The organism is Prochlorococcus marinus str. MIT 9107, from assembly GCF_000759855.1.
Taxonomy (GTDB): Bacteria; Cyanobacteriota; Cyanobacteriia; order PCC-6307; family Cyanobiaceae; genus Prochlorococcus_A; species Prochlorococcus_A marinus_N.
On record NZ_JNAI01000009.1, the window covers coordinates 171,651 to 229,321 of the forward strand.

The 57,671-nt window shown below is 30.8% G+C and carries 64 protein-coding genes (2 of these 64 cut by a window edge); 31 read left to right on the forward strand and 33 right to left on the reverse strand.

Annotation, left to right across the window (positions count from 1 at the left end):
* From EU92_RS02445 to EU92_RS02430, 4 genes are all read left to right on the forward strand, one after another.
* Positions 1–386, forward strand: partial view of a Rieske 2Fe-2S domain-containing protein gene (locus EU92_RS02445; protein WP_032514296.1) — the final stretch only. 937 nt of this gene lie to the left of the window's left edge; 386 of the gene's 1,323 nt are visible here — the last part of the coding sequence; its start codon lies off the left edge, out of view; its stop codon occupies positions 384–386.
* A gap of 104 nt (positions 387–490) precedes the next feature.
* Positions 491–1,282, forward strand: coding sequence for an ABC transporter ATP-binding protein (locus EU92_RS02440; protein ID WP_032523593.1), 792 nt, complete (start codon positions 491–493; stop codon positions 1,280–1,282).
* Positions 1,283–1,629: 347 nt separating this feature from the next.
* Entirely contained in the window at positions 1,630–2,217 is a 588-nt protein-coding gene (locus EU92_RS02435; protein ID WP_032514294.1) for a Crp/Fnr family transcriptional regulator, read from the forward strand.
* Between the two features lie 4 nt (positions 2,218–2,221).
* Complete coding sequence (locus EU92_RS02430; protein ID WP_032514293.1) at positions 2,222–2,515, forward strand: hypothetical protein; 294 nt, start codon at positions 2,222–2,224, stop codon at positions 2,513–2,515.
* Here EU92_RS02430 and EU92_RS02425 read toward each other — a convergent pair.
* Positions 2,501–3,055 (reverse strand): ferritin, encoded by a 555-nt coding sequence (locus EU92_RS02425; protein ID WP_032523460.1) that lies wholly within the window; start codon positions 3,053–3,055, stop codon positions 2,501–2,503. The genes EU92_RS02430 and EU92_RS02425 overlap by 15 nt on opposite strands.
* 244 nt (positions 3,056–3,299) lie before the next feature.
* Complete coding sequence (locus EU92_RS02420; RefSeq protein WP_032523594.1) at positions 3,300–4,358, reverse strand: ABC transporter ATP-binding protein; 1,059 nt, start codon at positions 4,356–4,358, stop codon at positions 3,300–3,302.
* 95 nt (positions 4,359–4,453) lie between these two features.
* On the opposite strand from EU92_RS02420, the gene nth reads away from it, so the two are divergent.
* Genes nth through EU92_RS02405 form a run of 3 tightly spaced genes read left to right on the forward strand, consistent with a single transcriptional unit; the run spans position 4,454 to position 6,017 of the window.
* Entirely contained in the window at positions 4,454–5,107 is a 654-nt protein-coding gene (nth, locus tag EU92_RS02415; protein WP_032514290.1) for an endonuclease III, read from the forward strand.
* A gap of 35 nt (positions 5,108–5,142) precedes the next feature.
* Entirely contained in the window at positions 5,143–5,802 is a 660-nt protein-coding gene (locus EU92_RS02410; protein ID WP_032514289.1) for an SDR family oxidoreductase, read from the forward strand.
* A gap of 26 nt (positions 5,803–5,828) precedes the next feature.
* Positions 5,829–6,017, forward strand: coding sequence for a hypothetical protein (locus EU92_RS02405; protein WP_032514288.1), 189 nt, complete (start codon positions 5,829–5,831; stop codon positions 6,015–6,017).
* A gap of 10 nt (positions 6,018–6,027) precedes the next feature.
* On the opposite strand, the gene EU92_RS02400 is transcribed toward EU92_RS02405, so the two are convergent.
* The gene (locus tag EU92_RS02400; protein WP_032514287.1) at positions 6,028–6,639 is read right to left on the reverse strand and encodes a PCC domain-containing protein; all 612 of its coding nucleotides are present in this window, start codon (positions 6,637–6,639) and stop codon (positions 6,028–6,030) included.
* 185 nt (positions 6,640–6,824) lie between these two features.
* On the opposite strand from EU92_RS02400, the gene pgsA reads away from it, so the two are divergent.
* Positions 6,825–7,364 (forward strand): CDP-diacylglycerol--glycerol-3-phosphate 3-phosphatidyltransferase, encoded by a 540-nt coding sequence (pgsA, locus tag EU92_RS02395; protein ID WP_032523595.1) that lies wholly within the window; start codon positions 6,825–6,827, stop codon positions 7,362–7,364.
* Here the strand turns inward: pgsA and EU92_RS02390 are convergent.
* Entirely contained in the window at positions 7,338–8,258 is a 921-nt protein-coding gene (locus EU92_RS02390) for an NAD-dependent epimerase/dehydratase family protein (RefSeq protein WP_032514285.1), read from the reverse strand. The two genes, pgsA and EU92_RS02390, sit on opposite strands and share 27 nt — an antisense overlap.
* 92 nt (positions 8,259–8,350) lie before the next feature.
* On the opposite strand from EU92_RS02390, the gene hisA reads away from it, so the two are divergent.
* From hisA to EU92_RS02310, 16 genes are all read left to right on the forward strand, one after another.
* Positions 8,351–9,118, forward strand: coding sequence for a 1-(5-phosphoribosyl)-5-[(5-phosphoribosylamino)methylideneamino]imidazole-4-carboxamide isomerase (gene hisA / locus EU92_RS02385; RefSeq protein ID WP_032514284.1), 768 nt, complete (start codon positions 8,351–8,353; stop codon positions 9,116–9,118).
* A 79-nt stretch (positions 9,119–9,197) separates the two neighbouring features.
* Positions 9,198–10,814 carry a DUF3685 domain-containing protein gene (locus EU92_RS02380; protein ID WP_032514283.1) on the forward strand — a complete coding sequence of 539 codons (1,617 nt, stop codon included), beginning with the start codon at positions 9,198–9,200 and terminating at the stop codon, positions 10,812–10,814.
* Positions 10,815–10,828: 14 nt separating this feature from the next.
* Positions 10,829–11,377 carry a thylakoid membrane photosystem I accumulation factor gene (locus tag EU92_RS02375; protein WP_032514282.1) on the forward strand — a complete coding sequence of 183 codons (549 nt, stop codon included), beginning with the start codon at positions 10,829–10,831 and terminating at the stop codon, positions 11,375–11,377.
* Positions 11,378–11,389: 12 nt separating this feature from the next.
* Positions 11,390–12,559: a hypothetical protein gene (locus EU92_RS02370; protein WP_032514281.1), complete on the forward strand. Its 1,170-nt coding sequence runs from the start codon at positions 11,390–11,392 to the stop codon at positions 12,557–12,559.
* Positions 12,556–13,611 (forward strand): hypothetical protein, encoded by a 1,056-nt coding sequence (locus EU92_RS02365; RefSeq protein ID WP_032514280.1) that lies wholly within the window; start codon positions 12,556–12,558, stop codon positions 13,609–13,611. The genes EU92_RS02370 and EU92_RS02365 overlap by 4 nt, the downstream gene beginning before the upstream one ends.
* Positions 13,608–14,051 (forward strand): Holliday junction resolvase RuvX, encoded by a 444-nt coding sequence (ruvX, locus tag EU92_RS02360; protein WP_032514279.1) that lies wholly within the window; start codon positions 13,608–13,610, stop codon positions 14,049–14,051. Before EU92_RS02365 ends, ruvX begins: the two co-directional genes overlap by 4 nt.
* Before the next feature lie 44 nt (positions 14,052–14,095).
* Positions 14,096–14,632: a DUF3727 domain-containing protein gene (locus tag EU92_RS02355; RefSeq protein WP_032514278.1), complete on the forward strand. Its 537-nt coding sequence runs from the start codon at positions 14,096–14,098 to the stop codon at positions 14,630–14,632.
* Between the two features lie 3 nt (positions 14,633–14,635).
* On the forward strand, positions 14,636–15,130 hold the full coding sequence (locus tag EU92_RS02350; RefSeq protein ID WP_032514277.1) for a YqeG family HAD IIIA-type phosphatase: 495 nt from the start codon (positions 14,636–14,638) through the stop codon (positions 15,128–15,130).
* Positions 15,127–16,212 carry a glutamate 5-kinase gene (gene proB, locus EU92_RS02345; RefSeq protein WP_032514276.1) on the forward strand — a complete coding sequence of 362 codons (1,086 nt, stop codon included), beginning with the start codon at positions 15,127–15,129 and terminating at the stop codon, positions 16,210–16,212. Before EU92_RS02350 ends, proB begins: the two co-directional genes overlap by 4 nt.
* Before the next feature lie 20 nt (positions 16,213–16,232).
* A complete protein-coding gene (gene lpxD, locus EU92_RS02340; RefSeq protein ID WP_032514275.1) occupies positions 16,233–17,267 on the forward strand; it encodes a UDP-3-O-(3-hydroxymyristoyl)glucosamine N-acyltransferase in 1,035 nt (344 codons plus the stop codon).
* A 29-nt stretch (positions 17,268–17,296) separates the two neighbouring features.
* The gene (gene leuB / locus EU92_RS02335) at positions 17,297–18,370 is read left to right on the forward strand and encodes a 3-isopropylmalate dehydrogenase (protein WP_032514274.1); all 1,074 of its coding nucleotides are present in this window, start codon (positions 17,297–17,299) and stop codon (positions 18,368–18,370) included.
* Positions 18,371–18,459: 89 nt separating this feature from the next.
* Positions 18,460–19,359: a phosphoribulokinase gene (locus EU92_RS02330; RefSeq protein ID WP_032514273.1), complete on the forward strand. Its 900-nt coding sequence runs from the start codon at positions 18,460–18,462 to the stop codon at positions 19,357–19,359.
* A gap of 174 nt (positions 19,360–19,533) precedes the next feature.
* On the forward strand, positions 19,534–20,415 hold the full coding sequence (accD, locus tag EU92_RS02325) for an acetyl-CoA carboxylase, carboxyltransferase subunit beta (protein ID WP_032514272.1): 882 nt from the start codon (positions 19,534–19,536) through the stop codon (positions 20,413–20,415).
* Position 20,416: 1 nt separating this feature from the next.
* Positions 20,417–20,809, forward strand: a complete 393-nt coding sequence (locus tag EU92_RS02320; protein WP_032514271.1) for a hypothetical protein — start codon at positions 20,417–20,419, stop codon at positions 20,807–20,809.
* A 2-nt stretch (positions 20,810–20,811) separates the two neighbouring features.
* Positions 20,812–21,909, forward strand: coding sequence for a Gfo/Idh/MocA family protein (locus EU92_RS02315; RefSeq protein WP_032514270.1), 1,098 nt, complete (start codon positions 20,812–20,814; stop codon positions 21,907–21,909).
* A 102-nt stretch (positions 21,910–22,011) separates the two neighbouring features.
* Positions 22,012–23,079 carry a class I fructose-bisphosphate aldolase gene (locus tag EU92_RS02310; RefSeq protein ID WP_032514269.1) on the forward strand — a complete coding sequence of 356 codons (1,068 nt, stop codon included), beginning with the start codon at positions 22,012–22,014 and terminating at the stop codon, positions 23,077–23,079.
* A gap of 54 nt (positions 23,080–23,133) precedes the next feature.
* Here EU92_RS02310 and purQ read toward each other — a convergent pair whose 3' ends face one another.
* The 5 genes from purQ to EU92_RS02290 form a co-directional block, all read right to left on the reverse strand.
* On the reverse strand, positions 23,134–23,799 hold the full coding sequence (gene purQ, locus EU92_RS02305) for a phosphoribosylformylglycinamidine synthase subunit PurQ (protein ID WP_032514268.1): 666 nt from the start codon (positions 23,797–23,799) through the stop codon (positions 23,134–23,136).
* A 1-nt stretch (position 23,800) separates the two neighbouring features.
* Complete coding sequence (gene purS, locus EU92_RS02300) at positions 23,801–24,055, reverse strand: phosphoribosylformylglycinamidine synthase subunit PurS (protein ID WP_032514267.1); 255 nt, start codon at positions 24,053–24,055, stop codon at positions 23,801–23,803.
* Between the two features lie 97 nt (positions 24,056–24,152).
* On the reverse strand, positions 24,153–24,317 hold the full coding sequence (locus EU92_RS10000) for a hypothetical protein (protein ID WP_193741764.1): 165 nt from the start codon (positions 24,315–24,317) through the stop codon (positions 24,153–24,155).
* 46 nt (positions 24,318–24,363) lie between these two features.
* Positions 24,364–25,428: a GTP-binding protein gene (locus EU92_RS02295; RefSeq protein ID WP_032514266.1), complete on the reverse strand. Its 1,065-nt coding sequence runs from the start codon at positions 25,426–25,428 to the stop codon at positions 24,364–24,366.
* 9 nt (positions 25,429–25,437) lie between these two features.
* Entirely contained in the window at positions 25,438–25,950 is a 513-nt protein-coding gene (locus EU92_RS02290; protein WP_032514265.1) for a pentapeptide repeat-containing protein, read from the reverse strand.
* Between the two features lie 63 nt (positions 25,951–26,013).
* Here EU92_RS02290 and EU92_RS02285 point away from each other — a divergent pair, with 63 nt between their 5' ends.
* From EU92_RS02285 to ilvD, 3 genes are read left to right on the forward strand one after another with little or no spacing between them, the layout of a single operon-like run.
* Positions 26,014–26,631 (forward strand): uracil phosphoribosyltransferase, encoded by a 618-nt coding sequence (locus EU92_RS02285; protein ID WP_032514264.1) that lies wholly within the window; start codon positions 26,014–26,016, stop codon positions 26,629–26,631.
* Between the two features lie 29 nt (positions 26,632–26,660).
* Positions 26,661–26,951 carry a membrane protein gene (locus tag EU92_RS02280; protein ID WP_032514263.1) on the forward strand — a complete coding sequence of 97 codons (291 nt, stop codon included), beginning with the start codon at positions 26,661–26,663 and terminating at the stop codon, positions 26,949–26,951.
* A 23-nt stretch (positions 26,952–26,974) separates the two neighbouring features.
* The gene (gene ilvD, locus EU92_RS02275; protein WP_032514262.1) at positions 26,975–28,648 is read left to right on the forward strand and encodes a dihydroxy-acid dehydratase; all 1,674 of its coding nucleotides are present in this window, start codon (positions 26,975–26,977) and stop codon (positions 28,646–28,648) included.
* Positions 28,649–28,670: 22 nt separating this feature from the next.
* Here ilvD and EU92_RS02270 read toward each other — a convergent pair whose 3' ends face one another.
* The 7 genes from EU92_RS02270 to glpX all read right to left on the reverse strand — a co-directional run bounded on the left by EU92_RS02270 (position 28,671) and on the right by glpX (position 35,614).
* The gene (locus EU92_RS02270) at positions 28,671–29,057 is read right to left on the reverse strand and encodes a hypothetical protein (RefSeq protein ID WP_032514261.1); all 387 of its coding nucleotides are present in this window, start codon (positions 29,055–29,057) and stop codon (positions 28,671–28,673) included.
* Entirely contained in the window at positions 29,047–29,595 is a 549-nt protein-coding gene (locus EU92_RS02265; protein WP_032514260.1) for a CIA30 family protein, read from the reverse strand. Before EU92_RS02265 ends, EU92_RS02270 begins: the two co-directional genes overlap by 11 nt.
* Before the next feature lie 30 nt (positions 29,596–29,625).
* Positions 29,626–30,360 (reverse strand): 6-phosphogluconolactonase, encoded by a 735-nt coding sequence (pgl, locus tag EU92_RS02260; protein ID WP_032514259.1) that lies wholly within the window; start codon positions 30,358–30,360, stop codon positions 29,626–29,628.
* Positions 30,351–31,766 (reverse strand): NADP-dependent phosphogluconate dehydrogenase, encoded by a 1,416-nt coding sequence (gene gndA, locus EU92_RS02255; RefSeq protein ID WP_032523596.1) that lies wholly within the window; start codon positions 31,764–31,766, stop codon positions 30,351–30,353. The genes pgl and gndA overlap by 10 nt, the downstream gene beginning before the upstream one ends.
* Before the next feature lie 94 nt (positions 31,767–31,860).
* Positions 31,861–33,156 carry a glucose-1-phosphate adenylyltransferase gene (locus EU92_RS02250; RefSeq protein WP_032514257.1) on the reverse strand — a complete coding sequence of 432 codons (1,296 nt, stop codon included), beginning with the start codon at positions 33,154–33,156 and terminating at the stop codon, positions 31,861–31,863.
* 127 nt (positions 33,157–33,283) lie between these two features.
* The gene (locus tag EU92_RS02245) at positions 33,284–34,594 is read right to left on the reverse strand and encodes a glutamyl-tRNA reductase (RefSeq protein ID WP_032514256.1); all 1,311 of its coding nucleotides are present in this window, start codon (positions 34,592–34,594) and stop codon (positions 33,284–33,286) included.
* An 18-nt stretch (positions 34,595–34,612) separates the two neighbouring features.
* Positions 34,613–35,614 carry a class II fructose-bisphosphatase gene (gene glpX, locus EU92_RS02240; protein WP_032514255.1) on the reverse strand — a complete coding sequence of 334 codons (1,002 nt, stop codon included), beginning with the start codon at positions 35,612–35,614 and terminating at the stop codon, positions 34,613–34,615.
* A 186-nt stretch (positions 35,615–35,800) separates the two neighbouring features.
* Here glpX and rpe point away from each other — a divergent pair, with 186 nt between their 5' ends.
* Positions 35,801–36,559 carry a ribulose-phosphate 3-epimerase gene (gene rpe, locus EU92_RS02235; RefSeq protein ID WP_032514254.1) on the forward strand — a complete coding sequence of 253 codons (759 nt, stop codon included), beginning with the start codon at positions 35,801–35,803 and terminating at the stop codon, positions 36,557–36,559.
* A gap of 21 nt (positions 36,560–36,580) precedes the next feature.
* Here rpe and ccsB read toward each other — a convergent pair whose 3' ends face one another.
* The 5 genes from ccsB to EU92_RS02210 all read right to left on the reverse strand — a co-directional run bounded on the left by ccsB (position 36,581) and on the right by EU92_RS02210 (position 41,454).
* Complete coding sequence (gene ccsB, locus EU92_RS02230) at positions 36,581–37,510, reverse strand: c-type cytochrome biogenesis protein CcsB (RefSeq protein WP_032514253.1); 930 nt, start codon at positions 37,508–37,510, stop codon at positions 36,581–36,583.
* 115 nt (positions 37,511–37,625) lie between these two features.
* Positions 37,626–38,354: an LPS export ABC transporter ATP-binding protein gene (gene lptB, locus EU92_RS02225; protein WP_032514252.1), complete on the reverse strand. Its 729-nt coding sequence runs from the start codon at positions 38,352–38,354 to the stop codon at positions 37,626–37,628.
* A gap of 95 nt (positions 38,355–38,449) precedes the next feature.
* Positions 38,450–38,818, reverse strand: a complete 369-nt coding sequence (locus tag EU92_RS02220; protein ID WP_032514251.1) for a DUF309 domain-containing protein — start codon at positions 38,816–38,818, stop codon at positions 38,450–38,452.
* A gap of 12 nt (positions 38,819–38,830) precedes the next feature.
* The gene (gene typA, locus EU92_RS02215; protein ID WP_032514250.1) at positions 38,831–40,627 is read right to left on the reverse strand and encodes a translational GTPase TypA; all 1,797 of its coding nucleotides are present in this window, start codon (positions 40,625–40,627) and stop codon (positions 38,831–38,833) included.
* 113 nt (positions 40,628–40,740) lie between these two features.
* Positions 40,741–41,454: a M15 family metallopeptidase gene (locus EU92_RS02210; protein ID WP_032514249.1), complete on the reverse strand. Its 714-nt coding sequence runs from the start codon at positions 41,452–41,454 to the stop codon at positions 40,741–40,743.
* Between the two features lie 109 nt (positions 41,455–41,563).
* Between EU92_RS02210 and chlP the strand changes: the two genes are divergently transcribed.
* The gene (gene chlP / locus EU92_RS02205; protein ID WP_032514248.1) at positions 41,564–42,904 is read left to right on the forward strand and encodes a geranylgeranyl reductase; all 1,341 of its coding nucleotides are present in this window, start codon (positions 41,564–41,566) and stop codon (positions 42,902–42,904) included.
* Here the strand turns inward: chlP and glyS are convergent.
* Entirely contained in the window at positions 42,891–45,047 is a 2,157-nt protein-coding gene (glyS, locus tag EU92_RS02200) for a glycine--tRNA ligase subunit beta (RefSeq protein WP_032523458.1), read from the reverse strand. The two genes, chlP and glyS, sit on opposite strands and share 14 nt — an antisense overlap.
* Positions 45,048–45,134: 87 nt before the next feature.
* Here glyS and EU92_RS02195 point away from each other — a divergent pair, with 87 nt between their 5' ends.
* Entirely contained in the window at positions 45,135–46,925 is a 1,791-nt protein-coding gene (locus EU92_RS02195) for an NADPH-dependent assimilatory sulfite reductase hemoprotein subunit (protein WP_032513493.1), read from the forward strand.
* Positions 46,926–46,928: 3 nt separating this feature from the next.
* Here the strand turns inward: EU92_RS02195 and EU92_RS02190 are convergent, their stop codons facing one another.
* From EU92_RS02190 to EU92_RS02145, 11 genes are all read right to left on the reverse strand, one after another.
* Positions 46,929–47,612: a M15 family metallopeptidase gene (locus EU92_RS02190; protein WP_032513492.1), complete on the reverse strand. Its 684-nt coding sequence runs from the start codon at positions 47,610–47,612 to the stop codon at positions 46,929–46,931.
* 57 nt (positions 47,613–47,669) lie between these two features.
* Positions 47,670–50,126 (reverse strand): ATP-dependent DNA helicase RecG, encoded by a 2,457-nt coding sequence (gene recG, locus EU92_RS02185; RefSeq protein WP_032513491.1) that lies wholly within the window; start codon positions 50,124–50,126, stop codon positions 47,670–47,672.
* A 21-nt stretch (positions 50,127–50,147) separates the two neighbouring features.
* Complete coding sequence (locus EU92_RS02180) at positions 50,148–51,224, reverse strand: hypothetical protein (protein WP_032513490.1); 1,077 nt, start codon at positions 51,222–51,224, stop codon at positions 50,148–50,150.
* A 4-nt stretch (positions 51,225–51,228) separates the two neighbouring features.
* Entirely contained in the window at positions 51,229–51,885 is a 657-nt protein-coding gene (gene tsf, locus EU92_RS02175) for a translation elongation factor Ts (protein WP_032513489.1), read from the reverse strand.
* Positions 51,886–51,928: 43 nt separating this feature from the next.
* A complete protein-coding gene (gene rpsB, locus EU92_RS02170) occupies positions 51,929–52,633 on the reverse strand; it encodes a 30S ribosomal protein S2 (protein ID WP_032513488.1) in 705 nt (234 codons plus the stop codon).
* Positions 52,634–52,761: 128 nt separating this feature from the next.
* Positions 52,762–53,673 (reverse strand): glycosyltransferase family 2 protein, encoded by a 912-nt coding sequence (locus EU92_RS02165; protein WP_032523597.1) that lies wholly within the window; start codon positions 53,671–53,673, stop codon positions 52,762–52,764.
* Positions 53,674–53,734: 61 nt separating this feature from the next.
* Positions 53,735–53,884 carry a hypothetical protein gene (locus EU92_RS09720; protein WP_144010336.1) on the reverse strand — a complete coding sequence of 50 codons (150 nt, stop codon included), beginning with the start codon at positions 53,882–53,884 and terminating at the stop codon, positions 53,735–53,737.
* 18 nt (positions 53,885–53,902) lie between these two features.
* Positions 53,903–54,631, reverse strand: coding sequence for a DevA family ABC transporter ATP-binding protein (locus EU92_RS02160; RefSeq protein WP_032513486.1), 729 nt, complete (start codon positions 54,629–54,631; stop codon positions 53,903–53,905).
* A 15-nt stretch (positions 54,632–54,646) separates the two neighbouring features.
* On the reverse strand, positions 54,647–55,819 hold the full coding sequence (gene devC, locus EU92_RS02155) for an ABC transporter permease DevC (protein ID WP_032513484.1): 1,173 nt from the start codon (positions 55,817–55,819) through the stop codon (positions 54,647–54,649).
* Complete coding sequence (locus EU92_RS02150) at positions 55,819–56,733, reverse strand: HlyD family efflux transporter periplasmic adaptor subunit (RefSeq protein ID WP_032513483.1); 915 nt, start codon at positions 56,731–56,733, stop codon at positions 55,819–55,821. The genes devC and EU92_RS02150 overlap by 1 nt, the downstream gene beginning before the upstream one ends.
* Complete coding sequence (locus tag EU92_RS02145; RefSeq protein ID WP_032513482.1) at positions 56,733–57,458, reverse strand: phycocyanobilin:ferredoxin oxidoreductase; 726 nt, start codon at positions 57,456–57,458, stop codon at positions 56,733–56,735. The genes EU92_RS02150 and EU92_RS02145 overlap by 1 nt, the downstream gene beginning before the upstream one ends.
* Before the next feature lie 41 nt (positions 57,459–57,499).
* Between EU92_RS02145 and EU92_RS02140 the strand changes: the two genes are divergently transcribed.
* Positions 57,500–57,671, forward strand: the 5' end (the start) of a protein-coding gene (locus EU92_RS02140) for a M16 family metallopeptidase (protein ID WP_032513499.1). Its footprint extends 1,091 nt past the window's final position; 172 of the gene's 1,263 nt are visible here — the first part of the coding sequence; the start codon lies at positions 57,500–57,502; its stop codon lies beyond the right edge, outside the window.

The following is a 57,671-nucleotide window of genomic DNA, read 5'->3' on the forward strand; positions in this document are numbered from 1 at the left end:
TTTTGAAAAATAAACTACTTAATAACCTTATCTTATTTAAAGAAACACAAAGAAAGATTTTTTATAAGATATTTGATGAGGATTATATGATTTTAAAGACCCAAACATACAATCACAACTTGGGATTTATAAAAAAAGATGAAATAAAATTATTGGGAGAAGACAGAATAATAAATTACTTTTGGAAATGGTACAAGAAGTCTGAAGATAAAGATAACCCTTGGAAAAATATTAATAAAAAAGATGATCTTACAGTATACGACAAAGTCATATTTAAATATCCCCCTGAGATAAAAAAATTAGAAGTTATAAATAATATTGACATTATTAGAAAAACATTTATAAGATTTGCTGCTCCACTACTAATTTTCATGTTAATCATATAATTTATGAAAAAAGTGAATAGACCTTCATGGTTGAATTGGCTTTATCTTTTTATATTTATTTTAAGTTCAATTCAATTAATTATATTTTGGAGCAATAAGTTTTAGTGTTAAATGAATTTTGGTTTGAAGCAAAAAATATTAATTGTTTTAAGTGCGGTTTCAGAGTAATTAAAGATTTAAATTTAAAGATAGCATATTCAGAAAATGTAATATTAATTGGTCCAAATGGTTCAGGGAAATCATCCTTAATAGAAGTAATTAATAGAAATATATATCCAATAGCAGCTAATGAATCATTCATAAAAATTTTTGACGAAGAACTCATAAATTTATGGGAACTAAGAAAAAGAATTAGTACCGTAAATAATGATATTAAAAATAGAATAAATCCAAATCTACGAGTTTTTGATTTAATTTTAAGTGGGCTATATGGAAAATATTGTTTTATATCAACTAAAACAGAAGAGGATAATTATAAAGTTCAATGTCTAATAAAAAATATGAATATATTAGATTTATCAAAAAAGATTTTTTCTAATTTATCAGATGGGGAAAAACAAATTGCTCTATTTGCCAGAGCGTTAATTAAAAAACCAGATATATTGATTTTAGATGAACCAATTGCAAATTTAGACTATAAATCAAAATTTCTTGTAATTGATAAAATTGATGAATTATCAAAATTAAATACTAAAATTTTTTGTGTAACACACGATATTTCAATGATTACTGAAATTTATGACAGAGTCATAATGCTAAAAGATGGCGAGATATTCGCTGATGGGAATCAAGAGGAAGTTATAAATAGTGAGAATCTTAAAAATTTGTATGGTATCAATGTCGAAGTAATTAAAAATAATGGATTTTGGATAATTAAAAAATTTTCTAAAAAATAATTATCAATATAGCTACACAAATAACAATAAAAATGAATTTATTATTACTAAAAAATGTTAAAGGTTTGTTTCTAAATGAATTTCTAAATGAAGAAGAACCACATTTAGAGCAGACTATCTTGCCACCTAACGATCGATCTGAAACGAAGGAAGAACTTCCACAATTAATACAAATTTTATTTACGCTCATAACTTAAAAAATATCAAAAGAATCATATGTAAATTATATTCCTAGAAACATATGTAAAGATTAACTTCAAAAAATAATTTGATAATGAGAATCTGTTGCAACAAGCAATTTAATAGTGCATAATTGATAATAATTCTCATTATCAATCATTAAATAAATGAATTTCCATACTTATGGAGAACCTCCTTCAAAATCAGTAAGAATAATAACTGGGCAATCCGTTTTAATAGATCCTTCATCAAGGCCAAAAGGCACATGCCTAGAAGTTGAAAGTGGTATTGCAAGAGTATATTGCCCTTGTGAAGAAACTGAAGGCATGACACTTGCATTTTTACAATCAGGAGATCAATTAAGAACTGACCTTTTATGTAGTGAGGGTGTATGTGTTGAAGCCTTAACAGATTTGTCTTTTCATAGCAATGTAAATATTGATGAGAATATTGGCTACGATGCAGTAAATGAGTGGACTTTGCAACTCCTAAGAATTAGACACTTGGGTAATGCGGAACAAAGATTACAAGCTTTATTTTCAATCCTAGTAAATCGTTTAGGAAGAAGATGCGGTCAATGGTGTGAGCTACCTTTTAGGCTAACTCATGAAAGGATAGGCGAATTAATAGGTTCTACACGAGTAACCTCCACAAGGTTGATTTCTAAACTAAGGTCATCTGAGTTATTAATAGCACCAATTGGCACCCAAACAGTAAGTGTTGCCCCTTCTTTTATTGAAACTTCTCCATTATAGAAACATGAAGGAATCACAATCATTAACTAACAACCTATTAATGGAAGTTGATGTATTAACTAATAGACTAAGAAATATAAAGCAATCTTATATAACTACGAACAATCAAGGATTAAAAGAAAGGCTATTCTCGGAAAATAAAAATATTTTCAAAAGAATTAATGAGATATTTACAGTAGCTGAGCAATTAAATAAAACAAGTAAATTTGAAAAATTTAGTTTTTCAAATTTGCTTATTGAAAAAACAAAAAGGGCATTGAATGAAAATAAGTTTGAAAGTAATTTATTTTTTCCTTAAATCACTGTCAATCAATAAAATTGCAGAAGGTTGATTAGACGCAAACTTAACTTTACCTAGTATGTTAGCAAATTCATCTTCTGATTTTGTTTGAGCCTCTACAACTGGATCCAGAAAAACGTTAGTTCTTGTATCGGAAAATCTTTCTGAAATGGAATAAAGTTGTTGCAGAGATGAAGTTAAATCAGCCTCCATGTTGAAAGAATAAGAAATCAAATCCTCAATTGAATCCCATTTTTGAACTGGTGCTGGAAGCTCATTTAATTTTACGCTTTGCCCTCTAGCAATTAAGTAATCTGCAAATTTTTGAGCATGTTCCATTTCACCCTGTGATTCATTTAAAAAATAAGAAGCAAATCCATTTAAATCTCTCTCCTGAAACCAAAGGTATATTGAAAAATATTGCACATTAGCATATCTTTCCATTGTTAGATGTTCAAAAAAATTATCTAATAAGCTATCGTCCATCGGTTGGGCAATAGCTCTTCCGGATGGGCCAAAATTAATTAATTTCTGTGTTTTTAGATTATTTTCATTCATGATTACATTATTAAACTACATAAATTATACAACAATATGTATAAATTAGTAACTTATTAATCCTTAAATTTAAATAACTCAATATGATAATGAATATCAATAGCAATATAATAAATGAATCTAGAATATGATTTTTCAGAACTGCTCTTAACTAATAAAATATACTTAAGTAAAAAAAAGAAATGTAAAAAGAAAAAATGTTCAAAATGGAAAGGGGGAAATTGTAATTGCCTATAAAAAAATCTTAAATATAAACCTTTTGTGCTCCTGGATATAAAAAATAATAACTATCTTTGTTAATAGAAAGAGAACATTTTTCACCACTATTTAGTTGATTATTAATATTAGTTCTAACCCTTAATATTTCCTCATTAATAGATACTTTATATATAAGAAATTCACCAAGAAATTCTTTAGATATTACAGTAGAATCGCCAGATTTAGATTTTTTAATAGATATAAATTTAGGAGCAATTGACATAATTTTGATATTTTTATTATTTGATAACCTTGAACTATTTATTTCACCTAAACAAGACATATATGAATTACCGTTTTTATGGAGATTAAGAATATTATTTCCTAAAATAAAACTACTAACAAATATCGTCTTGGGATTATTTAGAAGATTTATTGGGGTATCAATTTGATGTATTTCACCTTCATTCATAACTGCAACTTTATCGCATATTGACATAGCTTCTTCAGGATCATGCGTAACCATTAATCCACTTGCATTGCAACTTCTAAGAATATTTGGAAGTTCGCTTCTCAATTTAAGTTTGACGTGCATATCAAGACTACAAAAGGGTTCATCCAATAGAATAAAATTTGTGCCTGGAGCAAGAGCCCTTGCAATTGCGAGTCTTTGTTTTTGACCTCCAGACAATTCGTGTGGGTACCTTCCAACAAAGCTATCAAGACCTACAACATTTAATAAATAATCAACTCTAGATCTATTTTTTTTGTTTTTCAAACCAAACATTACATTTTCCAAAACAGTTAGGTGAGGGAAAAGTGCATAATCTTGAAAAACCATACCAATATTTCTTTTCTCAGGACTAAGGATTCTATTACTACTTGAGATTTCCTTATCATTTAAAGTAATTTTTCCTTTAGAAGGATATTCGAAGCCTGCGATCAATCTCAAAAGTGTGGTCTTTCCGCAACCAGAAAGACCAAGTAAACCTAGTAATTCGCCACTTTCAATTTTTAGGTTAATTTCATTTAATATCCAATTCGAATGTTCTTGCTTATCATATCTATGATGCAGATCATCAATTATTAAAGCATCATTTTTCACAAAATACTTCTTATTCAAGTATTTTAAATTAGCAGATAAAATTCACCTAAAATATCTCTCGTATAATTTTATACGCCAATTAATCTATTAAATTAATGAGGAAGGCTGAAAGAGCAAAAATAATACTTAGGGAACTAAAAAAACTATACCCATCGCCTCCAATTCCTCTTGATCATACAAATGCCTATACACTTCTTATCGCAGTAGTTTTAAGTGCTCAATCAACAGATAAAAAAGTCAATGAATTAACAAAGAGCCTGTTTAAGCTTGCAGATAATCCAGAAAAGATGGTAAAGCTAGGTATTAGTGGCATATATGAATATATAAAGTTTTTAGGTCTATCTAATCAAAAATCGAAGAACATTTATAACCTATCTAAACTTTTAATTGAGAAACATAAAAGTATAGTTCCAAACACTTTTGAGCAGCTTGAATCTCTTCCAGGGGTAGGTCATAAAACAGCCTCAGTTGTAATGTCACAAGTGTTTAAAATCCCCTCATTCCCAGTTGATACTCACATTCACAGATTGTCACAAAGATGGGGTCTAACAAATGGAGATAGCGTAGTTCAAACAGAAAAAGACTTAAAAAAAATATTTCCTATTAATGATTGGAATACCTTACATTTGCAAATAATCTTTTATGGCAGAGAGTATTGCACCGCAAGAGGCTGTGATGGAACAAAATGTTATTTATGCCGAACTCTTTATCCCAAAAGAAAAAAGAAATTTATATGTAAAAAACCCTAAGAAATTTATATAATAATTGAATTAGTTTTTTAATCATGAAAATAGCAATTACTGGTGCTTCGGGGAAAACAGGTTACAGAATTTCTGAAGAGGCCGTTATGAAAGGATTTAAAGTAAGGCAAATAATCAGAAAGAACTCTAAAGTCAAAGAAGGTCTAAAAAATTTAGAAACAATTAGAGTTTCATTAGACAAAAAAGAAGACTTAGATAAAGCTTTAAAAGATATGGATGCTTTAGTAATTGCCACTGGGGCGAGAGCATCTTTAGATTTAACTGGTCCCGCAAAGGTTGATGCATTAGGTGTATACAGGCAATTAGAAAGTTGCAAAAGAGTTGGTATTAAGAGAGTCATTTTAGTTAGTTCTCTTTGTACTGGTAAATTATTTCATCCATTAAACTTGTTTGGTCTAATTCTCATTTGGAAGAAAATTGGTGAAAACTTTCTACAGAACTCAAATTTCGAATGGACTATTATTAGACCTGGAGGATTAAAAGAAAATGAAAATATTGAATCTGAAAATATAAATTATACAAAGGAGGATACTCAAATAAATGGATCAATCCCAAGAAGACTAGTAGCGCAATGTTGTATAGATTCTTTAAAAAACAAAGAAGCTATAAATAAATTAATAGAAGTAACAAGTTCAATTGATAATAAAAAGATATCTTTTAAAAAAGCTATGCAAATGATTTAAAAAATGTAAAGATATAAAATAAAACTATGAAAATAAGTCCAAAGATAGACGCATTACAATTAATGCTTACTGATTTGAGAACAAGGAATGAACCAATAAGGCATAAAGCTGCATTTAAAGGATGTCAACCTGAATTTCAAAGTCTTGTATCAAGGTTAATAAAGCAGTTAGAGGAAGAATTAATTTCTGAAAAGCTCACAAATCGCGATACTTAAAAGATTTAGATCACTTAAATGAACTTAATTTATCTAATTTAGCTTGTTCTGATAGTTCATCATATCCCCCAAAAAAATTATTGTCTAAAAATATTTGAGGAAAAGTATTGTGGTTACTTTTCACCATTATTTTTCGAAAGCTTTCATCATTGTCGATCAAAATGACTTCATAAGGAATAGACAAAGAATTAAGTAACCTAATTGCTCTTTTAGACCAAGGACAGTCCTTTAAAATATAAGCTTTGACACGTGATTGATTTGTAATTAAATCATTATTTGAGATATTGATAATTTTTTGTTCAAAAGAAAGTAATAATATATCAGTCCCTTTTTTTACAATACAACCCTCCTCAAGATGCCCGCCAAAGACATTACATCCCTCATCTGCAAAACTCAAATGTAAATGAGCATCACCTTTATTAAAATGACCATTAAGAGATACTATCTCTAAATTACCTTCAAATTTATTTATTTTTAGATTTCCTGGGCATTGAATACAAACTGTTCTGAGATTACCAACCACTCCCGAAACATAGCCATATAAATCATTCGATAAAGAATATTCTTTAATTGAATTTATCAAATCTGATTCTGGAGATAGCTTTAGGCTATGAGGCTGCATTAGAAATTATGAATAATTTTGTAATATAAATCATCATGAATCACAAAGAGAAGTTGAGTTCATATTCTTTAGGATTCAAATTTGAATTGAGTTTTGGAATTTAGCATTAATATAATTAATACTAGTTTTCCTTATAAATTAAGCTTCTTTAGAGTGTAATATATTTTTTAAATAGAGAAATTAATTTGTTAGTTAGAAAAAATCTTCAAAGATTGGCATTAAATATTCCTAATATATTATCAATATCTCGTCTTTTACTTGTATTTCCTCTAATCCTTTTTTTAGAAATTAATAGACCTTTTTATGTTTTTATATTGATAATTATTGGTGGTTTAACTGATTATTTTGACGGACTAATTGCAAGAAAATTTGATCTTAAAACTAGATTAGGTGCTATTCTTGATCCCTTAAGCGATAAAGTATTCTATTTAATTCCTTTAGTTTTCCTCTGCAAAAATAATTTAATCCCATTCTGGTCTTTAACATTAATTTTATTTAGAGAATTAATAATCTCTAGCCTGAGGAACATCACAAAAGACGGTTTGCCAGCATCTCATTTAGGCAAAATTAAAACATTTTTCTTTTTTATTTCAGTAATCACCTTCTTTGCACCATTAAAAGTAAGCTTATTAAATTATTTAGCTTTAGTTTTTTATTGGATAGGATTCATCCTGACTTTTTTGACTTTATTTGGATATTTAAGAATTAAAAAGAATCTTATCTGAATTTTCATCAAATCCATCACCCTTTTTATGATTAAAATCCTTCAAAAAACTATCCTTTAAACCATTAAGTAAATCAAAATTCGGTTCCCAATCCAAATCATTCTTGATTTTAGAAATATCAGTCTGATAATGATTTAATCTAATTGGAAATCCCTTTCGCGATTTAGTATCTAATTTTTGATAATCAAATGTTCTTAAAGAAATCTCATTTTGGTTTAATCCAAGAACTCTTGCACAGAAATAAATCAATCCCTTAATAGTAACTCCTTTTTTGCCTGAACAGTTATATATATTATTCTTAGAATTTTCAAAATTTATGCACCTAATCATTACATCAGTAAGATCTGAAACGTGTCCTAGCTGAGTAATTAAAGAACCATCCCCTGGGATTGGGATGGATTTATAAGTAAATAACCTTTCAAAAAACCAATTTTCAATTTTATTATAATTTCCTGGTCCATAAATATAAGTAGGTCTAAAACTTGTAAAAGGAATTTTTTCGTTTATCAACCAGTTTTCTGTCTCAAACTTTCCTTTGTGACGACTATTTGGGTCAATCGGATCATCTTCAGATAAGGGGAGTTCAGAATTATCTTTATAAACTCCTGCAGAGCTTACATATATATATCTCTGGAAAGAATTATCTAAATTTTCTATAAGAAGTTTCGTTTGTTTTAACTCTCGTCCAGAGATATCATAAACAACATCATACTTTTTATTTTTTAGCTTATTTATACTTTCTAAATTATTCCTATCACCCTTAATTAAATTTGTTTTTTCAGGATTAGCTTTATTACCTCTTGTGAAAATATCAATATCATAATTTTGGTTTAATAACTTTCCAACCAAAGACTTGCCGACAAATCTAGTGCCACCCATTACAAGAATTTTCATATTCAAAAAATATTAAAATGAAGTAGTAATCTTAAATAGAATTACATATTGAATAGTACTACTAAGAAGTAATTAATGAAAAGGATGATTCTATGGAACTAATACCAGCTATTGATTTAATGAATGGCAAGTGCGTAAGGCTTCTTAAGGGTGATTTTAATAAAAGAAAAGACTTCAAAAAAGAGCCACATGAGCAGGCAAAATCTTGGGAAAGAGAAGGAGCCAAATATATACATATAGTTGATTTGGATGCTGCAAAAACTGGATCCCCAACAAACGACAAGCAAATAAAAAAGATTTCGGAAACGGTTAATATACCTATTCAAATTGGTGGAGGGATAAGGTCTAAAGAAAGAATAGAACAATTATTTTCTTATGGTATTGAGAAAGTTATAATGGGGACTTCGGCGATAGAAAATAAAGAATTAGTTAAAGACTTATCAAATAAATTTCCTGGAAGGATAATTGTAGGTATTGATGCAAAAGAAGGAAAAGTTAGTACAAGAGGTTGGCTGGAACAATCTAATATTTTAGCCACAGATCTAGTAAAGGAGTTTTCTTCATTTAAAATCGCTAGTTTTATTGTTACAGATATAAATACCGATGGGACTTTAGAAGGAACAAATGAAAAATTCATAAAAAGTATTCTTGAGATTACTGATATTCCAGTAATAGCATCAGGAGGTGTAGGGTCAATTTCTGATTTATTATCCTTAGTTAAATTTGAGAAATCTGGTCTATTTGGTGTAATTGTAGGTAAAGCTCTATATGAAAATAAATTTACAATTAATGAAGCGAGGAATGTATTGTCATCAGAGAGGCTAAATGACTTTGATTTAAAAAACAATTACTACGCTTAAAAGAGAATAAAAATTTATTTAAGACTGGTATTTGCAGTAATTGTTAGTTAATTTTGTATAAGAGATAAGAAATCTAGTCTTGGAATTAATTTCAAAAAAATCAATATTCATTATTGCTCCAAGCTTAATAGCAGAATCTTTATCGCTTAAGTTATCATCACTAGACCAAAATCTAGAAATTAATTTTAATAAAGGAATAGGTAATAAAACGCCGGATTTAGTTATATGGAATATTCTTAATTTACAATCAGAAGATCTTATAAGGTTAGAATTATTAAAATTAAGAGAAAGATATGATGAGTCAAAGTTTTTAATAATACTCTCTGGTGAACTTGTTTATGAATCAAAAAACAATCCTTCTTTAAATGCTGAGGGCTTTCTTTTAAATCCCAGTTCAGAAAAGGTTCTAGAATCTATTGATACCATTTTAGATGGCGGAAGAGTATTTGATATTGAAAATAATTCTAGTGTTAAATTAAACAAAAATAAGCCTCTTTCTTTTAGTCAAAAAATACTAACTTCAGGCCTGAAACAAATAGATACTGAAATTAACTATATATTCAAATATGTTAATTCTGATTCAACTCCAGAATTTTATAAATTTATTTTGAAAGGAAGATTAAGAGAACTTATTACTGCTAAATCTTTTCTTATTTTCTTATGGGGCAATTCGCTAGAGCTTTATACAGAGGCAATTTACACTGAAAATAGAATTAATCTTGAAAATAAGAATACTGTATTCATTAAAGATAAAAATACTATAGAAATTTGGAATTTAATTTTTAATAGGCTAAAAGAAAGATATTGTGCCACTAACTTACAAGTTGAATTTAATAATTCATCAATAATTCTTTCTGGTATAAAGAAAGAGTTCATTGCTCGTTTAATATGCAAAATGTTAGATGAGTTAGATAATTTAGTAAAAAATATTAAGGAAAACTATAAAGAGAAAGATTTTAAAGATGATTTAAATTCTCTTATAAAAGAACTTAAAGTTAATACAATTTCAAATATCACAGACGGCTATTTTAGATTAAAAAAAGGAAGCGATTCTATTTCAATAAATGATTTTATTTATAGTGAAGTAAGTTGTGAAGAGACAGATAGAGAATCTCATGACTCATTAATGTTTATCGAGCCAATTATTAAAAATGAAGCTCTTGACTATGATGGGAAATTATTACCTCTATATGAAACAGAATCTTTTTTAATCCTTGAAAATATTATTTCAAATTGGATAATAAGGAACTGTAATTTATTAGCTTCTGAAATCTTTAATATTTGTTCATCTTGGCCTGAATTAAGAACTCTACTTATAAATCCTGAATTACAGTCAACAAGAAATTTTGAAAGATTTAGAAATAATATTAATAATTACAATCGCTGGCATGACTATATTTATATGCCTATCTACTTATATGAGAGTAAACGAGAATATATTGATATTATCGATAAAAAATTTACCCGATACTTTAAAAATGAAAATAGAGAGAATGAATTAGAGAATCTAGAATGGCTACAAAAACAAGTTACATTGTTAGTTGAGATAAGAGATGCCGTAGCACCACAGTTAGAAGTTGCTGTAAAATATATAGGTAATCTTTTCGTAACTTTCTTAACAAAAGTTGTGGGCAAAGCAATAGGTTTGGTTGGGAAAGGAATCCTACAAGGATTAGGAAGATCAAGTTCCAAGTAATTTTTTAAAATTTAATGAAAATAATTCAATGCATCCTAATTTTATTAATCTTCTTAAATCCATATAAAGCAAATGCCTCCAGAGATAATAATAGTTACGATGGGAACATCTTTCCTATATACGCAGGCAATGGGGCAATAGTTCCTCCAAATACAACACTTCAGGAATCATTAAAAAACAAAAGAGTCGCAGTTTTATTTTTTTATCTTGATGACAGTTCTGATAGTAAAAAAATGGCTCCGATAATATCTGGTTTAGATTTGATATGGAGAAATAATATAGATATTATTGCTCTAACTACAGATGAATTACAGGATAAAGAAAAGTCTGATTTTCCAAATGAACCAAATTATTATTGGAATGGATTAATTCCACAAACCATTATTATTAATAGTGATGGTGAAGTTAAATATGATAAAAATGGAATGATTAATATCGATGAATTAAACAATGTTGTAGCAGAACTAAAAGGAATTGAAATTAAAGATACTAAATTTTCTTTGGAAAGTTTTAACGAATATAACAGTATCATTTCTGAAAAAACAGATAGAAATAAAACCTAATTATTAAAGAAAATGATATTAGTAAATATCCTATTAGTACTTTTAGTTTTTTTAATTATATCCGATTTTTATATTCAAAAATCACCCAAATCAAAATTAATTCTAGAACCTTTAAATTACAAAATCAAAAAAAAAGATGGTTTAAACGAATTAACTATTGATTTTAAAATAACTAATAAAAGTAAAACCAAAGAAACTATGGTAACTAGTATAAATTTTGAATTAGATTTTTTAAAAAGTAAAGGAAATGACTATTTCCAAAATTTAAACTATCAGGAAGATATCTATATATATGATAAAAATAAAGAAAAAAATTTAAATAATTATTGGCCAACAACAATTATCAAGTCAAATTCGGATTTATTTATTAAAGTAGTCTTTAAATTTAGTAATAACAATTTTAGAAAAAAAATAAAATATGTATGGTTAAAAGTATTTTGGGATAACTATGGCCATTTTGGTATTAAAAAAAGAAAGGATTGTTTCTTAATCAATTTAGATGGTCAAAAACGAGGTCCTAAAGAAGTTTTCGAAATCCCAATAAATAATAAATATAATGCTTTAGCTATTAAAACTGACTTACTCGGTAGCTTTGATGACCCAGTGCATACTGTGATTGAAAACTGTAAAGGAATCGTAGAAAAAAATGATATTTTAACAATTGGTGAAAGTCCTCTTGCGATTATGCAAAATAGATATATTTCCCCTCAAAATTTAGAATATAGTTTATTTTCGAAAGCATTATGTTATTTTTTTCACCCCACAAGTAGTCTTGCAACTGCTTGCGGCATGCAATTATTAATTAATAAAATTGGCGTCACAAGAATAACCTTTTCATTAATCGTTGGATTCTTATTTAAATTAGTTTCCATTAAGGGAATTTTTTACAGATTAACTGGTTCAGAATCATCTCTGATTGATGATATAAGTGGAACTGTCACTCCCTATGACAAAAGTATAGTTATGGGTCCTCTCAATGCCGATATATTTTGTAAGGAGCTATCAAAATATCTAAGAATAGATGTAGCTGTAGTCGATGTTAATGATCTTGGAGGTGTAAAAATATTAGCTAGTTCAAATAAAACAATAAATAAAATACTCAAAAGAAACTTAATATCTAATCCTGCTGGCAATGGTGATGAAAAAACTCCTATAGTATTAATAAGAAAAATAATTAAATGAAAAAAGATACCTCTAATTCTTTTAAGTCTGAGAAAGGAATGGAAGTAACTTATGAAGAACTCCATATTCGTCACATTAAACTTTTAATAGATATCAAAAATAAGGAATTGAATAATTGGTTTTTCAAGATGGCCATTATTAGTACCTTTGATGATTTAAAAATATTTTTAAAAAATCTTAAGAAAAATAAGAATAAATGCATAATCGCTATATCTGGGAACGAAATCATTGGCTATATAAATATTTTCCCTTTGAACAAAAAAGAGACTTGCTTAAAAATATCTAAACCTAAGTTAATTAACCACGATTGTTCTTTAACAGAGAAACAATTAACTTTAGGATTGATTAAAAAATCAATCTCAATAACAGATATCAAGACATCAAGTTGGATAATTAACGCCGATATAAACAATATTGACCTTATATCAACCTCAAGAGAATTAGGCTTTCAACCTTTAGGTGAGATTATACTTTGGGATGGTATTGATCTAAATAAATCCATAAAGCAAAATAACCAAGGCTTAGCATTAATTAATGAATTCCAAAAAATTAATAAACTAAATATATTGAAAATAGTAAATTTTATAAGATCAAATCAATCCCCTTTAATAAGAAATATTTTAGATTTTGATCAAGACGATATTCTTAAGAGAAACGACTTTAAAAGCGGTGCCTTAATATATGAAAATTCTGTTTTATGTACAATTTTACAAGATATAAATTATCAAAACGAAGAAATTTATACTTTAACTATAAGTAGATATTGGGACAATAGATTCAATCCTATTTTAAAAGAATTTATAAAAAGATTTTTTGTAAAACCTCCTATCTCTAATCTAAAAACATATAAAGAGAATTCTCAAATAAATGCCTTTCTTGCAGAATGTAATCTAAAAGAAAAAAATCAAGAAATGATCCTTATTAGAAACACAATAGTTAAAAATGAAGCCAAGCAAGTAAATAAAATAAATCAATCTTTGGAATCAATCTTTGAAAAATTAAATCCACAAGGGAATCCATATCCATCCCCTTTTCCATTAAAAACTAAGTGAAATTTTTGAAACCTAAACCTAGGTCAATTTTAAGTTTGGATGTAGGTATCAAAAGAGTAGGATTGGCTTATTGTGATCCCCTATGCATAACATCAAATATACTGCCAGCCTTAAAAAGGTTTGCAAATAATCAAGAGATTAAAATCATTAAAAATCATATAGATGAATTTAATTTGTCTGGTTTTATTGTTGGTCTTCCTCTTGATGAGGAAGGGAGAATGACTCCTCAAGCTATTGACTGTAAGAACTACGGAAAATTACTTTCAAAAGAATTAACGCTCCCATTTTCTTTCGTCAACGAGCATAGTTCAACATGGGAATCTTCAAATAGATTTGGAATTAAAAAAGATAAATCTGGATTGATTGATAGTTTTTCAGCAAAAATAATACTTGAACAATGGATTGAAGAAGGTCCTGAATTAGAAGAATTATATTGGTAAAAATCAGATAAAATATTAATATAAAAAGAACTAGATGATTTCAAATGCAAGATACTAATTCAAATGATAATTATGAGGCGCAGACGATTATATTAAAAGATAGCAGTGGGAAAGAATTATTCTGCTTCCTTGAGCAAATAGTTGAAGTTGAAACCAAAGAATATGGATTGCTGACCCCTGTAGATACACCTGTATGTTTATTCAAAATAAATAGTGAAGAGGATATTCAAGAGATTATTGATTTAGATGAAGATGACGAGATCCTTAAAAATGCTGATTCAGTCTTACAAGAACAAAACTTAAAACTAATTAGATCAGCTTCAACATTAACTGTTTCTGGTGATCTTGATGAGCCAATATATGATGAGTTAGAGGAGGACTATCTTGATGATGATGAAGAGGAATATGATCATTTAGTAAGTTTCAATGTAAATGATGATAAATATGAAATACTAATGCCTACTTTTCCTTATTTTATTTTAGGAGAACTCAGAGATGAAGGTGCTTTTCTTTTAGATAAAGAGGATGAAGAAAGGATTGGACCATTAGTTGAAGCAGAGTATGAAAAAAGCTTAGTTTAAGGCATGAATTCTCTCATAAGAATAACTTGGGAATCAAATTTACCAATATATGAAATTTCTCAATCTGAATTACAAAAAAAAGGAATTCAATGTTTATTAATTGACATCGATGGAACTCTTGTAAGTAGAAAGTCAACTAAGATCGCAAATGCAGTAAAAAAATGGATATCTGAATCTAAAAAATATTTTTCATTATATCTGATAAGTAATAATCCATCAAAAAAAAGGATTGCAAAAATAGCAAAAGAATTAAAATTAAAATATAAATACAATGCTTCAAAACCAAGAAAAAATGTAACTTTATCAGCTATCAAAGAAGTTGGTTTTGAATCAAAAAATATAGCAATAATTGGCGATAGGATTTTTACAGATATTATTGTTGGAAATAGATGTAATATAAAAACAATATTAGTAAAGCGATTAAACAGAGATGGCTTTCCTATTAAATTTAATTTAACTTTAAAAATAGAGAAATTAATTTCTTTTTTTATAAAATGAAAATTTGGGTTATAAAAATTGGTACTAGTATTTTAAGAGGCACAGAGGAAAGATCTACTGAAGAAATTATTGAAACCCTTTGTAGCTCTTTTTCAAGTTTTCTTTTAAAAGGGAACAAATTGGTTTTAGTGACTAGTGGAGCCGTTGGGTTAGGTTGCCAAAAATTAAATATTAAAACAAGACCAAATGATTTAAGTACTCTTCAAGCTACTGCAGCAGTAGGTCAAGTTAATTTAATGTCTTTATACGATAAAATATTTAATAAATCAGGTCACAATGTTGCTCAAATTTTAATAACAAAAAACGACTTTAATTCGAGAGAATCTTTCAATAACGCTTCTAAAACTCTAAAAAAATTAATAGATTTAAATGTTATTCCAATAGTAAATGAAAACGATACAGTAGCTAATGAAGAGCTTAAATATGGAGATAATGACACCCTATCCGCCTTAGTTGCCTTAGCTATAAATGCTAATAAGCTTATTTTATTAACTGATATTGAAAATCTATATTCAAAAGATCCACGAAAAAATAAAGATGCCCATCCAATTAAAGAGGTTCATAATAGTGAATTAAAAGAAATTAAAGATAAAAATATTCAAAACATGAATAATGAATGGGGAACAGGTGGAATTTCTACAAAACTAATTTCTGCAGAAATAGCAACAAAAGGGGGCGTTCAAGTACAACTTGTTGATGGAAGGAATAAAAAAAATTTAATTGAAATTTTTAATAATAATAATAAAATTGGGACTTTATTTTATCCAGTAGAAAAACCTATAGGTAACAAAAAAAGTTGGCTTTCTCATGCAATTCAAACAGTTGGGAAAATCACTTTAGATGATGGTGCTTGTTTCGCAATTAAAAAAAAAGGTGCTTCACTCTTGGCGGTTGGTGTAAAGAATATAGATGGAAATTTTACAGTTAATCAAGCTGTTAAAATCGTAAATACAGATGATAAAGAAGTAGCAAAAGGTTTAGTATCAATAAGTAGCGACAAATTAAGAACTATCTTAAATAATAAAGAAATTAAATGCTCCTCGATAATTGTCGTCCATAGGGATGTTCTAGCACTCTCTTAGAAAAAAAATTAAACTGACAAATGATTTTAAGTGATTTAATTGATCTAATTAAAAAAGGAAATTCAGATTTTATTGGTGCAAATATTTTTGAAGATCTAAATATAGAGGATGCTGCCTCTTTAGATAAAGCAGATAATCACCAAATATCTTTTTTAGAAGAAAATAATATCCTTAAAGAAAAGTTAGATCAAAGCAAAGCATCAGCAATAATAACTTCCAACAACAATGAAATTGTCACTACCTTAAAGAAACTCAAAATTTCAAATATTATCGTTAAGAATCCAAGAATTGCATTTGCAGAAGTATTGAATTGTTTATACAAAACTATAAACTATGATCCTGGAATTCATTCTTCAGCTTATGTAGCTAAAACAGCAAAAATTGGAATAGATTCCCATATTGGACATAATGTCTACATAGGAGAAAATACTGTAATTGGTAACAATAATATTATTCTTCCTGGATCATCAATTTTAGGAAATGTTCAAATAGGAGATAATAATATTATTCATCCAAATTGTGTAATTTACGAAAACACTACTTTAAAAAATAATTGTGTAATTAATTCAAATACTGTTATTGGTTCAGAGGGATTTGGTTTTATTCCTAAAGACGGGAAATGGGTCAAGATGCCTCAAAAAGGTGGTGTAAAAATAATGAGTTATGTAGAAATTGGTACAAATTGTTGTGTCGATCGTCCCTCAGTAGGATTTACTTATATTGATGAGGGAACAAAGTTAGATAATTTAGTACAAATAGGTCATGGAGTAAAAATTGGCAAGAATTGCGCATTTGCCGCTCAAGTTGGAATAGCTGGAGGAGCAATAATTGGAGATGGAGTTATTTTAGCAGGCCAAGTAGGTGTAAATAATAGAGTAAAAGTTGGGAATAATGTTATAGCTAGTTCAAAATGTGGAATCCATTGTGACATAGAAGATGGAAAGGTGATTAGTGGTTTTCCTGCCATGAATAATAAATCCTGGCTTAGGAGTTCAAGTATTTTTAAAAAATTACCGGAATTAGCTAAAAAACTTAGACAATTAGACAATCAATAATTTATTGTTCTATATAAACAAAAATCTAAATGAATAAATATAAGATTGTTTTATTGGCAGGAGATGGAATTGGACCAGAGATTTCAGACGTTTCAAAAAAAGTTTTAAAAAAGCTTTCAAAAAAACATAATTTCGATATTGAGATTATTGAAAAACTATTTGGAGGGATAGCTTATGAAAAATATAGGAACCCGGCTCCAGATGAGACACTAGATCAATGCAAGAAAAGTGATGCAGTACTTTTAGCATGTGTTGGAGATATTAAATATGATTCCCTTGCAAGAGAATTTAGGCCGGAAAGTGGGTTGCTTAAGTTAAGATCTGCTCTAAACCTTTTCGCAAATATCAGGCCTGTCAAAATAAGAAAGTCTCTTATAGATGCAAGTACACTAAAAAAAGAAATCGTTGAGAATGTTGATCTTATAGTTGTTAGAGAATTAATAGGCGGTATTTATTTTGGAAAACCAAGAGGACACATATCAAATACAGAAATCCCAAAAGCCTTCAACACGATGGTTTATGATTCAGCGGAAATAGAGAGAATAACTGAAATAGCAATAAAAATTGCTCACCAAAGAAATAAAAAAATATGTTCTGTAGATAAATCAAACGTTCTTGAAGTTAGTCAATTATGGAGAGATACAGTTTTAAAATCAACCTCAAAACATAAAAATTTATCTTTAAGCAACATGTACGTTGACAATGCAGCAATGCAATTAATAAGAGATCCTAGTCAGTTTGATGTGATTTTAACAAGTAATTTATTTGGTGATATCCTAAGCGATTTAGCCGCAATGTTAACTGGTTCTATTGGGATGCTTCCATCTGCATCTCTAAATAATAATGGACCAGGTGTTTTCGAACCTGTTCATGGTTCGGCTCCTGATATAGCTGGTAAAAACATAGCAAATCCCATTGCAATGCTTTTGTCCGCTTCTATGATGTTAAAAATTGGATTAAATGAAGAAGAAGCTGCAGAAAGTTTAGAAAATGCTGTTGATAAAGTTTTATCTAAAGGATATAGAACGGCAGATTTAGCTAATAGCTTTTCCGAAGTATTATCTTGCAGTGAAATCGGGGAAAAAATAATAGAAGAAATTTAAAAAAAAATTAATAAATAAAAAAATATTTTTAAGTTAAACATAAAGTTGGCATATTACCTGTCAGAATTATCAGATATTGTTTTTAAAAAATGTCAAAACGTCATCCAGTAGTTGCTGTAACAGGATCTTCAGGAGCAGGAACAAGTACAGTAAAAAGAGCCTTTGAGCATATTTTTGCCAGAGAAGATATTGTTCCAGCAGTTGTTGAAGGTGATAGTTACCACAGGTTTGAAAGAATGCCTATGAAAAAAGCTATGGCAGAGGCTCTTTCCAAAGGTGAAAATTTTTCTCACTTTGGTCCTGAGGCTAATCTTTTTGACAAACTAGAGGAACTTTTCAAAATCTATGGTGAAAGTGGAGGGGGTAAGAAAAGATATTACCTACATAGTCCAGAGGAAGCAGATGAACATAATGCAAGACTTGGAACAACCCTAGAACCAGGCCAATTTACACCATGGGAAGATATTCCTTTAGGTACAGACGTACTTTTCTATGAAGGTTTACATGGCGGGGTAGAAGGGGAAGGTTACGATGTCGCATCTTATGCTGATTTACTTGTTGGAGTTGTCCCAATAACAAATTTAGAGTGGATTCAAAAAATCCATAGAGATAATGCTGAGAGAGGTTACTCAGCTGAAACTATTGTGGATACTATTTTAAGAAGAATGCCTGATTACATAAATCATATTTGCCCACAATTTAGTAAAACTGATATTAATTTCCAAAGAATTCCAACGATTGACACATCAAATCCTTTCATATGTAGAAATATACCAACTCCTGATGAGAGTTTTGTGATTATACATTTCAGAAAAGGGGCAAGAGAAAAATGGGGAATTGATTTTCAATACTTACTTGGAATGATTCACGATTCATTCATGTCTAGCCCAACTAGCATTGTCGTAAATGGAGGGAAAATGGGTTTTGCGATGGAACTTATTCTTACTCCAATAATCCACAAAATGATCGAAGAAAAAAATAAAGCATAATTTCTTTTTCGTTTATCTAACAACCTAAAGAATTTTATTTTCGTCAAAGACCCAAGAAAATCTATTTATTTTTAAAACTTCTCAAAGTTTTAAGATTTAAAATCTCAAATTTTTATATAACTTTCTTGATAAAAGGACCATACTTAGATTTAAATAGAAAAAACAGGAATAATTGTGTCATTAATCGACTGGTTTGCCGCAAGGCGAAAAGATCAATTTGTAGGAAAAGTTTCGCAAGATACAGACGAGGGTGATGGTTTGTGGGTTAAATGTTCAGAATGTTCGCAAGTAGCTTATAGAAAAGACCAAATTTCAAATTTCAATGTTTGTAATAATTGTGGACATCACAACAGGATTAATAGCGATGACAGGATAAACATAATTGCTGATAAAAATTCATTTAAAGAGTTTGATAGTTCATTAAGTCCTACAGATCCTTTGGGGTTTAAAGATAGAAGATCTTATGCTGATCGAATTAAAGAGAGTCAAGCAGGTACAGGCTTAAGAGATGGAGTTATCACTGGTTTCTGTTCTGTAAATTCTATGCCTTTAGCATTAGCTGTTATGGATTTTAGATTCATGGGGGGATCCATGGGTTCTGTCGTTGGTGAAAAAATCACAAGGATTATTGAGAGGGCAACTATAAAGAATTACCCAATACTTATTGTTTGCGCATCAGGTGGTGCAAGGATGCAAGAAGGTATGTTAAGTCTCATGCAGATGGCAAAAATATCAGGAGCACTTAAAAAACATAAAGAAAAAAATCTTTTGTACATGCCATTGTTAACTCATCCAACCACTGGAGGGGTAACAGCCAGTTTTGCCATGTTAGGTGATTTAATTTTGGCAGAACCAAAAGCTCTTATTGGATTTGCTGGAAGACGGGTAATTGAACAAACATTAAGAGAAAAATTGCCAGATAATTTTCAGACAGCTGAATATCTTCTTGATCATGGTTTTGTTGATGTGATAGTAAAAAGGAAAGATCTCAAAGAAACTTTGACTAAAATTTTAAAAATCCACGGCGTAAAAGAACTTGCAGAAGCAAATACATAAAATGAAAATTATTTCTAACTTATTTTATTTTTCGTTAACTCTTTTAATTTTTATTTTAAATTTTGCTCCCTATTCGTATGGTATAGGAAATGTTGATTGGGTACTCCTAAAAGAGAATAATGACGGGAAAGAATGGCTTGACAAAGGGAGTATCAAGCCGCTTCCAAATGGTGAAATAAGTGTCTTAACAAAGTTCTTTAAAAATCCAACTCATTCTGATGATGATGGAGAGTTATCACTTTATGTAATGAGAATTAATTGCGATGAGAAAAAGTTCAAAGATACTTCCATAAATGGAATTCCTCAATTTAATTCAAAATGGCAAACCTCCAATAATGATGAACTTATAGATTTTGTCATCGAAAATAGTTGTTCAGAGTTTAGTAATGGATAAGAATGAATACAAAAAATAAAAAATTAAAAATAGCAATTGCTGGACTAGGTTTTGGGAAAAAAGTTCATTTAGAAGCATTAAAAGAGTCGCAATATTTAACGCCTATAGCTATTTATCATTATGAGAAAGCGCAAAAATCTATTTTAGAAAAAGAAACGGGTTTAGAGTTTTTTCATGTTTGGGAGGACTTAGTTAAATCACCAGAAATTGATGGAATTATTATTGCTACCCCTCCTGAATCAAAATTTAAATTAGCAAAACTAGCGCTTGAAAATAATAAAAATTTGCTATTAGAAAAACCTGTTTCAATATCTTCCTCTGAAATTGAAGAGCTACAGAGAATATCTTTGATTAAGAACTTAAGCGTATGTGTTGATTTCGAATATAGAGCAGTACCCCTTTTCCTTCAGACAAAAAAACTTATTGATGAAAATATCTTAGGAGATATATACTTAGTCAAATTAGATTGGTTAATGGGTAGCAGATCCGACCCCAAAAGAGCTTGGAATTGGTATTCTTTAGGAGAAAAAGGTGGAGGAGTTATTGGCGCCTTGGGTACTCATGCATTCGATATGTTGAATTGGTTTTTTGGAGAATCCATAAAAGTATCTGGCAAATTGGCAACATCAATAAAAAAAAGACCTTTACCTAATTCATCTGATTTAAATGATGTTACGAGCGAAGATGTTTGTCTAGCTAATATAGAATTATCAAACCATAGCTCGAATCTTATTCCATGTCAGGTATCTTTATCATCGATTTCTAGAAACGGTAGAGGATTTAGTTTAGAAATATATGGAAGCGAAGGTTCACTTATTCTTAAAAGCGAGAACCAAAAAGATTATGTACATGGTTTTGATTTGAAATATTCAAACAACGAAAATAAGATCCAAAATTTAACTGCAGATTCAAGTTTTAATTTTAAAAAAACATGGACTGATGGAAGGATAGCTCCAGTAATGAGAATTCAAAATTTATGGGCTGAGAGTATTTTTAATAAAACACCCATCATTCCAGGATTATGCGAGGGACTGGCAAGTCATAAAGTTTGTGAAGCTATAAGAGAATCATCAAAAAATGGATTGAGCATAAAAATTTAGCAGAATATTTACCAAAGTATCAATTAATACTTGACAATGTGCTTAATTTATTTTATTTTTTCTTCATATTCTGGAAAAATCAATTATCTAATTTTTTAAATAATGGCATTAAATTACTACAAAAATGAGCTTAAGGAAAATGCTCAATTACTAGCTTCTAAAGGTAAAGGAATATTAGCGGTAGATGAATCAACCAAAACAGTAGGGAAAAGATTAGCTGGAATTGGTGTTGAGAATACTGAAGAAAATAGGAAGGCATATAGAGGGATGCTTTTCACTACAGAAGGCCTTGGAAAATACATAAGTGGAGCAATCCTCTTTGAAGAAACTTTGTTTCAAAATCACCAAGATGGTGAGTCAATGGTTAAGAAATTAAACGATTTAGGTATTATTCCAGGTATTAAGGTTGATAAAGGTTTAAATCCACTTCCTGGAGCAGGAGATGTAGAAACATTTTGCTCTGGTCTAGATGGATTAGTCGAGAGAGCAGCAAAATATTATGAACAAGGTGCAAGATTTGCAAAGTGGAGAGCTGTTTTACAGATAACAAATGATGGTTGTCCTTCAAAATTATCCATACAGGAAAATGCTTGGGGATTGGCAAGGTATGCAAGATCAGTTCAAGAATCTGGATTAGTACCAATTATTGAACCTGAAATTTTAATGGATGGTGATCATACCATTGAAAAGACTGCTGAAGTTCAAGAAGAGGTAATTAAGCAGGTATACATTGCTTGTCAAGCAAATGGAGTATTTCTAGAGGGAACGCTTTTAAAACCTTCTATGACTGTAAACGGAGCAGATTGTCCAACAAAGGCTGATCCTATGAAAGTTGCTGAGATGACTATAAGAACTATGGAAAGATGCGTTCCTGCATCTGTTCCTGGAATAGTATTCTTATCAGGAGGATTAAGCGAAGAAGCTGCTTCTGTTTATTTAAATAATATGAATACTCTTTATAGGAAAGCATTATGGAACGTTTCATTCTCCTATGGAAGAGCGCTACAGCACTCATGCTTAAAGGCTTGGAAGGGAAGTGATGTAGAAGGAGGCCAAAAAGCCTTAATAGCAAGAGCTCAAGCAAACTCTGAAGCTTCAACAGGATCTTATGTCCCAGGATCTCAGCCTTCATCTGATGAGCAGCTATTTGTTGCTGGATACACTTATTAAAAGATAAACTCTTTAAATTAAACTTTAAAAGACCTCCAAACAAATGGGGGTTTTTTATTTCGTAATTAGGGATTTCAAAGTATGGAGACCATCAGTCCCACCAATTGCCTCGTCACATGCTCTCTCTGGATGAGGCATTAAACCTAAAACATTTCCTTTTTCATTAGTTATGCCTGCGATATCGAAGGAGGATCCATTAGGATTATTTCTATATCTCAAAGCGATTAATTCATTATCAACAAGTTTTTTTAAAGTATCAGAATCACAATAATATCTTCCTTCCCCATGCGCTATTGGCAACTTAATAGTTTGTTTTTCATCTCCATTATTAAACCAACCCCCTTTTGAAGAAACAATATCAAGTTCAGAATCATCACAGATAAAATTAAGATTTTTATTTGCTACGAGGGCACCAGGCAAAAAACCTGATTCTGTCAAAATTTGAAACCCATTACATATTCCTAAAACTCTTTTTCCACTTTTAACAAAGTCATCCAAAGCATTAATTAATGGAGAGAATCTTGCAATTGCTCCGCATCTTAAATAATCTCCATAACTAAATCCTCCAGGTAAAACTATTGCTTCGACATCGCTTAAATCTGAAGACTCATGCCACAAGTATTTTGTTTTTATTCCTAAACAACCTTCCAATGCCCATGAAACATCACGATCACAATTAGAACCAGGAAAGACTACGACTCCTACGGTAAAATTATCCATTTTATAATTTTTTTAGCGAATACTCATAATCTTCAATGACAGTATTTGTGAATAACCTATCGCACAATAAATCAATTTTTTCTCTAACTTCATTTTCCTCATTACCTTCTATTTTTAATTCAATCATTTTTCCTATCCTTAGTGATTTTATGCCCTCTGCTCCTAGTTTAATAGAAGCAGATTTGGTAGCTTCCCCTGCCGGATCTAAAACTGAGGGTCTTAGTCTTACAAAAACTTTTACAGCAAACTCGTCCAATTAAAAAATAATTTCTATTAGAAGATTAGTTTAAATTTTAATAAAAAGTACTCTTGATTAATAAACAAATATTTTTACGTTAAGGTTTTCTGAATTTTTAAATATTTATATAACCTTTACCAAAACATACTAAACAAGTTTTTCTTGAATTTTCAGGTGTTTTAAAATTTCCTGACCCTCCACATTTTGAACATTTAATTTTATTAATAGAAATTACATCATCAGAGATAATTTCTTTTAAAGCAATTTTAGAATTTTCCATTTAGGACTGTTAACTCTTCTAAGTATCCTGACACGTAACTATAAAATCAAATCTTTATTTTTGGGTCACTTAAAATCTTAAATTTCTCTTTAATTTTTCTATTAAAAGCTTTTATAGATTTTTCATCAAAGGAAATTATTACTAATTCAAGGCCTGCATTATCATTTGGTCTCCAACAGTCATCTGGAGCCTCTTCAAACCATGTATTAATTTTTTTTCCAACGATTTGTATTTGTAAAGGCAATGATTTGTTTGGTATCCATATACGTCCTTTTATTCGAAGGATGTTTAATTCATCCAATATTTTTGACATCTCTTTTTCAAAGTCATTTTTTTCAAGAAAATAATTTAATTTAATTGAATTTGATACAAGCTCAACGTGATTATGGTCATGTTCTTCCTTTAAAAATTTTTTATAAGTCTCTTTTTTAAAATTAAAATCAAATAAATAATTTAAATCAATTTTTCCATTTTTGGATTTCAGGACTGGCGTAGATAAGTTTAGACTTCCTTGGATTTTATTTTTTACAAAATCAAATTGATCATCATTTAAGATATCTGATCTAGAGACTAAAACGATATCAGAAACTTCTATTTGCTCCTCAAAGAGTTCATTTATAGTAGCGTTGTGATCAATTTTATATGTTTCATTATATTGTTTTGTTATTTTGTTTAAATCATTAATTGGTGAACCATTAAGCATTGATTCTCCGTTTACTATCCCAACGACTACTTCGAGGTATACAGAAGATCTTATTTCAGGCCAGTTAAGTGCTTGAATTAATGGTATGGGCAATGCCAATCCACTTGTTTCAATAATTATTGAATCGATAGGAGGATCAAATTCAAGAAGAGCTTTTATTGATGGAACAAAATTATCTTGAACAGTACAACATAAACATCCATTGTTTAATTCGATTACACAGTCGTCTTCAGATTCATTACATTTATCACAACTTTTAATCAAATCACCGTCAATTCCAATATCACCAAATTCATTAATTATTAAACCAAATTTTTTAGTACTCTTTTTTAATAAATATTTTAGAAAAGTTGTTTTACCTGAACCAAGAAATCCTGAAACAACTATTACTGGTATTTTTTTTTTCATCCTTAATGATTAACAACCTAGGCTATATTCTGTACTCTCTCCTGTAGAACTATTAGTGCCATTAGCAATCGCACATAATTGTTTTTGTTGAGTACGACTAAGAACAGCATCCGTAAAATCCGCACCATCTATTTTTGCTCCTTCGAAATTACTCTCCATTAATAAAGCATTGGTAAAATTAACATCTGAAAGATCAGCATCTGTAAAGTCTGTTGCATAGGCAAGTGCGTCTCTTAAATTGGCTCCATTAAAATTTGAGTTTTGCAATTTACTATTATTGAATACCGCACCTTCTAAATTACTTTCACTGAAATTAAATCCATTTAGATCAAATTTAATAAATTCGTTTCCACTTAAATCTTGACCATGCATATCAGGCTCTAAATCAAGGTCTTGTTGGTTTCTGATTTCAGGCGGACGCTTAGCCCAGGCAGAATTTACAGAATTTAAAAATAAAATCCCAACAATTAATAATGTAATTAACGCATTTTTTAGAGTTGGTAAAGTAATTGATTTAATCATAATAAGACTGTATTTTAGAACTTATGTATTTAAAGATTGTAAGAGTATCTTAAAGGAAAATATATGGCAATGTCACTAAAGGTTATTATTCCTCCTCATCCATTAATAAAACATTGGCTTTCAATATTGCGAGAAAAAAATACTCCAAATATTTTGTACACAACTGGATATGAACAATTAGGTAAATGGCTCACATATGAAGCATTACGAAATTGGTTGCCATATAAAAAAGAAATAATAAATACTTATAATGGAGATACGGATGGATTTTTTATAAATAATAATTATCCAATAAAAGTTTATGCAATGATGCCCGAAGGCTTATCTCTTTGGTACGGATCTAAAGAAGTAATTCCTAATTCGACCCTTTCATTAGGGGAAATTCCTAAAAGTATTGAATCAAATGAAGGCGTTATTTTTTATTCGGAACAAGTTACGTCAAAATCCACAGCAATAGAGACTTTATTAAAATTGAAGGGATTAGGAGTTGAGTCTAATAGGATTTTATTAATAACTGCTATTTGCACAAATAAAGGATTAAATGAAATTGCCAAATTATTCCCCAATCAGGTAATTTACACATCTTGCATTGATGAGGAAGACGAAAATACAAAGTTGTTGATCCCTGGGATTGGAAATCCTTTATTGCGTTTGAGTACTATATTTCATGATAAGAACTAATATATAATGTAGTAGTAGATATTTTTCCAATGCCTGAATACAGAGATTCGTCTTCGAATAATCTTTTATCATTAATAAGCGGTGCTTTTATTGGAGCAGCAGGTCTAGCATTGTGGTTAATATCAGAAGCAGACAAGAGAAAGGAGGAAAAAAAACAAAAGGCGATGATGTATTCCTCAAGAATTCAAGACGGATCTGAAGCGATTGATTCAAATGAGAATATAAATGAAGTTGATGGAGAAAATCTAGAAAAGAAAGTTGAGCAACTAAATTCTGCAATTGCTGATGTTAGGAAGCAACTTGAAGAGTTAGGTCAATAAAATAATAAAGGTTCTCAAATAATATGAATAAATTCAGATCATCTGCAATAACCCAAGGTGTGCAAAGATCCCCTAACAGATCAATGTTAAGAGCTGTTGGATTTAATGATGAAGATTTTAATAAACCTATTATTGGAGTTGCCAATGGTTACAGTACAATAACACCATGCAATATAGGGTTAAATAAGTTAGCTCTCAGAGCTGAAGAGTCAATCAGAAGATCAGGCGGAATGCCTCAAATGTTTGGAACAATCACTGTAAGTGATGGCATTTCTATGGGAACAGAGGGGATGAAATATTCACTAGTTTCAAGAGAAGTAATAGCTGACTCAATAGAAACCGCATGTAATGCTCAAAGTATGGACGGAGTACTTGCAATAGGTGGATGTGATAAAAACATGCCTGGTGCCATGATAGCAATTGCAAGAATGAATATTCCCTCAATATTTATTTATGGAGGAACAATCAAACCAGGGAAATTAAACGGAGAAGATTTAACTGTTGTCAGTGCATTTGAAGCAGTTGGACAGTTAACATCAGGCAAAATTAATGAAAAAAGGTTAATCGAAGTTGAGAAAAATTGTATTCCTGGAGCAGGAAGCTGTGGAGGAATGTTTACGGCTAATACAATGTCTGCTGTTATAGAAGTATTAGGGTTAAGCCTCCCTCACAGTTCAACAATGGCTGCAGAGGATTATGAAAAAGAACTAAGTGCAGAAAAAAGTGCCGAGATATTAGTAGATGCGATAAAAAAAGATATAAGACCTCTTGATCTAATGACCAAGAAGTCATTTGAAAATGCAATATCTGTAATAATGGCTGTTGGAGGTTCAACAAATGCTGTATTACATATTTTAGCTATAGCGAATACTGCAGGTATTGATATTAGTATTGATGATTTTGAGAGAATAAGGCAAAAAGTTCCTGTTATTTGTGACCTTAAGCCAAGTGGAAAATATGTAACTGTGGATCTTCATAAAGCAGGAGGGATTCCACAAGTTATGAAAATACTCTTAAATGCAGGATTAATTCATGGTGAATGTAAAAATATAGAAGGCAAAACAATTTCCGAAAACTTAAAAGAAATTCCAGATACTCCTCCAGATAATCAAAATGTCATTAGAGATATAAATAATCCTCTTTACAAAAAAGGACATTTAGCAATATTAAAAGGAAATTTAGCAAAGGAAGGTTCCGTAGCAAAAATTAGTGGAGTAAAAAACCCTGTACTTACTGGACCAGCTAGAATTTTCGAAAGTGAAGAGGATTGCCTTAAATCTATCCTAAATAATGATATAAAAGCTGGAGATGTAGTTGTAGTAAGAAATGAAGGTCCTGTTGGAGGGCCAGGCATGAGAGAAATGTTATCTCCTACATCAGCAATTGTTGGACAAGGTCTTGGAGAAAAAGTGGCCTTAATTACTGATGGAAGATTTAGCGGAGGTTCTTACGGACTGGTTGTTGGACATATCGCTCCAGAAGCTGCTGTTGGAGGCAATATTGCTCTTATAAAAGAAGGAGATTTAATTACTGTTGATGCGGTAAAACTACTAATTCATGTAGATTTATCTGATGAAGAATTAAAAGCTAGAAGAAAAAATTGGGAGAAACCAGATCCAAAATATAAAAAAGGTATACTTTCAAAATATTCAAGGATCGTAAGCACATCAAGTTTAGGAGCAGTTACTGATTTATAAATCGGCTCAAAATTTTATTTACTTAATCAATAAAACTTTTTATCCTATTTGCCAGATTTTCCAATCTAGCGCTGTACCTTGGGGAATTACATTTTTTCCCATTATTACTATCCATCCATAACGTTTTAACTCCACTCCATAATATTGGTTCATCAGGAAAATTAAGCTTGGAGATAACTAAAACCAACTCATTATTTGATTTAAAAAGTTCTAATTCAAGATCGTAAATTTCTATTCTTTTACCTTCTTTATCTCGACATAAAATATTAACTGTTAAATCGATATCTTCCTCATCGATTTGGTATTCACCATTTATTTTTACTACAGAGTGAACAAAAGGTTTATTTGTTAAATCTGCTGACTTAGCGATTAAGCTCTCTATATTTTTAGGTGAATTTTCAAATAACACTTATTGATTTAATTAAAACTTTTATCGAACCCTGCTTAAACTCATTATTTAGTAGTCCATCATCACCGAACTTAGAGTGAAGTATTTGCAATCGTTTAATTTTAGATGGCTTGAATTTAAATGGTAAAGGTACCTTATTAGCTCTTACTGAGGGCTTGAGAGAACTAAAAGGAATTAGAACATTGGTTGTTCCAAATTTTTTTGTTGGGAATGATTTAATCCACCTGAGCCCACCAGGAATAAATTCGGTAATTCCAAGGAGATCATCTTCACAAGCGACCGCAAACTTAAAAGTTCTTCCTTGTCCATCAATATTTAGCTCAAAGGAACCATATTCAGAAACATTTAAAGATGGTTTATATACAGAGGATCTACAACTAACGAATCCACCTCCTTTCTCGACAATATTCCCCTTCAATAACAATCCAGAATTTGAAATTTCACAATAAGCTGAGCTTGATCCTCCCATAACAGTGTCATTTAATGTCTTCCAGTCATTAAACTCTTTTTTCAAGAATAAAAATTTTTTCTTACTCATTAATTTATTTTAATTATTTATAGACTTTAACTAAATTTTTAAATCTTTTGCTGATTCTTGATCACAAAATATTGAAATTTGATTAGTAGATTTTATTAATTTTGATGGAGTTCTATCGGGAGACTCCTTTTCATCTAATAACCTTTCGAGAGCAAGTTTTTTAGAGGCGCCACTAACCAAAAATATTATCTTTGAGGAGGCTGAAAGGACTCTTGGAGTTAATGAGATTCTTTTTAAACCTTTACCTTCACTAAAAATAACAAAATCATCCACATTATTTTTTTGATAAGGAAATAATGAAGCTGTATGACCATCGTCTCCAAGACCTAATAAAGTCAAATCAAAAGATGGAGGGTTTGATCCGCATTTTTCAAATAATTTTGAAATAAATAGATTTTTGATAGCTTCTTCATCAGCTTTCAAGTCATTTAAAATTTCGTAAAAAAAAGCTCCAGATCCCAAATTAGTTAACAATGAATTTTTCAACATTAATGAGTTACTTAATTCTGAATTTGGATCAACGCATCTCTCATCTCCTAAAAAGACATCAACCATATTCCATCTAAGATCACTTTTTGAAAGAAGTTTATAAACAGATTTAGGAGTTGAACCTCCACTTACACAAAATTTAAATCTATCTTTCTTTTTTAAAGTATGAAAAATCTGTCTTTCAATAAACTTAAAAACAGCTGTTGATAGTTTTAACTTGTCTTTATAGATGTTTAAGGTATATCCATTTATTATCTTTTCAATCATTACATCCATTCAGTGTGGAAACTACCTTCTTTGTCAATTCTTTCATAAGTATGAGAGCCAAAACAATCTCTCATTGCCTGAACCAGATTCTGAGGGAGTCTATTTGTTCTATAACTATTCAAATAATCTAAAGTACTTGATAGGCATGGAACTGGTATACCAGCTTTTGTAGATAAAGAAACCACATTAGCTAAATTATCTAATCTTGCTGCAATCTCGTTATTAAACCAATTATCAAAAATTAAATTTTTCAAATTAGGGTCTTTATAATAAGCATCTTGAATTTTACTTAATAATCTTGATCTAATTATGCATCCTCCTTTCCATATTTGAGCGATTGATGGCATATTCAAATCATAATTATAAACAGAAGACGCTTCTCTTAAAATATCCATTCCTTGAGCATAGCTAGCCATTGTGGCGAGAACTACAGCATCAAATAAAGGTTTCATTCCATCTGAAATATCTCCTAAATCAAAATCTGCAATCTCCTTTATTGGAATAGTTTTTTCAATCTCACTACGTTGTTCTTTTAAAGAACTCATTACTCTTGCATTTAAAGAAGCATAAATCGTTGGGACTGAGACCCCAAGTTCTAAAGCACTTACAACAGTCCATAACCCAGTGCCTTTCTGGCCAGCTTTATCTAATATTTTTTCCACAACATGATCTCCAGTTATTTCATCTTTTGTCTTTAGACAAATCTCTGTTATCTCAACAAGATAAGAAGCTAATTCATCAGTATTATTCCAGATTCCAAAAACCTCTGACATCTGATGTCCATTCATTCCTTTTACTCTCTTCATAAGGTCATAGGCTTCTGCAAGTATTTGCTCAATTCCATATTCGATTCCATTATGAACAGTCTTCACGAAATGACCCGAGCCTCCTGGTCCAACGTATGCGACACATGGACCATCTTCAACTTTGGCAGCCATCTTAGTTAATAAGCTTTCTATTGCATAGTAAGAGGCTTTAGTACCTCCAGGCATCATACTTGGCCCTTCAAGAGCTCCCTTAGCACCACCAGAAACCCCCATTCCTATATATCCAAAACTTTTACTTTCTAGAGTATTTACCCTTCTTTCTGTATCTTTGAATTGAGAATTACCGCCATCAATTAATAAATCTCCTTCCTCGAGATATCCAGAAATATTATCTATAACAGCATCCGTTGCAGATCCAGCTTTTACCATCATTAAAATTCTTCTAGGTCTCTCAAGCTTATCAACAAATTCCTGGAGAGTTTCAGCTCCCTCTATATTCTTACCAAGGCCTCGACCTTCCAAAAATTCTATAGTTTTTGAGTAAGTTCTATTGAAAACTACACTAGAAAATCCATTTCTTTCAGCATTAAGAACTAAATTTTCTCCCATAACACCAAGACCTATTAAACCAAAATGCGCCTTGGACATAAAAAATAAAAAACTCAATAAATACAGTTTGCCTGCAACTCAGGAAAATTGCTCAAAAAAATTACTTATGTCAGCGAAAAATGATCGAAAAGAATTAAATGACTGTTCCATTTGCAATAGTTGCATTTTTAACTACCACAACAATTCCATTTCTTATGTAGAAGCCTAATTCTGGCTTATCTGCCTCTTCCACTCTATCTTTATTAATAATCACTACATTATCTCCAATCCTAGTATTCTTATCAAGAATCGCTCTTTTTACAGTAGTACCTTCTCCTACTCCAAGAGGAGTTCCTCCTCCTTTCCTTAATTCAGTCCTCTCCTCAGGTGATTCAAAGAAATCTGCACCCATAACTAAAGTATCTTCAAGAACAGAATCACTTTCAATTCTGCTTCTTACGCCTAAAACACAATGTAGAATACTACAAGACTTCAATATCGTACCTTCACAGACTATTGAATTAGTGATTTGTGCATCTACAAGTTTAGAAGGAGGAAGGAATCTAGGTCTTGTATAAATTGGAAATTTCTCATCATAAAAACTAAATGGGGGTTTAGGTTGCTCTGTTAATGCCAAGTTTGACTCAAAAAACGCTCCGATAGTTCCAATATCTTCCCAATAATCATTGAAGACATAACTCTTAAGAGTATCGCCCCTATTAAGAGCTTCAGGAATTATATCCTTCCCAAAATCTGTATAACTAGGAAATTTATTTAAAAGATCAAAAAGAGTATTTCTACTAAAAACGTAAATACCCATAGAGGCAAGATAAGGTTTTTGGGCAGCTGACTCATTTGTTAATCCAAATTTTGAAGTATCTACTGCCATTGCCTTCAACTTCTCTCCTGTGGGCTTTTCACTGAATTCCTTTATATTCCCTAAATCATCAGTTCTCATGAGTCCAAAACCTTCTGCTTGGGCTTCATCTACAGGTAAAGCTGCAACAGTTAAATCAGCACCATTATCTCTATGATGTTGAACAAATAAACTGTAATCCATCCTATACAGTTGATCTCCTGACAATATTAAATACTCATCAACATCCCATTCTTGAAATAACCATTGGTATTTTCTTACAGCATCAGCAGTCCCTTCAAACCACTTTGGACTATCAGGTGTTTGTTGAGCGGCTAAGACTTCCACAAAACCTTGTCCAAAAGGTCCATTTAGATTATATGTTCTTCCTATATGTCTATTTAGAGATGCACTATTGAACTGAGTCAATACATACATTTTTTCAATTCCTGAATTAATACAATTACTAATTGGAATATCAATTAAACGATATTTTCCTGCTAATGGTACAGCAGGTTTAGCCCTCATTTTTGTTAAGGGGTAAAGTCTAGAACCTTTTCCTCCTCCGAGGATGATTGCCAACACACGCTTCATTCAATCTAATGGAGGTAGATACAACTATTTAAAGTAACTGATTATGGGCGGATTTAGAAATAGGAATGGCCAGTTTGCAAAGGTATTTCGATAAATTACTTGAAAAACTTAATATAAATTCAGAAATTTAGATATTTTTATCCTCATCTACCAAAGAAAACAATTTTTCAACGATTTTTAATGAAGCTTGTCTTTCTTCTCTTGATTGAGGACTTCTTAACTTAGTAACAGGTGTATGAAGAATTTTATTAATAATTCCTTTAGTAAGAGCTTCCACAACTTTTCTTTCACGAGCAGAAAAGTCAGGTCCCATTCTACTAAGTGCTTTTTGCAATTCCTCTTTTCTGATTAACTCCAAATCTGATCTTAGTTTATTAATTACTGGAACCGCCTCTAAACTTGCCCACCATTCTAGGAAAATAATTCTTTCTTCTTCTACTAAAGATTCTGCTTCCTTAGCAATTTTCTGTCTAAATTCTTGATTTCTTGAAACGACCTCTTGTAAGTCATCTACATCAAATGATTTTACAAATTTATGTTGTTTAACATCATTAGATATATTTCTCGGAACACCGATATCAATAAATTTAAGTTTATTACTCAAGCTTAATTTTTCAATTTTAGCGAGATCAATAATTGGCTCTTCAGAGGCTGTACTAGTGAAAACAAGAGACGATATTGATATGTTTTCATCTAATTCTTTTAACCCTTTACAAACAATCTCTAAGTCAGGGTAGTCTAACGCAAGATTTAAAGCTCTATCAATATTTCTATTAACAAGAATGAGTTTATTGCATCCTTTTGATTTTAAATGAGTAATTAAAAGCCTACTCATTCGACCAGCACCAACTACAAGAACCTTCTCTGATTCCAGACTTACAAGAGTATCTAACCCATTTTCTTGTCCAATTTTTAATTGAGCAAGTTCTACCGCTGCTGAACTTATTGATACTGCACCAGTTCCTAAATTTGTTTCAGATCTAACTTTTTTACCTGTACTTACTGATTGAGTTAATAATCTATTAAGAATAGGACCAGTAGATTGATTCTCTTGACCTAATCTCATCATCTTTTTTACCTGCGAAAGGATTTGTCCCTCCCCTAAAACCAAGCTATCAAGTCCTGCTGAAACTTTCATTAAATGCAAAACTGCATCTTCTTGTCTAAAGCAAAAAAGATGTGGATTTAAATCTTCAAAAATAATTCCTGAATAATTTGAGATAAATTCCTTAATAGAGGAAATTCCAGTATTTTTATCTTTTACTAGCGCATAAATTTCTAGCCTATTACAAGTACTTAAAATTGACACCTCTAGTAGATCAGAAAAAGCCTTTAATGCATTCAATGAATCTGTTATGGCTTGATCGGGAATACTTAACTTCTCACGCACTTCGACAGGTGCCGTGCGATGACTTAGTCCGACGACAACAATATGCATAAAATTAAATGTAAATTTTTAAAGACTAATACTCTTTGCACCATCTTTTATGTGGATAGTATTTGTGAATCTTGCAGTACTATCTAATGTACTAATTACTAAACTGCTGGTTCTAACACAATCCTTTTCAAATTTAACTCCGTCAAATAATAATCCATCAGTTATTCCACTTCCAGCAAACACAACGTTTTCTCCAGATGCCAGTTCGTTAGCTTCATATATTTTATCAATATCAGTTATTCCCATTTCATTTAGACGTTTTATATTACCTTCCTTAGTGTAATCAGCCCATTCAGAAGTTTGAGCAATTGCTGGATCATAAACTAATTGTCCTTGAAAGTGTCCACCTAGAGCTCTCATTGCAGCAGCGGAAATAACACCCTCTGGAGCAGCCCCTATACCCATCAAGCAATGTGTTCCAGTTCCTGCAAAACCGCATGCAATCGCAGCTTGAACATCTCCATCAGAAATCGGCTGTACTTTTGCTCCACAACCTCGAATCTCTCTAATTAAATCCTTATGCCTTGTTCTATCCATTACAACAACAGTAAGTTCAGAGATAGAAAGATTCAAGCAATCACTAAGTATTTTCAAGTTTTCAGTAGCAGAATTTCTAATATCTACTTTCCCTTTCGCAGCAGGAGGTGCTGCTAATTTATTCATATAAAAATCAGGAGCATTAAAAAGTCCGCCTGTATCAGAGGCAGCTAAAACTGCCATAGACCCTCGTTGATTATTTGCACAAAGATTAGTTCCTTCACAAGGATCTACTGCAAAGTCAACCCCTGGTCCACTTCCACTTCCGACCTCTTCACCTATATAAAGCATTGGTGCTTCATCTCTTTCACCTTCTCCTATAACAATTTTTCCTTTCATTTCAATTTTGCCCATTCGCAATCTCATTGCTTCGACAGCTGCAGAATCAGCTTCATCTTTTTGACCAAGTCCTGTGAGTTTTGCAGAAGCAATTGCTGCTTGCTCGACAACTTCGAGAATTTCTTGAATTAAAGTTTGATTCACAATTAAATTTTTGAGGATTTTCTAAAAGGTTTTGAGTATGTTCTCATAAAAATGTCATTTTCATGAGAAATATTATGCTAATAAGCTTTTTTTAACTCTTTACAGGTGATACTTTATCAGGCCGTGACTTGAAATTAGGAATAAACAACTAAATATAGTATCTTTATTAAATATTTTAAAAATTTAATGACTGAGTCAAATCAAACAAATTTAGCTGGTGTTAATAGACCAATTCAAATAATTCCTTCAGTTTTGCCAGCAGATTGGGCAAATATGGGGTCATGTGTCAAAGAGCTAGAGGAGGCTGGAGTAGATAGAATTCAATTTGATGTAATGGATGGGAATTTCGTCCCAAATCTTACATTTGGTCCTGAAATGATTGCTGCATGTAGGAAATATTGCAATGTTCCTTTTGAAACTCAATTAATGGTGAGTCAGTACAATTGTGAAACCATGCTTGAATCTTATATAAATGCTACAAAAGGAGTTAATGGTGAACCAGGAGTAGTAATAGCTCATGCCGAAGCAAATATTCATCTGCATAGAGTTCTTGGAAGAATAAGAGACCTTGGAGGATCTCCTTCCGTTGCATTAAACCCTCACACTCCATTTGAAATGATTGAAAACATTATGGATATGGTTGATCATGTTTTAGTAATGACAGTTAATCCTGGCTTTGGTGGACAAGCTTATATACCAACAATGCTTAATAAAATAAGAAAAATAAGAAATTTTATTATTGAAAAAAACTTAGATGTTGACATTGAAGTTGATGGAGGCATAAAAGCAAATTGGACTATTTCACAATGTGCCGATGCGGGTGCTAATTGTTTTATTGCAGGAAGTGGAATGTTTGCCTACCCAACATTAAAAGAGGGATGTGATGACTTGAGAAAAGTTGCTCACGAAGCACAAAATGGAAAGGTGCTTTCAGAACCTCAATAAATATTGTGGAAGATTAATAGCTCACCCAAATATCCAACCATAGCTATGTAAACCTATCCCTAAAAAATTAACCCCTATATAACAAATTAAAACCACTAAGAAACCAGTGGTAGCAAGTAAAGCTGGTTTTCTTCCTTGCCAACCTTTACTTATTCTCATATGAAGATAAGCTGCATAAAACAACCATGAGATAAATGCCCATGTTTCTTTTGGATCCCAACTCCACCAAGTTCCCCATGCTTCATTAGCCCATACAGCACCAGTAATCAAGCCGAGAGTTAAAAGAACAAAGCCTACTAAAATAGACCGATAACTCAATGTATCTAATTCTTCTGAATGAGAGAATTCAACAGGTTCAACTAAATCATCTAGAGAATAGTTACTAGACATTCTGAACCCTCCTATTCCAGTAGAACTACTTCTAATTTGTAGTGGTTGATCTTGATTGATAAATAATACAGAAGCTGAGAGCAAGGAACCTATTATTAGTGCTGCATAACTAAGCATTACAACGCTCACATGCATTATTAACCAGCTAGACCTTAAGGCTGGAACAAGGTTCGATGATAATTTCAACTCGTCAGGCAAAACAAAACAAGCAAAAGCCACAGTCATCAACTCAATAGGTATTGCTATTGAGGGAATTATTGGAGATTGGTATTCCCTTTCAATTAATAGTTGTCCCATTGAGATCCCCCAAGTAAGGAAATAAAGGGATTCATACAAATTGCTAATTGGGAAATGACCAGAAATTGACCACCTAAAAATTAATTGTAAAGTTATCAGGAAATTGACTAAAATTGTTAGAAATTTCACAATAAAAAAAGATTTTTTCGTGAAAACTGCACCTAAAGATATTGGTAAATTAATTAATAAAATATAAAAAACTAAAAGACCTAATACTGAAACTGGGTCATATATTAAATTTTTAAAAAGATTATCTAATATCATTTATAAAAATTTAAGCCAGTTTTAACATCTAATAACAATCAAATAATAATTTAAATCATTCTTATATGAGTAAATCTTTAATAAATAATGTTTTAATTTATTTTTCAAAAGGATCTCAAAGTTTGAAATCATCTCCTAGATAATATTTCTTGACTATTGGATTATGTGCTAATTCACTTGAAGAGCCGTAAGCTAAAATTTTTCCTTCACTCAGCACATATGAATTGTTTGTAATTAAAAGGGTTTCCCTCACATTATGGTCTGTAATAAGAATACCTACCCCGTCATCACTTAATTTAAGAATTAGCTGCTTTAAATCATTGACCGCTAGAGGATCTATACCAGCGAATGGTTCGTCTAATAATAAATACTTAGGCCCTTTTCTACCTATGGTAAGAGCTCTCGCTATTTCACACCTTCTCCTCTCTCCACCTGAAAGTTGATAACCATAATTATCTACAAACCTATTCAAATTGAATTCATTAATTAGTTGTTCTCTTCTATTTCTAATTGCCGCAGGACTATAAGAAGAATTTTGCAAAGCCAAATCTATATTCTCCTTAACGGTTAGATCTCTAAATATACTTGCCTCCTGAGTTAGATAACCCAAACCAAGTCTAGATCTAATTGGTAATGGTAAATTAGTTATATTTTTACCATTCATTAGAACTTCACCTTTATCAGGTTTTATATTCCCAACTGTAAGATTAAAAGTAGTAGTTTTACCTGCACCATTAGGTCCCATCAAGCCTACAACTTCTCCAGGCTTTACAGTTATAGAAACATCATTTACGAGTAATCTTCCTTTAATTGAAAGGGATACATTTTTAATTTTTAAGTTCATCTTTCTTTAATTCCAATATTTATCTTGTTTTCTTGAAAAAAGAATAAGTTAACAAACAAATCTTTAATTAAACAGAAAGAAATATTCATAAGTTATTAAAGAGGTTTCAAAAAAGGTTTATCGTTCTCCTTCAGATTCTCTTTGTATTGTAATTTTCTCAACAAATCTTCCAAACATAGACAGAAGGAGTCAAGATCAATACCTAAATTAATCTTGGTTCTAGTTTTTATTCTCCCTAAACCTTCCCCAAGCAAAATAGTGGCACCATTTAAATTACCCTTACTTAAGTGAAATTGAGAGACTGATACTTGTAAAATTCCCTGAATAACTTGTCTTTCGTCACCATCAACATAATTCCAAATTTCTTCAAACGCATCATGGGCCTCATACCATTGCTGATTATTAAAAAGATTTAAAGCAACAAAAAGAGAATCTTGAAATTTTCCTTTATTTTCTTCGTTCATGAAATTAATTTTTTAATTTTTTTTCTTTTTATTTATTTTTCTCATTCTTATTGAATCAGGTGTAACCTCTAGCATTTCATCAGTACCAATATATTCAAGTGCTCTTTCAAGGGTAATATCAACAGGTGACTGTAAAGTATCAAGTTCTTCAGCCCCAGCTGACCTCATATTGGTCAACTGCTTGGTTTTACATATATTTAACTCAAGATCTTGGGGTCTGTTATTCTCTCCAATTATCATTCCCTTATACACTTTAACTCCAGGTTTAATAAAATAAACTCCCCTATCTTCAGCATTCTTTAAAGCATAAAAGGTAGCCACACCTTCCTCAAAAGCAATAAGAACTCCATTTCTCCTGGTTTCAAAATCTCCTGTTTTAGGTTTATATTCATAAAAAGAGTGACTCATAATACCTTCACCTCTCGTTACACGAACAAATTCGCCACGAAATCCAATTAGTCCTCTTGATGGCACAAGAAATTCTAATTGAGTCCTTCCATCTGAACTCGTCTGCATGTTTTTCATCTCTGCCTTTCTCGATCCAAGTTTCTCAATACATGCACCAACAGAAACTTCAGGGACATCTAAGACCAAAGTCTCTATTGGCTCACATTCAACATTATCAATTTCTCTAAATATTACTTGAGGTTGCGAGATTTGAAACTCAAAGCCCTCTCTTCTCATAGTTTCAATTAAAATCCCTAAATGTAATTCTCCTCTTCCTGAAACTGAGAAACGATCAGGAGAATCAGTTTCTTCGACCCTAAGAGCAACATTTGTTAACAGTTCCCTCTCTAATCTATTTTTTAATTGTCTGCTTGTGACAAATTTCCCTTCTTTACCCGCAAATGGGGAATCATTGACAACAAAAGTCATATTTAATGTAGGTTCATCAACTTTGATTAATGGAAGTGGATGAGGGGAATCGGGGCATGCTATGGTCTCGCCAATATTCACATCATCGAAACCAGAAACAGCCACTATATCACCAGCAAATGCTTCATTTATATCAATTCTTTGCAATCCTTCGAATCCTAATAGTTTACTAACTTTACCTTTTATAGTTTTTCCATTCTCTTTGATTAAACTGGCTTGTTGACCATTTTTTATAGTTCCATTATGAATTTTACCAATAACAATTCTGCCTAAGAAATCAGAATAGTCCAAAGTAGTAATTTGCAACTGAAGAGGCTTGTTTGAATCACCTACTGGAGGTGGAACATGTCTAATAATCGATTCAAAAAGAGGTAACATATTATCACTATTAGATTCCATCTCTTCTTTTGCGAAACCTGATAGGCCGCTTCCAAAAAGATAGGGAAAATCACATTGATCATCATCTGCTCCTAATTCTAAAAACAAATCAAGAACCTTATCAATTGCTATTTCTGGCACTAATCTTGGTCTATCAATTTTATTTACGAAAACAATAGGTCTAAGTCCTTTTTCTAATGCTTTTTTTAGAACAAATCTTGTTTGAGGCATAGGACCTTCATTTGCATCAACAATCAGTAAACATCCATCAACCATCCCTAAAACTCTTTCAACTTCTCCTCCAAAATCTGCATGTCCCGGTGTATCTATAATATTTATTCTGGTATTTTTATAGTTAACTGCAGTATTTTTTGAGAGTATTGTTATTCCTCTTTCTCTTTCTAGATCATTTGAATCCATTACACATGTAGGAATAACTTCATTATCTCTAAATATTCCTGATTGAGATAATAATGCATCCACAAGAGTTGTCTTACCATGATCTACGTGGGCAATAATTGCAACATTCCTAATTTCCTGTATTGATGATGACATATATAAAATTAAAAATTTTTTTGAATAATCATACTAAGGCTAACTCAAAGGATGCTTATTATGAAAAATATATCCAGAAGACTTTGAATATCATCAAACAAAAATTAAAGATATTAGTTACTTGCATTTATAAATTCTCTATTTGCAGTTTCAAAAACTTTTAAAGCTTCAATTGAGCCCTCATATCTCCAATGCCAGGGCTCGTAATTAATATGTCTATTATTCTTCCTGAAAGATAATTTAAAATGATACTTAGCAGCATTCATTTTTAACCATCTGAAAGCGTCAGTATTCTCAAATTCAACTTCAAAATCTGTTTCTCTATAATTAGCATCGCCAATATCAATAGCAAAACCAGTGCTATGCTCAGAATATCCCGGAGGGGCTGAAACTCTAGCTCTTTCTGATGCATTTTGATTTCTAATAGATTTTAAAGAATAAAAAATTTCCTCTTGCAATTTTATTGATCTATATCCACTTAAGAAAACCAAATTTACCCCTTCCCTCTTTGCATCTTGTCTCATACTTAGAAGCGACCGACTCATGTCTTTGTGGACCCAAATATGAGGTTCAATAAAAACTAAATCTTCTTTTAATACTTCTTCGTATGGTAAGTGACCCAGAATGCGAGGATCACTATTATTCATCATAAAGTTATTAATTTTAAAATTACTCTTAAGTAATAAGCCTATTAAAAAGAAAAAGAATACTAGAAGTGGAGAAAGAAATATGATTTTCTTCTTAAATTTTAAATTTTTATCATCTACACATCTTCTTTCAGCTACTGGTATATCAATAGCTTCATTTATTTCATTGGTTTGTTCCAATATAAAAATTTTTATTTAAAAAAGATATTTCGATAATAACGATTTTTTTAAGAAATGCACTTTTATAAGCAAAATGGTTGTATTTTTTATACTAGGTATATTTTTTTTAATGTTGAGAGTTGCTGTTATCGGTGGAGGTCCAAGTGGTTCATGTGCTGCTGAAATACTTGCTAAATCTGGTATAAAAACATGGCTTTTTGAGAGGAAATTAGATAATGCTAAGCCATGTGGAGGAGCCATTCCTCTTTGCATGGTTGAAGAATTTGATCTGCCAGAATCAATTATAGACAGAAAAGTAAGGCATATGAGAATGATATCTCCATCTAATAGAGAAGTAGATATCAGCCTAGATAATGTTTACGGCAAAAGCGATAATGAATACATAGGAATGTGTAGAAGAGAAGTAATGGATTCATTTATGAGAAATAGAGCTGCTGATCTTGGCGCTAAATTAATAAATGGCTTAGTTACCTCAATTGATACAGGGATTAAAAACCAAGGTCCATATAAACTTAAATATTCAGACTTTTCTAGTGGAGATAACAAAGGGGAAATAAAAGAGATTACAGTAGATCTACTAATAGGAGCTGATGGAGCAAATAGTAGAGTTGCTAAGGCTATGGATGCGGGTGACTATAAAGTGGCTGTTGCATTTCAAGAAAGGATTAAATTACCCAAAGAGGAAATGAGTTACTACGAAGATCTTGCAGAGATGTATGTTGGAAGTGATGTTTCTCCCGATTTTTATGGGTGGGTTTTTCCTAAATATGATCATGTAGCCGTAGGAACAGGAACGATGCAAGAAAATCAATCATTGATTAAAGGTCTCCAAGAAGGAGTAAGAAATAGGGCTCAAAAAAGACTTGTTAATGGTGAAGTTATAAAAGTTGAAGCTCATCCTATTCCTGAACATCCAAGGCCTCGTAGAGTTGTTGGAAGAATGGCCTTAGTTGGAGACGCTGCTGGCTATGTCACAAAAAGTTCTGGAGAAGGAATATATTTTGCTGCCAAAAGTGGAAGAATGTGTGCTGAAGAAATTGTTGAAGCCTCTAAAAATGGACAAGAGATTCCATCAGAAAAGGATCTAAAAAATTATCTTAAAAAATGGGATAAAAAATATGGAACGACATACAAAGTTTTAGAAATCCTTCAAAATATATTTTATAGAAATGATTCAGCTAGAGAAGCTTTTGTCGAAATGTGTGATGATATGGATGTACAGAGACTTACTTTTGATAGCTACTTGTACAAAAGGGTCGTTGCAATGAAACCACTTCAACAACTTAAGATTACGATGCTTACACTTGGATCAATTTTAAGGGGGAAAGCTTTAGCGCCTTTAAAATATAAACCTGTTGATAGTGCCGTTAGAGAAGATAAAGAAGTAAAAAAAATGCTAGATAATTATTCAATAAAAGGCGGAATTAAAGTAAAAACTACAAAAGTGTAAAATCAACAATTTTTAGAGAGTAATTTCTAATAATACCTAGTAAGTTTAGTCGGTTTTCTTTTATTTTATTATCATTAGCCATTATTAAGACTCCTTTTTCATTATCGAACAATTCCTCAAGATTTTTGGTATTAATTTCAAATAAATTCAAAAGTTTTAAATAATTCCAATTGTTTGTTGAGAAAAGGTTATCTAATTCCTTAATAAATTCAAAGACTTTTAACTCACACTGCTTTTCAAAAAGATCTTGATTTATATATCCTTCTATAAAAAAAACATCTGTTTTTATATTCCCATTATTAGCTAGTTTGCTAACTCTTGTAATTATTTTTTGAATTTCATCAAAAGAACCTTTTTCTTTGTAAACAGCAATAGATTCTATTCGATTCTTTAAATCAATAATATTTAATATTCTTTTCTGAAAACATTTATCAGAATAACAAATTGCTTTAATTAGTTCTTTATCTATATTTATCTCTTCAAGATGACTGACAATTCTTTGAAATAAGAATTCAATTAAATCCTCAAAAACTTTGTTTTCTATAAAAGTTAACTTTGGTAATGAAGTTTTCCAAAACTCAATAAGTTCTACAAACAAGTTTTCCAAAGAAAAATCTAGTTCAAAACTCCAAATTATTTTAATCACACCATTTAAATTTCTTCTCAATGCATAGGGATCAGATGATCCGCTTGGACGCTTACCTGAAATAAATATGCTTATTAAGGTTTCAAGTTTATCTGAAATAGACACTATTGCACCATATTTAGTAGAAGGCAAATCATCTTTATAAGAAGAAGGTAAATAATGTTCAGCTACAGCTAAGCAGACTTCTTCACTATATCCTTCATATTTAAGATATTTACCGCCCATTATCCCTTGCAACTCTGGAAATTCATAAACTATTTCGCTACATAAATCATTTTTACAATAATTAGCAGCTTCTTTAAGTTTCTCATCATCTAAATACTGATCATTTAAATTCTTTATAACTTTTGAAGAAATAAACTTAATTCTCTCTACACTCTGGAAAACATTACCCATTCCTTTTAGATACGAAACAGATTTCAGTTTTTCATTTCTTTCACTTGAAGAAACCTTTTTATCACTTTCTACAAAAAATTTTGCATCAGAAAATCTTGCTTTTAAGACTTTCTCATTCCCCTTAGCAATAATGTTATTAGATTCTTGAAAACCATTAGAAATTAATAAAAAATTTGTACTAATATTTTCTTCAGAACTTAAATCTAATTTAGAAAAGGTATTAACTTTTTGTAAGAGAGGTATATACCTTTGATGGCTTTTCATTACCGTTGAGAGCACCTCGACAGGCAAATCAAGAAATTCTTCATCAAATTTTCCTATAATTAAATTTGGTAATTCAACTAAATCACTTAGTTCATTTAGTAATCCCTCTGAAACATCAGGATTTAAATTAAGGGACTCAGAGGATTTATTTATCATATTCGTAATTTTTTCTCTTCTTTCTTCCCGTTTTACTAATACTCCATTTTTAGCCATTATTTCAAAATAATTATCAGGACTATTAATTTCAATAACTTTATCAATAAGCCTATGACTTTTAGATTTATTACCTATTACAACCTTGGGATCACATTCATCTAAAGTGAAATTAAGAATTTCATTATTATAGAGAGAGACAAGCCATCTTATAGGTCTTGAAAATTTAAAGTTTCCATTACCCCATTTCATAAAACGGGGGCCTTGTAAACTCTTTATTACTTTGGGAATTATTAAAGATAATGAAATTCTTGTAGATTCTCCCTTCCGAACTTTTTTCCCAAAAACGAACCCTCCCTTTTCTGTATTTTTTATTTCCAAATCATCTATATCTATTCCTAAGCTGTTAGCAAACCCCACAGCAGCTTTTGTCGGATTTCCATTGATAAATGCCGAAGATACTTTTGGACCTTTTCTAATTATCATCTCATCTTCTCCCTGATCAATTAATCCTTCTACAAGTAGTACTATTCTCCTTGGGGTAGATGTACAAGAAATATTTCCGAATTTGATAAGTTTTTTATCAAATTCAAATTCTATTAGAGATTTAAATTGATTAAGAACTGAGTGAGAAAATTTTGCTGGCAACTCTTCGGTTCCTATCTCAAGTAAATATTTAGACAAGAAAAAATTATGACTATTACAACTATAATTTACTACCGGTTAAATAAGCTTTTCGCTAATGTATAAAAAGAGATATGTTTTGGTCCGTTGATCAAGGTCGAGAAAGTTAAAAAGAAAAAAAAGATTACTAATGAAGAGACTGTTTGTCTAGCAAACGGTCTTGAGGTTTCTAAATTTGAGAAGTTCAAGGAATGTAGCGAATTCCTCAAGGAACCTCTTGCTAGTGAGTTAAAAAATGAAAGTGATCATTTCACAAATGATGCTGTTCAGTTGTTGAAGTTCCATGGAAGTTATCAACAAGATAACAGGGAGAATAGAAAACCTGGTAAAGGTAAAGATTGGCAGATGATGCTGAGACTAAGAAGTCCGGGAGGAGAAATACCTGGGAAACTTTTCTTATCTTTAGATGAATTATCAGACAAGCTAGGTAATGGCACCCTCAGGGCCACAACTAGACAAGCCTTTCAAATGCATGGGATAAGAAAAGATAACTTAAAAGAAGTTATTCAAACGATCGTTTCATCAATGGGATCAACTTTAGCCGCTTGTGGTGACATAAATAGAAACGTTATGGCTCCAGCTGCGCCTTTCGAAACATCAGAATATAAAACAGCCAGAGCTTTAGCTGTTAAAGTTGCTGATCTGTTGACTCCAGTAGCTGGTCAAGGAACTTTTTTAGAGCTTTGGGCTGATGGAGATTTGGAATACAAAATCAAACCAGATAAAGAAATCCAAGAAAATAGAAAATTACAATTTAATGAACATGTTTTTAGCGGTATAAAAAAAGAACCCCTATATGGCTCAACTTATCTACCAAGAAAATTTAAATGTGCTGTCACCGTACCAGGTGATAATTCAGTTGATCTTCTTACTAATGATATTGGTATGGTTGCATTCACTTCAAAAGAAGGGGAGTTCGAGGGGTGCAATTTCTATATTGGAGGAGGTATGGGAAGAACTCACAATAATGAAGAAACATTTGCAAGGATTGCAGATCCACTTGGTTATGTAGATAAGGATGATACTTATGAGCTAATACAAAGTATTGTTGCTATTCAGAGAGATTATGGTGACCGGAAATCAAGGAAAAACTCAAGGATGAAGTATCTATTGCATAGGAAAGGTATTAAATGGTTTAAAAAAATACTTCTAGATAAGTATTTCAGAAAAGAAATTAAGCCAATTAGAAAAGAACCAAAGAACAAATTAATAGATTATTTAGGTTGGCACGAACAAAATGAAAAATATTGTTTTGTAGGTTTACCTTTGTTATCAGGAAGACTCTCTGGTGAAAAGAAATCCTTAATAAGAGATATTGTTAAGAAATATAATCTTGATTTAAGACTTACTCCAAATCAAGATATTTTACTTTGCAATATTTCTAATAATCACAAAATTGGTATTAAGAAAGCATTATTAAGAATTGGATATGATAATTTAAATGAAATTAATGAAATTCAAAGACACGCTCTTGCCTGTCCTGCACTCCCTCTTTGTGGTTTAGCCATGACAGAAGCAGAGAGAATCTTACCCAACGTGCTTACAAGAATAGATGATTTAATAAAAAGTTTAAACATCAAGAAATCAATCCTTTTCAGAATGACAGGTTGTCCCAATGGATGTACTAGACCGTATATGGCTGAATTAGCACTTGTGGGTAGTGGACAAAATAAATATCAATTATGGTTGGGTGGAAGTAAAAACCTTCAAAGATTAGCTAAGCCCTACTTACAAAGAATGGAACTTGATGATTTAGAAAAGACTCTAAAACCTTTATTAATTCGTTGGAAAGAAAGCAATGTAGAATCAGATTTTGGAGATTTTATAAATACTCAAGATGAAACCTCTATTATGCATTTACTAAATGAAATTCAATAAAATTTAGATTTTCCCATAGAGGGCATTTTCTTTTTTATTTCTCCAGGCCCATAATTGATCTCCATAACTAAAATGCCACCATTCATTTGGATGTTGAGCAAACCCAAAATTAGACATAACTTCTCTCAATAAATTTCTTCTACTATTCCAAATAATTGATTCTTCGTTATTAAGGTTTTTATAAAAATCAGGAATTGAAGAATCATCCATTTGATCAACTTCACTTCCCATTTCAACAAGATTTCCATATTTATCAGATAAACAGACATCTAATGCTCCTCCAGTTGAATGAGGGGGAGGACTCATAGAGTCGAAAGAGGGATATGCCCAAAATTTTTCAACTTTTTTTATAATTGAAGGATAAGATTTCATATTTTTTGTAGATCCATCAATATCTAATTTTTCGCATTCTATAAAGAATGCTCTTTTAAACATGAATTCTTGGACTTCTAAAGGTCTCCAACTGTCATAGATTAAAAGTTGAAAACCATACTTTGATATCAGATGATCATTTGCTTTAACTAACCTATTTACTACCTCTTTTCTTAATTTCCAAAGAGAAGTTTTGTCTCCATAAGGTGCTCCTAGACAAGAGTAAGGGTGCGGATCAAAAAAGTTAAAATAGCTAGGTATAGATATTAATTTATCTCCATTCTCTTTAATTGGTATTTTATTCCAAACTTTCAATTAAAATTTGCAATTAATATATATTTGCATATATTAAAAAAATGACAATAATAATATTCAATTCAAGAAATCATGAATGAATTTATTATCACAATTATCAATTAGTATATTCCTTAAAACTATATTTTCTTTTAAATCAGGGTCATTCCTAATAACCTTAATAGCCTCTTCTCTTGCCATTTCAATAAGAAATTTATTGTTTGGTAAATTGTCCAATACAAAATCAGGCAATCCTGATTGTCTATATCCTAAAATCTGACCTGGCCCTCTTAGCTCCAAGTCTTTTTCAGCAATATAAAAACCATCATTAGATTTTTGCAAAACACCTAGTCTTTTATTTTCTAATCCATTTATATCCGAGCTTACTAAATAACAAAAAGATTTAGTTGATCCCCTACCAACTCTTCCCCTTAATTGATGAAGCTGAGACAACCCAAATCTTTCTGAATTATAAATAACCATAATAGAGGCATTGGGCACATCAATTCCAACTTCAATTACAGTAGTTGAAACCAATACATTAATTTCGTTTTTCAAAAAGGAATTTATCACTTCGTTCTTCTCTTGTGAATTTAATTTTCCATGCAATAATCCAACTTTTTTCTTAAAAAAGACCTCTTCTGATAAATATTTAAATATTTTCTTTGCAGAATTTAAATTCATTTTTTCTGAATCTTCTATAAGTGGCAAAATCACATAAGCTTGTCTGCCCTTAGTGATCTCACCTTCAATAATTTCAAACAAGTCAGTCAACTCATCTTCTGAAATTATTTTTGTAGTTATTGGAACTCTTCCTGGAGGAAGTTCTGTAATTTGGCTCACATCTAAATCTCCATAAATAGAAAGTGCAAGAGTTCTTGGAATTGGAGTTGCTGTCATCGATAATAAGTTAGTATTATCACCTTTATTAAGTAATCTATTTCTTTGAGTGACACCAAACCTATGTTGTTCATCAATTACTACCATCCCTAATGAATTAAAAATTACTTTATCTTCAAATAATGCATGAGTTCCTACAAGAATATCAACTTGTCCATTGTTCAAATTAGAGAGAATTTCTCTTCTCTTCCTTTGAGGAGTATTACCTGTAAGAAGCTCCACAGAAACTAAAAGTGGGTTCAAATACTTTAATAAATTTTTATAGTGTTGTTCTGCTAGTACTTCAGTTGGAGCCATAAAAGCACCTTGTGAATTTTTTTCAATAACAATTAAAAGAGATGCTATTGCAATTATTGTTTTTCCGCTCCCCACATCTCCCTGAAGCAATCTCGACATTGGCACGGGAGTTAATAAATCATTCTTTATTTCTTCTAAAACCTTGACTTGAGATTTGGTTAATTCAAAAGGGAAAGAATTTAAAAATTCTTTTAGTAAGGATTTTTTTTGAGGTAATTCTTTAGCTAGTATATTTTGATTTGCCTTTTTCTTTCTAAGTAGAAACTTTATTTGCAGCAAAAACAATTCATCAAAAACCAAACGTTTTTTTGACTTAATAAGAGCCTCTTGAGTTGGTGGCAAATGAATATTAATTAAAGACTCTCCTTTAGATAATAAAGATAATGAATCAAGTTGCTTTTGGTTTAAAATTTCTGGATATTGCTTTGCATAAATTAAGACCTTTTTCATGAGTTTTATAAAACTCATATTCGATAATTCCTCAGCTAATGAATACAAGGGTAATATTCTTCCTGAGAAATTCAAATTATCATTATTATATTTAAGAATCTCAATCTGCGGATCTGCAAAAGTTTTGCCATAGTTTGTCATTTTAACCTTACCAGATATTGCTAATTTAGTTCCGGGCGTATATATAGATTTTTGGGAAGAGAAGAAGGAATAAGATCTAAATTTCTTCCCTAAAAAAAATTTTGTAACCTTTATTGAAGAAGTATCATCAGAAACAACAAAATTCATTATCGATAAATTGCTATTCTTTTTACTCTTATAAATATAAAATCTTTTAATACTGGCGAGGCAGGTATATAAATTATCAGGTTTTAAATTTATTATCTTAACTCTATTTGTATAGTCTAAATATGTTCGAGGAAAATAATTGATTAGATCTTTTATATTAAAAATACCTAATTCATTTAGCTTATTTTTATAAACTTTGCCAACATTTTTTATTAATAAAATATCTGAATCAAGAGACAAACCTGAATCAATTTTATTCAAAAAACCTTTATTAGAATAATTATAAGAATTTTTTATTTCTAAATTTTTACCAAGTTTATAGAGAACTTTTCTAGTATCTATAATTAATTTTTTTCTTTGATTAAAATCTAATTTATTATATTCATTATATTTTTTTGAAAATTCATTAAATTTCCGCAAATATTCGTCTGCGAGATTTAAGTTCTCCAATCTTAAAAATGATTCATATAAATAATCATTAAAATATTTTTTTCTACCTAAAGTATTAATAAAATTACTTTCCGTTTCAATGGTTAAGGACTTCTGAAGAGGCCTTATCCAATCCTTAATTAATTTAATATAGTTCTCATTAATAGTCACATCTGGGGTAAAAATTATTTTTCAACGTATCTTATTCAAAGAAATTTCTTTTTGCCTCCAGTATCTTTCTTTTTTAATCAAACGCTGAAATTGATTTTTTAGCTCATTTATTTTATTCCTTTGGATAGAAAGATTTAAATTTTTGAATTCCAACTCAACAGTAGATATATTAATAAAAATAACACTCGGAAAATTATCTTCATTTGGTAATGAATGATTTATATTGAATTCGAAATTAATAACAAAAGGATGTGGATGTTTAATCATCAAATTTTTGCCTACTAAATACTTAAATGAATCTTGAGATATCATCTTTTTTATTAGATTCGCCTTAAATAATTCTTGATTAATCTTGTACGAAAGATTCAATAGTAAATTTTCCAATGAATTTTCAATTAAATCAAAGTTTTCTAGACTATCATGATAAGGAGAAATATCCATTTGATTAATATTTTTGTTTTCATAATGTCTTGTTTTTTCAAACTTAACTTCTTCTATTAATTCGAGTAAAGAGGAAATAAATTTTTTTTCTAAACCTATATTTCCAATAATATGATTATTTGATAAATAATTAATATAATGTTTATTATCTAAATCAAGAGATCCAAATTTCTCATAATTTTCAGCTTGATAATATTCAGAAGTATTGGAAATATCTTCACTAACCTGAAATTCGAGCTGGTCTTCAAATTGAAAAATCTCTTCGAATTGAAATTTTTCTTTTTGAAGATCTTTTGATTCTGAGTAACTTTCTAAACTATTAAAATTAATCTTCTGATTTATATTTTTTTCAATTTTTTTTATTTTTAATTGTTCTACTGTTATTAAAGGCAAAACCGAATAAATGAGTTTATTTATTCTTTTTTCAAAGAAACAAAGAAATTCTTTTTTATTTAAAAAAATATTTTCAGTTGATGTATCAATATGTAGTTGATTTAGCCCTTTTTCTGCTGAGATAGATAGTAGATCTCTTACTAGATCGAGGTAAAATTCATATTCCCTATAAATATCACAAATCAATCTGCTTTTTTGTATCTCTGCTCTCTCTAATTGAGCGTTTACTCTATCTATTTCTATACAACTATTAATATTATTCAAATTACTAGTTTGATTTCATTGATGCAACTTCCTCAGCAAAGTCCATCTGATTTTTTTCTATACCTTCACCCAGGGTATATCTTGTAAAGCGTCTTACTTTGATATTTTCTCCAATTTTTGCAGCTGATTGTTTTACCAGATCCTCTACCGTAAGAGAACTATCTTTGATATAAGGTTGAGAAAGTAAAACCAACTCATTTAGTCTTTTCGCTATCCTCCCTTCAACTATTTTTTCTTTAATTTGTTCTGGTTTTCCTGATAAATCATCTCTCCCCATTTCAATCTGCTTTTCTTTTTCCACAACATCTTTTGGTATTTCATCAATTGACACGTACTCAACATTTGGACAAGCGGCTACCTGCATTGAGACATCTTTCAACAGAGATTGAAATATATCGCCCCTAGCGACAAAATCAGTTTCACAATTTAACTCTAAGAGAACTCCAACTCTTGATCCCGTGTGTATGTAACTTCCAATAGAGCCTTCAGCAGCAACTCTTCCAGATTTCTTTTCAGCACTAGCTATACCTTTCTTTCTCAACCACTCCAAAGCTTTTTCGACATTTCCGTCAGTTTCATTTAGTGCTTTTTTGCAATCCATCATTCCGGCACCGGTCTTATCTCTAAGATCTTTTACGAGTTTTGCTGTAATGTTTCCCATTTAAGTAATAAAAAATAGTAATTAGTAAGTTTTAAATTAGAATTTAATTTTTTCTTTCGGCATTAGATCCCTTTCTGCCCTCATTTATAGCATCTGCAAGTCTTCCTAAAATAAGTTGAACAGATCTAACTGCATCATCGTTACATGGAATTGGAACTTCGCATAAATCAGGATCACAGTTAGTATCCAACATTGATACTAATGAGATATCTAATTTCCTAGCTTCTAAAACCGCATTAGATTCTCTTCTCTGATCAACCAAAACTACTACGTCTGGCAATCTTCTCATACCCTTAAGTCCACCCAAGTATTTTTGTAATCTTTCGAGTTCTCTCCTTAGAACTGCAGCTTCTTTTTTAGGCCTCATTGCTATTGAACCACTACTTTCCATCCTTTCTAGTTCTTTCAATCTTTCAATCCTAGCTTTCATTGTTGTCCAGTTTGTCAACATACCTCCAAGCCATCTTTGATTTACATATGCAGCTCCACAACGAGTAGCTTCCTGGGCAACTACATCTGATGCTTGTTTTTTTGTTCCGACAAATAAGAATCGTTTACCACTTTTAGCTGCGTTCCTTGTCCATTTATATGCATTATTCATACATAATGCTGTCTTTACAAGATCAATAATATGCACTCCATTTCTCGCGCAATATATATATTTAGACATTTTGGGATTCCAACGTCTAGTTTGGTGCCCAAAATGAGCACCAGCTTCCATCATTTCAGATAGTGATACAACAGCCATAATTTAAAAGGGTTTCGGGTTAGCCTCCATCTGACGGGGAAGTAGTATTAATAAATCACCCGAAACTGTCAGATGTGTGGATTTAATTTAAAATATTGTAGCAAGTGATGAGTATTTCTAAAAGCTTTTCATATTGATTTGGTTAACTGTTTAATGTAAATCAAATTCAGAGGAATCCTAAGTATTTCAAGCGCAAGTTTATTCCTTCCTAAATTAACTAGAAATCTCAATAATGGTAGGATTCTATCAACATTAATTAGTCCTCCTAAACAAAGAAGCTGCCAAAGTAAATTATGAAGAGGGGTTAATTGAATCATAAATCTAACCCTTAAATTTGGATGTTTCTTGTAAAACACTAATGCCATCTTTGCCCTCTCTTTTTCTTGAACGATTAAAGACTCTATTTGTTCGCAATTAAATGGTGGATGCCAATGATAACCTACTGCATTTGGACATTTAATTAATTTTGTCCCTATTTTTTTTAATCTTTCTCCTAGTTCCAAATCCTCCCAACCGTAAAGACTAAAAGAAGTATCAAATAAGCCTACACTTAAAATCAATTCTTTTGATATCGCAACATTCCCAGTGGCGAAGTAAGCAAAAGAAGTATCCATTATTTTATGTTTTTCACTCTGAGGATTTAGAAAATTAGAGGTATTGATCACTGAACCATAAGTAAAACATTTTTTATCATTTTTTCTCCAAGAGGCAAGTAATTTATTTACATGGCAAGTTATAAAATTATCTAAAACAATAAGATCACTATCAATAAATATAATGATTTCATATTTTGATTTAGTTACTCCAAGATTTCTTCCAAGTGCAGGTCCCCCGTGTTCTTGTTGGAATAGGACTACGTGTGGAAGATTAGCTTTATTATTATTTATCCATAAACTTGTTCCATCAGTTGATCCATCATCAACTACTATAATTTCATAATTATTGATTTCTTTATTTAATTTCTGTTTCTCAAGCGCGAAGAGACATTTCTCTAATATAGGTTTTCTATTGTAAGTTGGTATTACAATACTTACATTCATAATTACGCCCTAAATATTAATTATAAAAGGATTCCGAGAAGATAAAAATAATAGATATTCCTTAATCAGCTGCTCCACCATTATTTACTGTACCTGTAACATTCCCGCCATCAGGTCTACCGTCGGTTCTTAATTTCCTTTTTTTGAACTTTCTAGCATATGCTCGATTACGTTCTTGCTTTTCTTTTTTTAGATTCCTTCTCTTTGACATGTAATTTTTAACTTTTAACTATATTAGCTCACTATGAGCACCATATATTTTACCATCTTCCATATTTAATATCCTATCAGCCATATCAGAAATTCTTGGATCGTGAGTCACCATAAGTACAGAACAATTTTGCTCTTTTGCTAATTTTCTTAAAAGGGTAACTATTTCCCTTCCTGTGACACTATCTAAAGCAGATGTTGGCTCATCAGCTAGTAAAAGTTTTGGATTAGCAGATAAAGCTCGAGCAATTGCTACTCTCTGTTTCTGACCACCAGATAAGTTATTTGGCAACTTCTTATGATGATCTTCTAAGCCTACTGCTGACAACCAATTTCGAGCAATTTCACGTCTTTGTAGATATGTTAAATCTTTTATTAAATCAGCACCCATTTGAACATTTTGTTCAGCTGTTAAACATCTAAGAAGATTATGACCTTGAAAAATCATGCCAATACTTTTTCGAAGAATCTGTCGCGTTTTTCTTGAAGCTCCATTTAATTGATTACTTAATACGGTTAAATCTCCACTTTGACAAGTTCTCAAAGCACCAATTAAGGTTAGAAGAGTAGTTTTGCCACATCCAGAAGGTCCCTTTAAAAGAACCAACTCTCCTTTATCAATTTTTAAGTTAACGTTATCAAGAACTTGTTTTTTATTTTCATTTTCCCCATAAAAATGACTCAAATTATTTATTGAAACTGTTTTTTCGTTTTTGATATTATTTTTTGATGTGTTACGTTTAGCCATTAATATATTTAATTATTAAAAAATTTCAGCAGGATCAGCATCAACTAGTTTACGCATAGCAATACCTGCAGATCCCATACACATAACTAAAACTAATACGAAAATTAAAATCGTTTTATCTGCATCCATTATTATTGGAAGCTTAGTAGAATTTCTAATAACTGAATAAAGGATTTGACCAGAGAAATAAGCAGGTAAATAACCAAACAAAGCCAACAAAAATCCCTCTCTAGCTACGACAAAGAAAAGCGACTTAAGTCTATAACCCATAGCCAATAATGTCGCATACTCTGGGAGGTGATCTATAACATCACTATAAAGAATTTGATAAACAACCACACATCCTACAACGAAACCCATTAAAGCTCCTAAGCTAAATATAAATCCTATTGCAGTACTGTTTTTCCAATAATTCTTCTCAAATTCTATAAATTGATTTTTTGTTAGAACTCGAACATCATTTGGGAGGGAGTTATTTAAAATTCTTGAAATCAATTTAGGATCAGAGCCTTTTCTCAGCTTTACCAAACCAATTTCTATACTTCCAGGAGGATTTGCCGGGAAAAGTCTTAAAAAGGTTTCTCGGCTAGTTATTAAATTTCCGTCTGCGCCAAAAGATGGTCCTAACTCAACAAGACCTTCAACAATTACTCTTTTACCAGCAACCTCAGTTTCAACTTTTTTATCTGATAAAAACCATTCTTCAATTGGTCCAAATTCAGGTCTAGAAAGTTTATCAAAGAGAACTCTTGAAGGATTTCTTAATTTATAAGCCTTGTTTGAGAATCCATCATCTATTAGTAGTGAATCTGAAGGATTAAAACCTAAAGCTAGTATAGATCTAGTTTTAAGATTTTCGGGATTTCTCCAAAGTAAATAATTTAAATTGACAGGAGCAGTTTTTTCAACATCTTCAACAGCAAGAGTTTGAATCAACCTTCTTCTTGGAAAGCCACTCATGCTAATAGAGCTTTTTGATCTGGGACTTATTAAAACTAGATCAGCATCTAAAAGCTTATGAATTGTTACGCTTGTATCAAATAAACCATCTCTAAAACCTAATTGCATAAACATCAAAATCCCTGCAAAACTTATTCCTGCAATGGCAACTATCAATCTTAAAGGTTGCCTAGTTAATAACAACCAAGCTAATGGTATTTTTCTGAATTTTAAGAAAGAAAAATTCATTAAGGTATAAATTTTGCAATCACTTTCATTCCTGCATAGTTTTGAACGATATCTATAGATTCTTTATCTAATTTTACAAGTACCTCGATAATACGAGAATCAGCATCTCCTGTTGGATCAGTTGATAAAACTTTTCTTTGCTTTACCTGAGGACTAATCCTTATTACATTGCCTTTAAGAATTTTTTGGAAACCACCATTTTCGCTGCTCAATTCAACAGCCTGAGAGATAAAGACTCTATCAATATCAGATTCATAAACCTCTATTAATGCCTCCATCTTTTGACTAGAACCTATATCTAATATCCCTTCATTTTTAGGTCTTTCACCTACTCTCGTATTTATCTCAAGAATAAAACCATCAATTGGGCTCCTTAGTTTTGAATTAAAAAGATCTATCTCAATATTTTTTTTATCTCCAATAAGATTAATTTTTTGTTTTTGCAACTTTAATAATTCATCTTTTCTCTGCGATAACTGCACAAAAGAATATGCATCCTTACTCAAAGCTAACTCATACCTTTTAATTTGATCTTTTTTTAAGGAAATTTCATCATCAATGGAATTGATTAGATTATAATTCCTTTCAAAATCTGCTATTAACTTTTCTCTGTTTTCAAAAATTGCGAGGATATCACCTTTTTTCACAAAATCTCCCTCATTTACTAAAATTTCAATTATTCGAGGTGAAGAGCCAAATTGACTTATAGGAGCTGCCAATTGCCTAATCTCTCCCGAAGGAGAAAGTTGACCTAATGCTGCAACAGCTTTTATGGGCTGTATAAAATCTGCAGTTATTTCCTCTTTTAATTTAGAACTGGATTTATCATTGCCAGAACAGGAAGTAATTCCTGCAGAAAATGGGGGGAACAACAAGAAATAAATAAATAACTTTTTAAGTGTTTTTAAATTCATTAAAAATCAAATAATACAGTTTTAATGTAATTATCGACCCATTTTTCATCAAAATATTTTAAAAGAACCATGCTAGTCTTTTCATTTTTCATTTGCTGCACACAATAATTCTTTTGATAATCTATTCTCTCTTGAATAATTTCCTCCTTAAATTCAGGTTTAGCTTTTTTACTTAATTTGATCAAAATAGATAGGTATTCATCAACAACCTTGCAAAAAGCATTTTTTTCAGATTTACTTTTTAAAGAAGCAAAAAAAACATTTTTAGAAAAAATATCCCCCCAGTTGGGAATCTTCCTCAATGAGGTGAAAGCACTTTTATCAACATTAGAAAGAAATTTATCGTATTTTAAACCTTGATTTTTAGATGAAGGCGATAAATCAACAATAGCGGCAGAAACAGTATCATTTATTTTTACTAAATCCATTCCAAAAATTGGAATATCAAATTTTGGATCCGGGAAAAAAACACAATGCAAAATCTTTAGATTTTTTGAAAATTCTGCCACTTCGATATGTAACTTTCTAAATCCTTTAGCTTCATGAAATTCGTTTTCTATATAGAGTTCTTTACCTATTTCATTGGATATTATGTTAGTAAGATTTGGATCAACTTTTATACTCTTTAGATTCACGAGCATGGATCTATGCTCTCTAATATTTTGTAACAAGTCCAAAATAAGAGGGTCTGTTAATTTAGTTTTAGTTAAAGATTGAGACAACAAGGTTAAAAAAGACCAAAATAGAGTTGAAAGAGAAAAATTTAATGAATGTAGGCGAAGTTAACTACTATACCCATTCAAGCAAAACTAGATGTGTATTTGTGGATAATAAAGAATTGCCACTTATAAGCATTGATATTTGGTGCAAATCAGGTTCTGCATTTGAGGAGGTAGATAAAAATGGCACTGCTCATTTTCTAGAACATATGATATTTA

Coding starts and splice junctions, on each gene's coding strand:
- EU92_RS02435 (WP_032514294.1), top strand. CDS start 1,630: ATGAATTTCCATACTTATGGAGAACCTCCTTCAAAATCAGTAAGAATA.
- EU92_RS02430 (WP_032514293.1), top strand. CDS start 2,222: ATGAAGGAATCACAATCATTAACTAACAACCTATTAATGGAAGTTGAT.
- EU92_RS02425 (WP_032523460.1), bottom strand. CDS start 3,055: ATGAATGAAAATAATCTAAAAACACAGAAATTAATTAATTTTGGCCCA.
- nth (WP_032514290.1), top strand. CDS start 4,454: ATGAGGAAGGCTGAAAGAGCAAAAATAATACTTAGGGAACTAAAAAAA.
- EU92_RS02410 (WP_032514289.1), top strand. CDS start 5,143: ATGAAAATAGCAATTACTGGTGCTTCGGGGAAAACAGGTTACAGAATT.
- EU92_RS02405 (WP_032514288.1), top strand. CDS start 5,829: ATGAAAATAAGTCCAAAGATAGACGCATTACAATTAATGCTTACTGAT.
- EU92_RS02400 (WP_032514287.1), bottom strand. CDS start 6,639: ATGCAGCCTCATAGCCTAAAGCTATCTCCAGAATCAGATTTGATAAAT.
- EU92_RS02390 (WP_032514285.1), bottom strand. CDS start 8,258: ATGAAAATTCTTGTAATGGGTGGCACTAGATTTGTCGGCAAGTCTTTG.
- hisA (WP_032514284.1), top strand. CDS start 8,351: ATGGAACTAATACCAGCTATTGATTTAATGAATGGCAAGTGCGTAAGG.
- EU92_RS02375 (WP_032514282.1), top strand. CDS start 10,829: ATGAAAATAATTCAATGCATCCTAATTTTATTAATCTTCTTAAATCCA.
- EU92_RS02370 (WP_032514281.1), top strand. CDS start 11,390: ATGATATTAGTAAATATCCTATTAGTACTTTTAGTTTTTTTAATTATA.
- EU92_RS02365 (WP_032514280.1), top strand. CDS start 12,556: ATGAAAAAAGATACCTCTAATTCTTTTAAGTCTGAGAAAGGAATGGAA.
- EU92_RS02355 (WP_032514278.1), top strand. CDS start 14,096: ATGCAAGATACTAATTCAAATGATAATTATGAGGCGCAGACGATTATA.
- EU92_RS02350 (WP_032514277.1), top strand. CDS start 14,636: ATGAATTCTCTCATAAGAATAACTTGGGAATCAAATTTACCAATATAT.
- proB (WP_032514276.1), top strand. CDS start 15,127: ATGAAAATTTGGGTTATAAAAATTGGTACTAGTATTTTAAGAGGCACA.
- lpxD (WP_032514275.1), top strand. CDS start 16,233: ATGATTTTAAGTGATTTAATTGATCTAATTAAAAAAGGAAATTCAGAT.
- leuB (WP_032514274.1), top strand. CDS start 17,297: ATGAATAAATATAAGATTGTTTTATTGGCAGGAGATGGAATTGGACCA.
- EU92_RS02330 (WP_032514273.1), top strand. CDS start 18,460: ATGTCAAAACGTCATCCAGTAGTTGCTGTAACAGGATCTTCAGGAGCA.
- EU92_RS02320 (WP_032514271.1), top strand. CDS start 20,417: ATGAAAATTATTTCTAACTTATTTTATTTTTCGTTAACTCTTTTAATT.
- EU92_RS02315 (WP_032514270.1), top strand. CDS start 20,812: ATGAATACAAAAAATAAAAAATTAAAAATAGCAATTGCTGGACTAGGT.
- EU92_RS02310 (WP_032514269.1), top strand. CDS start 22,012: ATGGCATTAAATTACTACAAAAATGAGCTTAAGGAAAATGCTCAATTA.
- purQ (WP_032514268.1), bottom strand. CDS start 23,799: ATGGATAATTTTACCGTAGGAGTCGTAGTCTTTCCTGGTTCTAATTGT.
- EU92_RS10000 (WP_193741764.1), bottom strand. CDS start 24,317: ATGGAAAATTCTAAAATTGCTTTAAAAGAAATTATCTCTGATGATGTA.
- EU92_RS02295 (WP_032514266.1), bottom strand. CDS start 25,428: ATGAAAAAAAAAATACCAGTAATAGTTGTTTCAGGATTTCTTGGTTCA.
- EU92_RS02290 (WP_032514265.1), bottom strand. CDS start 25,950: ATGATTAAATCAATTACTTTACCAACTCTAAAAAATGCGTTAATTACA.
- EU92_RS02285 (WP_032514264.1), top strand. CDS start 26,014: ATGGCAATGTCACTAAAGGTTATTATTCCTCCTCATCCATTAATAAAA.
- EU92_RS02280 (WP_032514263.1), top strand. CDS start 26,661: ATGCCTGAATACAGAGATTCGTCTTCGAATAATCTTTTATCATTAATA.
- ilvD (WP_032514262.1), top strand. CDS start 26,975: ATGAATAAATTCAGATCATCTGCAATAACCCAAGGTGTGCAAAGATCC.
- EU92_RS02265 (WP_032514260.1), bottom strand. CDS start 29,595: ATGAGTAAGAAAAAATTTTTATTCTTGAAAAAAGAGTTTAATGACTGG.
- pgl (WP_032514259.1), bottom strand. CDS start 30,360: ATGGATGTAATGATTGAAAAGATAATAAATGGATATACCTTAAACATC.
- gndA (WP_032523596.1), bottom strand. CDS start 31,766: ATGTCCAAGGCGCATTTTGGTTTAATAGGTCTTGGTGTTATGGGAGAA.
- EU92_RS02250 (WP_032514257.1), bottom strand. CDS start 33,156: ATGAAGCGTGTGTTGGCAATCATCCTCGGAGGAGGAAAAGGTTCTAGA.
- EU92_RS02245 (WP_032514256.1), bottom strand. CDS start 34,594: ATGCATATTGTTGTCGTCGGACTAAGTCATCGCACGGCACCTGTCGAA.
- rpe (WP_032514254.1), top strand. CDS start 35,801: ATGACTGAGTCAAATCAAACAAATTTAGCTGGTGTTAATAGACCAATT.
- ccsB (WP_032514253.1), bottom strand. CDS start 37,510: ATGATATTAGATAATCTTTTTAAAAATTTAATATATGACCCAGTTTCA.
- lptB (WP_032514252.1), bottom strand. CDS start 38,354: ATGAACTTAAAAATTAAAAATGTATCCCTTTCAATTAAAGGAAGATTA.
- EU92_RS02220 (WP_032514251.1), bottom strand. CDS start 38,818: ATGAACGAAGAAAATAAAGGAAAATTTCAAGATTCTCTTTTTGTTGCT.
- typA (WP_032514250.1), bottom strand. CDS start 40,627: ATGTCATCATCAATACAGGAAATTAGGAATGTTGCAATTATTGCCCAC.
- chlP (WP_032514248.1), top strand. CDS start 41,564: ATGTTGAGAGTTGCTGTTATCGGTGGAGGTCCAAGTGGTTCATGTGCT.
- tsf (WP_032513489.1), bottom strand. CDS start 51,885: ATGGGAAACATTACAGCAAAACTCGTAAAAGATCTTAGAGATAAGACC.
- rpsB (WP_032513488.1), bottom strand. CDS start 52,633: ATGGCTGTTGTATCACTATCTGAAATGATGGAAGCTGGTGCTCATTTT.
- EU92_RS02165 (WP_032523597.1), bottom strand. CDS start 53,673: ATGAATGTAAGTATTGTAATACCAACTTACAATAGAAAACCTATATTA.
- EU92_RS09720 (WP_144010336.1), bottom strand. CDS start 53,884: ATGTCAAAGAGAAGGAATCTAAAAAAAGAAAAGCAAGAACGTAATCGA.
- EU92_RS02160 (WP_032513486.1), bottom strand. CDS start 54,631: ATGGCTAAACGTAACACATCAAAAAATAATATCAAAAACGAAAAAACA.
- devC (WP_032513484.1), bottom strand. CDS start 55,819: ATGAATTTTTCTTTCTTAAAATTCAGAAAAATACCATTAGCTTGGTTG.
- EU92_RS02150 (WP_032513483.1), bottom strand. CDS start 56,733: ATGAATTTAAAAACACTTAAAAAGTTATTTATTTATTTCTTGTTGTTC.